Here is a 56,339-nt window from a genome sequence, read left to right as displayed (position 1 = left end):
AGGCCAGGTACTCCTGGACGATCGGCCCGGTCTCGATGCGGCGGCGGTTGTAGACCTTCGTGAGGACCTGGTTCTTCTCGCGCAGGGCCAGGTCGAGCTTCTGGGTGAGGATGTTCGGGTCGAACAGGTCCTGGACCCGGATGCCCATCCGGTTGATCTTGTCGGCGTAGGTGGGGCCGATGCCGCGGCCGGTGGTGCCGATCCGGGCCTTGCCGAGGTAGCGCTCGGTGACCTTGTCGAGGGCGCGGTGGTGGGGCATGATCAGGTGCGCGTTCGCCGAGATCAGCAGCCGCTCGCAGCTGATGCCGCGGTCCCGCAGCCCGTCGATCTCCTGCAGCAGCACCGCCGGGTCGATCACCACGCCGTTGCCGATGACCGGGACGACGTCGGGCGACAGCACTCCGGACGGCAGCAGGTGCAGCGCGTAGCTCTTGTCGCCGATGACCACCGTGTGGCCCGCGTTGTTGCCACCCTGGTAGCGGACGACGTAGTCGACGTCCCCGCCGAGCAGGTCTGTCGCCTTGCCCTTGCCCTCATCTCCCCACTGGGCACCGACAAGAACGATGGCAGGCATGCCACTTTTCCTTCCCACGACGAAGGCCCCGGTCGCCGCAAGCGAAGGGGCCTCTTGCGATCAAAGCGTACCCTCAGCTGGGCTGCAAGGAAACCGGAGGCGGATTCCCGGTCACCGGACCCGGCGCGGCCAGTAGTTCTCGGCGAACAGCTTCGCGACCAGCTCGCCGCGGCTCGACACGCGCGTCTTGGCGAACACGGCCTTGACGTGGTCGCGGACGGTGTGCGGGGAGATGACCAGCGCGGCGGCGATGCCGCCGGTGGTCAGCCCGCGCGCGATCAGCTGGGTGATCTCCAGCTCGCGCGCGGACAGGCCGTACGCCTCCGCGATGATGGGCGCCATGTCGGAGCCGGCGGCCGGCTGGACGACCACGGCGGTGGGGCCGGGCGAACCGGGGACCCCGTCCATGCAGGAGGCGTGGACGACGAGCCACTGCCCGTCGCGGGTGCGGATCCGAATGCGGGCCGCTCCGCGGTCGCGGCCGGCGGCGACGGCGCGGGCCTGCGCGGCCGTCGCGGCGAGCCAGACCGGCAGGGGCGGGCCCAACCGGGACGGGACGGACGGGCCGTCCGGGAGCCGGGAGAGCAGGTCGCGCGCCTCGTCGTTGATCGAGACGGGCGTGCCGGCCGGGTCGAACAGGATGAGCCCCGGATCGTGCCCCGCGGCCGGTCCCGGTGGCCGGACGGGCCGGGCCAGCTCGCGGAGGCGGTCGGCGAGGGGCGCGGAGAGGCCCGCGACGAGGGAGACGTCCGCGGGGCCGAACGGCTCCCCGCCCTTCTCGCGGAACAGGCTGACGACGCCCCAGGGCCGGCCGCCGGTCCGCAGGACGGCGCGCAGCTCGTCCCCGATCCCCTGGCGGCCGAGCAGCTTGCGGTACTGCGCGCTGCGGGCGGGCAGTCCGCCGGTGCTCGCCACGAGCCCGGCGGCCGGGACGGGGGCGCGGGCGAGGTCGCGGTAGGGCAGCACGGTCTCTTCCAGGAGCGCGCACTCCCAGTAGGCGAAGCACTGCTCACCTCGCCCGAGGTTCTCGACCAGCAGCGGCGCGGTGATCAATCCGGTCTCGGGGTCGGTGGCCGACCACGCGGCGGCCTGGAAGCCCAGCAGCCGTCCGAGCCGCGACGAGGCGCCGGCGAACAGCTCGCCCGCGTCCCGTGCGCGTGCGGCCCGGTCGAGGAGGGCCCGCCGCTCCCGCTGGTCGATCATCGTTCCAGTCTGCCCGCCGTGCGCGGCGGACGTACCCCCTCGAATGGGGGATCGCGGTCCGGAACGATCCCCTGTGCGCGGGGGATGGGGCGGGCGCGGCGGGGCGGCCAGGCTCGGCGGCATGGACATCGCGATCATCGGGGCGGGTGCGGCGGCCGTGGCGCTGCTGGACGCCCTCGACCCCTCGGACATCCGGTCGGTCACCGTCTTCGACCCCTCGACGACGCCCTGGCGGGGCCGTCCCTACCAGCCGGACCTGGACTCCGTGCTCGTCAACGCCCCGCCGGAGATCATGTCGATCCGGTTCGGGGACCGGGAGCACTACGCGCGCTGGCTGGACGGGGACGCGCCCGCCGGAACCCACTCCGACGAGCGGCTCGGCCGCCCGATCCCGCCGCGCGCCGTGTACGGGCGGTACCTGGCCGACACGGCGGAGGCCGCGCTCGCCCGGTTCGCGCGGACGGAGGTCGTCGACGCGGCCGTGACCGGGGTGTCCCTCGCGGGCCGCCCGTCCGTGCGAACGGCGGACGGGCGCCGGTACACCGCCGACCAGGTCGTCCTGTGCGTCGGTGGGGGCGCCCCCCTCGACGGCTACGGGCTGGCGGGCGCGCCCGGCTTCGTCGCCGACCCGTATCCGCTGCGGCGGACCCTCGCCGACGTGCCGCCCCGAAGTGACGTGGCGGTCATCGGGACCGGCCTGACCGCGGTCGACATCGTGGTGTCACTGGCCGCGCGCGGGCACGCCGGCAGGATCAGCATGGTGTCGCGGAGCGGGACGCTCCCGTTCGTCTGGCAGCGTCTCGTTCCGACCGACCTCCGGTACCTGGCACCCGACCGCCTGCGGTCCCTGGAGGGACCGGTCCGGCTGGCGGAGTTCGCCGAACTGATCCGCAGGGAGCTGGCGGCTCACGGCGAGAGCTGGGACGCCCTCGCGGCGTGGATCGCCGCGGCACCGGAACGGGACCCTGCAGCGAACCTGCGCGAGCAGCTCGCCATGGTGGACGCGCCGCAGCTCGGCCGCCGGATCGTGCAGGAGGCGGCGCACACCGCGGGTCCGGTCGCGTGGCGGCTGCTCCCCGCGCGTGACCGGGAGCGGCTCCGCGGCCGCCACTTCCGGACGATCACGAGTGCGGCCTCGCCGATGGTGCCCGGCAATGCCGCGCTGCTGCTGGACCTGTTCGAGGCGGGGGCGCTGGAGGCGCTGTCCGGGATCGAGAAGATCGAGGCCGGGTCCGGATTCGAGATCACGCATGCGGGGGGCGTCCGCACCGCCGACATCGTGATCAACGCGGTGAATCCGCCGCCGCACGCGATCCCCCGGGCGGCCGAGCCGCTCGTCTCGTCGCTCCTGGCCCAGGGCGCGGTGCCGGCCCCCGACGGCGGCCTCGCCATCGACCCCGGCACGGGACGGGTCCTCGTCGGCGGTCGGCCCGATCGCCGCCTGCACGTGGCCGGCGACCTCGCCGGCGGCGGCCCCTTCCTGGTGTCGGGCATCCCCGGCGTCGCCGCCCAGGCGTCCCGGGCGGCGCGCTCGATCGGTGGCGTCAGGAGCCGTTGAGGGCGTCGGCCGCGGCGGCGCTGCTGTCGCGGAGGAAGGTCCGGCAGCGCTCGGCCTCGGAGTCCTCGCCGATGGCGGCGGCGGCACGGGCGAGGGCGTGCAGGGCGCGCAGGAAGCCGCGGTTCGGCTCGTGCTCCCAGGGGATGGGGCCGTGGCCCTTCCAGCCGGCCCTGCGCAGCTGGTCCAGCCCGCGGTGGTAGCCGGTGCGGGCGAACGCGTAGGAGTCGATGACGCTGCCCTTGGCGAAGGAGCGGTCGGCCAGCTCGGCCCAGGCGCCCGGGTAGTCCGGGTGGCGCGCGGCGACCTCGAACGGGTCGATGCCGTTCTCCAGGGCCGTCCGGGCCTCTTCGTTGTCCGGAAGTTCGGTCGGAGCGGGGCCGCCGAGCAGGTTCTGGGTCATGCGGGCCATCGTAAGCAGCGCCGGCGGGCGCCCGACAACCCGGGGCGCGGCCCGCCGGACCCGGGGATGCCGAGCGCGCCGTCCGGCACGGTCACCGCCTTCGACGGTGGGGTGCCGATCCACTTCTCCCGATCTCAAGATCCCGTGCAGCGCGTCCGTGCCGTCCCCGTGGCCGCTAACGGTCAGTAATCGCCGTTCCGTCCGCGCTCCCACCAGGGGCGGCGGTTCGTCGGCGGCACGGCGGAGCGATGCCGCGTCCGAAGCCGCGGAACGCATCTGGAGCTCGCCGCCGCGCCCGCCTACGATCGACCAATGAGCAGGCCGCAGGGCGTCGACACGTCCGTCCCGAGCCCCGCCCGCGTCTACGACCACTTGCTGGGCGGCAAGGACAACTACGAGGTCGACCGCAAGGTCGCCGACGGGCTGCTGAAGATCATTCCCAGCATGCGCCTGGTCGCCCGGGAGAACCGCGCGTTCCTCGGCCGGGCCGTCCGGTACCTGGCCGGCGAGGCCGGCATCAGGCAGTTCCTGGACATCGGGACGGGCTTGCCGACGCAGGACAACGTCCATGACGTGGCGCAGCGGATCGAGCCCGCGGCCCGCGTCGTCTACGCCGACAACGACCCCGTCGTCCTCGTCCACGCGCGCGCCCTGCTCACCAGCACCCCCGAGGGCGCCACCGACTACGTCGAGGCCGATCTGCGCGAGCCGGACGCGATCCTGGAGCACGCGGCGGCCACGCTGGACTTCGACGAGCCCGTGGCCCTCCTCCTGGTCGCGATCCTGCACTTCCTCCCGGACGAGGACGGCGTGCACGGCATCGTGGCGAGACTGGTGGACCGGCTGGCGCCCGGCTCCTACCTCGTGATCTCACACGGCACGCCCGAGGAGAACCCGCAAGGGGCGTCCGACGCCGCCGAGGAGTACACCAGGCAGGCTCCCAGCGCCCAGATCACTCCCCGGAACCGCGACGCCATCAACGGGTTCTTCACGGGCCTGGAACCGGTCGACCCGGGCCTGGGCTACATCACGTCCTGGCGCCCCGAGGGTCCGGTCGTCCCGCCCGAACAGGTCGGCCTCTACGGCGGCGTGGCCCGCAAACCATGAGCGGACGTACCGAACCTTCTTGACCGGCCTCAGCGGATGGTGGCGCCGGCGAGGGGCAGGGTGAAGTGGGCCGCGCCGCCGTCCAGGGTGGAGCGGGCGGACGGCCAGCCGCGCCGGACGAAGCGGAGCCCCTGCCGGTTCGTGAGGATGACGTCCGCGTCGAACTCGTTGATTCCGCGCCGTGCGGCCAGTCGCGCGAGGTGGCCGACGAGGGTGGTGCCCAGGCCCCGCTGCTGCCACGGGTCGGTGACGAGGACGGCGAGGTCCGCCCGCCAGGGCCGCGCGGGGTCGCGGATGTACTCGGCGATGCCGGCGATCTCGTCGCCGTCCAGGCCGACGAGGGCGTCGCGGTCCCAGTGGTCGAGGCGGTCGAGCAGGCCCATGTAGTGGTCGGGGATGCGAGGCGTCCCCGAGAAGAAGCGCGTGTAGAGGCTGGCGGCCGAGAGCCGCTCCGACATCCGCCGGACGCGGGGACCGTCGTTGATCCCGTACGGGCGGATCCGGACGTCGGCCAGCGCGGCGTCAATGCGAGCGGCGCTGCGCACATCGAGTTGCTTCACACAACTTATTGGACCGCATGAAGTTGTGTGAAGCAACCCACGGGCCCGGTGCGTCGCGCCGCGAGCCGGGCGGCGGCCGGTCCGTCAGGGCGGCGGGCGGCGGCCGAGGAAGGCGACGAGGCGTTCGCCGGGCGACGCGTGCGGACCCGCTTCGACCGGTTCGCGGAAGAGGGGGCAGCGCCCGTCCGGCGGCGCCAGGGTTCTCGCCACGGTGAGGAGGTCCACGGCCAGACCTGGTGGGACGGGTTGCCTCGCGCCGGTCGCCTGCGTGACGTCCCAACCGTGCACGACCGCTTCGAGAGCACCCGCGCCGGTCACCAGCTCGCCGGGGACCCGCAGGTCGCCGATCGCCGCCCCCGCGCCGCGGCCCGGGCAGGCGGCAGAGGCCCTGGCGTGGCGGAGCACGCGAACGGCCTGCACGCGCAGCGCCGACACCGGGTCGCCGGCCGGTTCGACCGCGACGCGGCGGAGGCCGATCCGGCCCGCCGCCAGACCCTCGTGCACCGCGGCGAGGGAGTCGCCGATGTGCAGCAGCAGCATGTGGAGGTCCCATTCGGCGCACGGCGTCGGGCGCGTGAGCATTCGCCGCGTGACAGGTTGGACGGCGGTCAGGAGGAAACCGATCGAGCGCTCCAGGATGCCCGCGCTCGATGGCGGGGACGGGCTCGAAGGGAGGGGCGTACTCGGTGGGAGGGACATTGACGCGCCGGCCGATTCCCGCATTCGGCTCCTCCGCTCGCTAGGACGGTCACCGGGGCAGACCGCCGCCGCGCGGAGAATTCATCGGCGGCCCTGGCGGAGCCAATCTTGCGGCGGCCAGGAAAAATGAAACGTCGGCGTTTGTCGAGAAAGGTGCACGTTTCGTAGGAAGGTGCGCTGTCCCGCCAGATCAGGCGCTCGGGCCGGGACGGGGATCGACGTCGCCGGGGCCGAGCTGCGCCCCGCAGGAATCGCAGGTGAAATGAGGGGTCAGCGTGCCGTCGCAGCCCCGGTGGCCGATGACCAGGGGCGGGCCGTCCGGCGCGTAGTGGCGGTCGCCCCACATCATCAGGGTCATGACCGCGGGCCACAGTTCCACGCCCTTGCGGGTCAGCCGGTACTCGTACCGGTCCGGCCGCTCCTGGTACCTGACGCGGCGCATGATGCCCTCGTCGCAGAGCCGGTTGAGCCGGTCGGTGAGGACGTTGCGGGCCACGCCGAGGGCGTCCTGGAAGTCGTCGAAGCGCCGCACGCCCTGGAAGGCGCTGCGGATCACCAGCATCGTCCAGCGGTCGCCCACGACCTCCAGCGAGCGGGCGACCGAGCAGTTCTGCGACTCGTACGTGCGGGGCAGTGCCACGCCTTCGACCCTACCCGCGTTTCGTCAGGCAACGGGCTCGGCCGGGGGCCGCCGTGCGGCCCCCGGCCCGCTCCACTACTTCAGCTTCTTGCCGGCGGACTGGAGGTTCTCGGCGGCCTCGACGATGCGGGCGGCCATCGCGGCCTCCGCCGCCTTGCCCCACGAGCGCGGGTCGTACTGCTTCTTGTTGCCGACCTCGCCGTCGACCTTCAGCACGCCGTCGTAGTTGCGGAACATGTGCTCGGCGACCGGACGGGTGAACGCGTACTGGGTGTCGGTGTCGATGTTCATCTTGACGACGCCGTACGACACCGCCTCCCGGATCTCCTCCAGCGTGGAGCCGGAGCCGCCGTGGAACACCAGGTCGAACGGCTTGTCCTTGCCGTACTTGGCGCCGACCGCGTCCTGGATCTCCTTGAGCACCTCGGGACGCAGCTTGACCGAGCCCGGCTTGTAGACGCCGTGCACGTTCCCGAACGTCGCGGCCAGGATGTAGCGGCCCTTCTCGCCGACGCCCACGGCCTCGGCGGTCGCGATCGCGTCGCCCGGCGTCGTGTAGAGCTTCTCGTTGATCTCGTTGGCGACGCCGTCCTCCTCGCCGCCGACGACCCCGATCTCCATCTCCATGATGATCCGGGCCTTGGCGCACTCCTCCAGCAGCTCGGCGGCGATCTGCAGGTTCTCGTGCAGCTCGACGGCGGACCCGTCCCACATGTGCGACTGGAACAGCGGCTCCTCGCCGCGCGCCACCCGCTCCTGCGAGATCTTCACCAGCGGCCGCATGAAGCCGTCCAGCTTGTCCTTCGGGCAGTGGTCGGTGTGCAGGGCGATGTTCACCGGGTACTTGGCCGCCACGACCCGGGCGTACTCGGCCAGCGCGGTCGCGCCCGTGACCATGTCCTTCACCGTGGAGCCGGACAGGTACTCGGCCCCGCCGGTGGACACCTGCACGATTCCGTCGCTCTCGGCCTCCGCGAACCCGCGCAGCGCGGCGTTCAGCGTCTGGCTGGACGTCACGTTGATCGCGGGGAAGGCGAAGCCGTCGCGCTTCGCACGGTCGAGCATCTCCGCGTAGACCTCGGGCGTTGCGATGGGCATTGTCAGCGTCCTTTCATACGCAGGGTGCCGCCGGGCATCCGGCCGGGCGGTAGCTCCCGGACGTCCGCGTACCCAGTGAGTGCCCAGGTCACGCGGTTTCCGGTTCGGGCATGCCGTCCGCGCTCAGTATCTCGCCTAATCGGAGCGTGGGGAAAGGTACGCTCGCGGTGTGGATCTCACTGCCCTTCCCCTTGACATCATGGAGTGGCTGCACCCCACCGCGTGGCTGCAGCTCTTCGGCACCTTCGCGACGATCGGCGTGCTTGCCATCATCTTCGCGGAGACCGGCCTTCTGGTCGGCTGCATCCTCCCCGGCGACTCGCTGCTGTTCACCGCGGGGATCCTCACGGCGGTCTCGACCGTCAACGGGCAGGAGTTCCAGCCGCTGTCGCTGCCCTGGCTGCTGATCGGCGGGCCGGTGGCGGCGATCGCCGGCGCCCAGCTCGGCCACTTCCTCGGCGCCCGCTACGGCCGCAAGCTCTTCGACCGGCCCGACTCCCGGATCTTCAAGCACGAGTGGGTGGAGAAGGCCGAGTACTACTTCAACCGGTTCGGTCCCGCGAAGGCCGTGGTGCTCGCCCGGTTCATCCCGATCGTCCGGACGTTCCTGAACCCGCTCGCCGGGATGCTCGGCATGGACGCGAAGAAGTTCTTCGTCTGGAACGCGATCGGCGGCATCGTCTGGACGGACGCGCTGTTCCTCCTCGGCCACTTCCTCGGGTCCGAAGTGCCCGACGTTGAGAAGTACATCCTCCCGGGCGTAGCGGTCATCTTGGTTCTTTCGGTCATTCCGATCATTCGGGAGGTCCTGAAGGGACGCAAAGCGGACCACGGTCCGAATAAGAATGGTCCCGAAGAGTCCCGTCCGTCGCTCAGCGGTGACAGTTATCGCTAACCTCCCCATGTGGGACGTCACCGGTCGGACCCTAGGGGTCTCGCGCGCATACTGATCGCGGCCTTGGCCGTGATGGCAGCCTTGGCCCTGCTCATCGTCGGCGGCATGGCCCTGGTCAACGCGATCATGAGCGAACCCGACAAGAAGGGCCCCGCCACCGGGGTCTCGGCTTCGAGCGACGGCGGGCGCAAGACCCCGAGCGGCGGGAAGGCCACGACGTCGCCCACGGCCGCGCTGCCCCTGGTGATCCACGTGACCGGCCAGCCCACGAAAGTCGTCGTCCGCGTCGCCGACGCCGGCGGCAAGGTCCTCGCCAACGGCCCCCTCAGCACCGGCGACACCCTCCAGTTCAAGGAGGCGCCCCTGGCGGTCGCCGCCTCCAACGGCGGCTCCCTGCAGGTCGTGATCTACGGGGAGGTCCAGCCGCGCGAGCCGAACGGGCAGCGCGCCCAGTGGTTCATCAAGGCCCGCTAGCCGAGCCCCAGGTCGGCGACGTCGTAGGGGTGCCGGTACTCCAGCCCCTCCTCGGCGATCCGGCCGGCCGCACCGCGCTCCAGGATCGTCGCGACCGCGACGACTTCCGCCCCCGCCTCGCGTAGCGCCTCCACCGCGGTGAGGACCGAGCCGCCCGTGGTCGAGGTGTCCTCCACCGCGAGGACGCGCCGGCCCGCCACGTCCGGCCCCTCGATCCGGCGCTGGAGCCCGTGGGCCTTGCCCGCCTTGCGGACGACGAACGCGTCCAGCGTCCTGCCGCGCGCCGCCGCCGCGTGCAGCATCGCGGTGGCCACCGGGTCGGCCCCGAGCGTGAGCCCGCCGACGGCCTCGTAGTCCAGGTCGGCGGTCTCGTCCAGCATGACCCGGCCCACCAGCGGGGCCGCTGCCCCGTCCAGCGTCACCCGGCGCAGGTCCACGTACCAGGACGCCCGCTTGCCCGAGGACAGCACGAAATCGCCGTGCACCACGGCCTTGTCCTTGATCTTCTGCAGCAGCTCATCACGATCGCTCACGTGCAGAACCCTATTCACCCTGCGTACGCGCCCCGGCCCCGGCGTGTACGGTTCGCGGGGTGACACCCGGAACCGTCGTCCTGCTGCACGCCCCCGGCGCCACCGCGGCCTCCTGGGGCGACCTCCCCGAGATGCTCCGCTCCTACGGCCTGGACGTGGTGGCCCCGGACGTCCCGGGCGACGACGGCCCCCGCTACATCGCCCGCGTCTCGCTGACCATCACCGCCACCGACCCGGTGGCCCCGCTCGTCCTCGTGGCCCACGGCGCCGCGGGCCCCCTGCTGCCGGGCATCGCCCTGGCCCAGCGCGCCGCCCACCGCCCGGTAGGCGGCTACGTCTTCGTCGACGCCGACCTGCCCCGCCCCGCCCGCCACGACCACGGCGCCCCGCAGGACACCCTCCCCACGGCCCCAGATTGGCCCGAGGCGCCCTGCGGCTACCTCCGCACCCATTCGGACCGCTCCGCCTCCCCCGAGCACGACCAGGCCATCAGAGAGGCCCACCTACGCGGCTGGCCGACAACCGAACACGACCCCCCCACCGCAGTAGCCCAGTCCCTGAGCGAACTAATAGCCAGGCTGTGACTCCCAGGGGGGTCGCTACCCCTGGGAAATCAAGAGTTCTTCAGCAGGTCGTCCAACAGGGCGTCGTAGTCGTCTTCGCTGCGGCCCAGGTCTATGCGGGCTCGGTAGCGGAGGCGGAGGAGGGCTTCCAGGCTGTCCTCCGCAAGGGCTACGTCGTCCAGGCCCGGGGTGAGGGTGTCGGCTTCCGGGGGCGGGCCCTCGTCGGGGCCGCCGCCTATGCCGGTGCCCACCGCGCGGTCGCGGAGGGCTAGGACGACGTCGGCGCCGCTGGTGGCCCATTCGTGGGCGCCGGTCGCGTCGCCTTGGGCGTAGAGCACCTCGGCCACGGCGCGGTACACCTCGGGGTCGCGCGGCTTGTCGTCGCGGATCTGCTCGACGAGGGCGCGGGCCTCGTCGGCCTGGCCGAGTTCGAAGAGCGCGTCGGCGAGGTAGGCGCGCGCGTCGCCGTAGGTCTCGCCGCCGTCCTCCATGGCCCGGCGGTACAGCTCGGCCGCCCTGGCGTGGTCGCCGGCGTGCTGCCACTGCTCGCCCGCGCGCAGGAGGACGTTGGCGCGGGACACTCCGCCGGACACCGACTCGGCCAGCTCGGCCAGCCGGCGGGCCGCCGAGATGTGATCGCCGGTGCGCAGGGTGTCGAACTCCAGATCGTCGAGATCGTCTTCCGTCACATGCGTCACGGTTCAACGCTACCCGGCACCGCCCGGCCGAAGCGGGCGAATCGATGATGATCGTGGAATACCGGTGCTAATGAGGGGACGTCAGGTCACCTGCGTGAACGTTCGAGGGCGTCCCAGAAGCCCCGGCGCAGGGCGTGGCGCACCTCGTCGTGCAGGAGGAAGTCGATGGGCAGGGAGGAGCCCTGCAGCAGCCTGGCCTCCAGGTCGGAGGGCATGCGCGGCTTGCGGGCGAGGACGGCCTCCAGCCACAGGGCGGGGGCGTCCCGGGCGACGGACTCGCCGAAGTCCTGGCCCTCCTGGTGGGCGGCCTTGACGGCGTCCGAGAGCGTGGGCGTCTGCTGTGCCGGGACGGGCATCTGCTGAGGGCCGGTGTAGGGGCCGTGCTGCTGGCCGCCGGACTGCATCGTCTGCGGCTGGAGGGTCTGCGGGGGCGGCGGCGGGGACGGCGCCGGGACGGGCGACGAGGTGTACTGCGGGCCGAGGCTCGGCGGCGGGCTGGACGGGGCCGGAGCCGGGGCCTGCGTCGAGGACGGCCCGGCCGCCGGGGCCGGGGCGGGCTGCGAAGGGAGCGGCTGCCCGCCGGAGCTGTAGGGCGATCCGCCGTACCCGCCGCCCGAGCCGCCGGGCAGCGGCATGGGACCGGTCCCGGTGCCCGAGCCGCCGGTCGCCGCGGATCCGCCGCCGTACCCGCCGGTCATGGCCGGGCCGAGGTCGCGGACGGGCGGGACCGGGGTGGAGGCCGGGGTCGGGGGCGGGACGCTCAGCGGGGACGCGGGGGGCGGCCCGTTGTTCGAGGTGGTCTGGAGCGGGCCGAGCGAGCCCGCGTGCCCGTTCGTGCCGCCGTGGCCGTTGGACAGCGGGCTCGTCCCGAGCGAGGAGGAGCCGCTGTCCGCGCCGGCGAGCAGGTTCACGTAGGGGCGCAGGTGGCCGGAGCCGATCTCGATGAGGTCGTCGCACTCCTGGCGCAGCACCCGGGAGATCGTCCAGTTGCCGTCGACGGCGACGTGCACGATCGTCACGCGGACGCCGAGGTCCTGGGCGTCGGCGACGACCTGCGCGAGGTCCTCGTCGCCGCTCACCACGACGGCGTCGGCCAGCGCGGAGTTGCGGGCCAGGGTCATCAGGTCGCGGTGGATCTCGGCGTCGACGCCCTCGCGGCGGCCGGGGCGGATCCGGCCGAGCCGCAGCTTGAGGCCGGGCAGGTCGGCCAGCGCGTCGTGCTCGGGGGTGCGGCGCCCCTCGACCGTCGCCTCGTACCAGTAGCAGCGCAGCAGCGGCATGCCGGTGCGCTCCCTGGCGAGGTTGCCGAGCAGCTGCAGGAGGCCGCCGAAATCCCATGAGACGGTCTCGCGATGGCGCGTGCCGTGTACCGCCATGGCACCGTCGGCCAGCAGGTAGCCGGCGTCCACGAACAGCGCGCAGCGATCCATGCGGCACCGTCCTTCCTCAACACGGGAGTTCACAGCGTGCCCACTTCGGCGTAAGCGACCCCGGGCGCTTATAGCGTAGTGAAGCCCGTCTGCCCGGTAGGCCGTTACGGCGATTCGCCACTCTTTCATGGCAAGCCGCCGGTTGGCGACTCCCCGGTAACAAGGAATCGGGAGCCGCGGCGGACGCTACCAGCCCTTTAGGCTCCGTCCGGCCCTTCCGGAGGATCTTTACGGGAAGAATCAGGTCGCGGGTTCAGTCCGGACGTGCCCGCGACCCCCGCTTCATCTCCTCGTGGCGGGCGCGGCCGGGCGCGGTGCCGCAGGCGCGGTGCGGTGCCATATGAAGCGGGTCTGGCCGCATGGCGTGTCGACGCCGAGGCGGACGCGTACCTCGGCGGACAGCAGCGGCACCCGCAGTTCGATGTCGACCAGCAGGCCTCCCGGGGGTGCGGTCGGAGGGGCGGGCAATGTCGGGCGGGGCGTGGAGGGCTTCTGCGCGGGTGGTGCGGCGTGCGGCGGGCCGGTTTGCGGTCGTGGCCTCGGCGCCGGGCGGGAAGGCCCGCCCCGGGGAGTGTCCGCCATCGGACGGACGATCGCGGGACGCCTCGCGTGCGGCCTGGTAGCCGGTGGCTTCGTGACGTGCGGCTTGGCGGCAGGCGGCTTCGCAGCGGGCGGCTTCCCAGCGGGCGGCACGGCCGGCCCGGCGGCGGGCGGCGGTCTGCGCGGGACGGGTGCCGCCTGCTCGTGCGACGCGAGCGTCAGGCCCAGCGCCACCGCCCCGGCGAGGACCGCCACGGCCGCGGCGATCATCTGCCGGCGCCGGGGCAGGTCGCGCAGCCACAGGAGGAGGCCGCCTCTGGACGCAAGGTAGGCGGCGCTCGCCGAGCCGAGGATGAGCGGGCCGATGATGTCGCGCAGGGCGGTGTTCACCTGCGCCAGCTCCCCGTGCAGGCCCTTGCAGCGCTTGCAGCGGTCCAGATGCCGCTTGACCCTGCGGGAGTCGCGGTAGGGGAGCGCGTCCCGCACGTAGGCGCCGAGCTTGGCCAGGACGGGACGGCACGCGTCGTCGGCTTCGAGGTCTTCCAGGTGCATCTGCAGGTAGGCCTGCCGCAGCCCTTCGCGGGCCCGGTAGGCGAGGGCGGCGGCGCCGTTCGGGGTCAGGCCGAGGATCGGGGCGACGTCGGCGGGCCTCCCGTCCTCGACCTCGGTGTACCAGAGGACGGTCTGCCAGCGGTCGGGCAGCGAGAGGAACGCGCGCGCGATCAGCGAACGCTCCAGCTCCTCGACCGCCGGGTCGTCGAAGGGCTCCTCGACGTCGTACGCCTCGATGTCGCCCGTGCGGTGGAGGCGCTGGTCGGCGCGCTGCCGGTCGTAGACCGTCCTCCGCACCACCGTGAGCAGATAGGGCCGAAACCCGGAATCGGGCCCGCCCCCGCGCTTCAGGACGGCGAGGACCTTGGTGAAGGCCTCCTGGACGGCGTCCTCGGCGGCGTCGTGCTCGGCCAGCTGGCGCGCGAGCCTGCGGGCGGCCGGCAGGTGCCGTTCGTACAGGATGCCGAAGGCCGCGTCTTCGCCCTGGCGGACCCGGTAGATGAGCACGGCGTCGCCGGCCTCGGCGCCGCCGGGCCCCGTCGCGTCGTCCCCTCGCTCCATGCTTGCTCATTGTGACTGATTGACCACTTGTTGTCGCTCAATTTGGTCGCACATGTATCGGCGGGTCGCGTCATAGCCGGGGCGCCGCGCCGTTGGAGGGGTGTGGAAGGCGTCAGGGGCGGGCCGTTCCACGCGGCGGGTGCGTTCGCTCTGTCGAGGGGGCGGAGCGAACGCACCCCGTGCGTCACGTGATGCCGGCGCGCCCCATCTCGGACAGCGTGCCCGTGTCCCCCGGCGTCTCCCAGCGCACGCGGCAGTCGCGTCCGGACAGTTCGACGGTGGCGATGGCGTTGTCGAACCAGGGGCCGTTCGTCATCCGCCACCGGATCGGCGGGACGGGGACCTTCGCCATCTTCGCCAGCGCGCGGAACGGTCCCCCGGCGGTCCGGGAGTAGGCGAGGCGGTTCGCCCACCGGAACTTGCCCTCCAGCGGGTTGCGCAGGGGCGAGCAGACGACCTGGCTGATCTTCGACTGCGTGGCGGGCTTGGTGATCCGCGCCAGGTAGGAGTAGTGGATGTCGCCGGACAGGAACGAGATGCTCGCCGGCGCCGGGCCGCGTTCCCCGCGCCCGACGGCGACCACGTCGGCGGCGACGGCGCGGAACGACCGCTCGAACGCGGCCCAGTGCTCCAGGTCGGCGGCCTGGCGGACCTTCTCGCCGAGCGCCGCGACCCGCTTCCCCCACGCCCCGCCCGCGACGGCCTCGTTCCACGACTCGGCGTGGTGGATCGCCATGGGCAGCAGGTAGGGGAGCGAGCTGGCGATGAGCAGGTGGTCCATGCCGCCCTGGCACTGGCCGTCCAGCCAGTCGAACTCGTCGTCGTCGAGCATGCCGCGCCGGTCGGCCGTGAGGAGCCGGGAGCAGCGGCTGTCGACGACGATCAGGCGCGTGCCGCCCCAGTCGTGGGCGTAGCTCCAGCGCGTGCTGTCGGGGTGCTTGTCGGCCTTCTCGGCGAACTCGTCCAGGACGGCGCCCGCGTCGCCGGTCTCGTCCGAGGCCGCCCGGACGGCCGCGAGGACGGGGTCGGACGCCCGGTCCTGCGGCGCCATGTTCCCGAGGTGCTGGTAGATCCAGTACGACCCGATGCCGCCCGTGATGCGGGCCTTCCACCAGGGCTGGGACCACATCTCCCGGCGCCACGTGTACGAGGTGTTCCAGTCGTCCCGGATGTCGTGGTCGTCGAAGATCGTGAAGGTGGGGACGGTGGACAGCAGCCACCGCACGGCCGGGTCGTCGTGCCAGGCGAGCTTGTAGAGCTGCGTGTAGTCCTCGAAGTCGGCGACCTCGCCGTCCGGGGGCGAGCCCGGGGCGCGGCGGCCGCTGATGAACTCGCGCATCTGCGGGGTCAGCTCGTCGGCGTACACCTGGTCGCCGACCATGAGCAGGACGTCCGGCCAGGCGATGTCGTCCCCGCCCGTGCGGAGCCTGTCCGCGAACGCGGTGAGGGCGTCGTGCCCGTACTCCTCCACGGTGCCTGGGGAGCGGCGGCAGGAGCCGAAGGAGATCCGCAGCTCGCCGTGCTCGCGCAGCGTCCTGATGAGGGACGGCGGGAGCCCGCTGCCCGCCTCGGGCCAGACGGTCTCGCCGTCCGCCACCACCTCGTACGGGATCCGGGCCCCCGGCGCGAGCCCGTCGATCTCGACGACGGCGTAGTGGTGGCCGTGCGCCGTGAACGTGCGGGCGGACGCGTCCACCCCCTGCTCCCGGTTGACGACCCTGACCTCGCACGGACGGTCGGTCTCCACCCAGATCGTCGCGGTGTGGTGACTCACGTGCCGGAGGTGGGGGCCGAGTACCAAAGCGGTCATAGAACGCCTCTCTAGCGGACCGGCGCCCATGTGTCCACAGCCCGGCCCGGCCACATGCCGTGCACGAGGCCGGGCCGCGCAGGACGATCTCGCGCAGGGGTACGGGTCAGCGCGATCCCAGGACCTCGTTCTCCTTCTCGGGATCCAGGCCGAGCACTGGACGGTCGGGGCGCTGCGGGGCCGTGCCGCCTATCGACCTGAGCCACTCCCAGGTGTCCGCGACCGTCTCCTGGACGGGCCGGCAACGCAACCCTGCCGAGACGGCCTTGGTGACGTTGCCTTTGTGGAGGGTGTCGTAGTCCTCGCCGGGCGGAAGCCAGACGGGGAGGTCCATCCACGGCTGGATGCCCGCTTCAAGGATCGTTTCGGGGGCCGTCCAGACGAGGTTCGCGTCCGACCCCGTCACGTCGATGCAGGCTTGGAGGAGCTCGTCCATCGTCGTGTGGTCTGGCGGGCTGACCAGGTTGTAGGGCCCGCCGAGCCCTTGTTCGACGGCGTCGAGCGTCCATATGGCGAGGTCTCTGACGTCGATGTACTGCAAGCCGGCGTCGCGGGGGCCGGGAGCCAGGACGTCGCCGCCGCGCGCCATGCGCGTCAGCCACCAGGGCAGCCGCCCGATGTTCTCGTAGGGGCCGAGGATGAGACCCGCCCGCACCAGGAGCGCGTCGTCCCCGAACGCGTCGAGCGCCGCGAGTTCCCCGCCGCGCTTCAAGGCCGCGTAGTCCGCGAGATCGCCGTCGTCCGGGGAGCCGTCCACCACCTCGGCTTCTTCGCCGAGCCCGGCGGGCGCAGGGGACCGGTACACCGAGCGGCTGGAGATGTAGACGTACCGTGCGACCCGGCCGGTGAGCAGGCGCGCGCTGTCGCGGACGGCGAGCGGCGCCCCCGACCAGGTGTCGACGACGGCGTCCCACTCCCCGTCCTCCAGGGCCTTGAGGCCGCCCTCGGCCGTGCGGTCGCCGTGCAGCGACGCGACCCCTTGGGGCGGCTCGTGGCGCCCTCTGTGGAAGACCGTGACATCCCAGCCGCGGCCGAGTGCCTCTTCGGTGACGGCCCGTCCGACGAACTCCGTCCCACCCAGCATCAGAAGCCTCATGGGGAGCACTCTGCCTTCTGTACGTTCTGTACGGAACGGCTGCACGCTCACAGCGTAAAGAGCCCTGCACGGACCCTCCTTCGCGAAACCTCCCCGGCGGGTGTCGAAAACGGCCGGTCCCGAGTGTCGACAGGGAGAGAGGTGATCCGCGGCCGTCCCGCTCGGGGCGCCGCCCCGGCGACGAGTTCCGGAACCGGGGAAGGTCACCATCCGACAGGAGGAACGATGCGGTACCTGATGTTGATCTGCGGGGTCGAGAAGGACGAGCTGTCCCCGGACGAGCTGACGGCGATGATCGCCGACACCGAGGCCTGGGTGAAGGAGATGGACGGCCGCGGCGTCCGGAAGTTCGGCGACCGGCTGCGTCGCACCGACACCGCGACGACCGTCCGCGTGCGCGACGGGGAGACGCTGCTGTCGGACGGTCCGTTCACCGAGACCAAGGAGCAGATCCTCGGCTTCGACCTGATCGACTGCGCCGACCTGGAGGAGGCCGTCGAGATCGCCTCCAAGCACCCGTCGGCGCGGTACGGGTCGATCGAGGTGCGGCCCCTGTGGCCGTTCGGGGAGGACTGACGGAGGCCGGAGACGCGGTCGCGGCGGCCTTCCGCGAGGAGTGGGGCCGGGTCGTCGCGACCCTCATCCGCATGACGGGCGACTGGGACCTCGCCGAGGAGTGCGCCCAGGAGGCGTTCGCGCGCGCCCTCGAACGCTGGCCGCGGGACGGGGTGCCGCGCCGGCCGGGCGCGTGGCTGACCACGACGGCCCGCAACCACGCGCTGAACCGGATCCGGCGCGGCGCCACGGAGGACGCGAAGCTCAGGGAGCTGGGGACGGCGGCGGGCGCGGAGGAGCCGACCGAGGCGGGCGGCCTGCCCGACGACCGGCTCCGGCTGATCTACACCTGCTGCCATCCGGCGCTGCCGGTCGAGGCCCGGGTGGCGCTCACGCTGCGCACGGTCCTCGGCCTGACCACGGGGGAGATCGCGCGGGCGTTCCTGGTCGCCGAGCCCGCGATGGCGCAGCGGCTCGTCCGGGCCAAGCGGAAGATCCGCCAGGCGGGCATCCCGTACCGGGTGCCGCCCGCGCACCTGCTGCCCGAGCGCACCGCGTCCGTCCTCGGCGTGGTGTACCTGCTGTTCAACGAGGGCTACGCGGCGAGCGGGGGCGCGGACCCGGTGCGCGCCGGCCTCTGCGCGGAGGCGATCCGCCTCGCCCGCCTCCTGCACGGCCTCGCGCCCGGGGACCCGGAGGTCGCCGGGCTCCTCGCGCTCCTGCTGCTCCAGCACTCCCGGCACGCCACCCGGACGGACGGGTCGGGCGACCTGGTCGCACTGGAGGACCAGGACCGGCGCCGCTGGGACCGTGCGGCGATCGCCGAGGGCGCCGCGCTCGTCGACGAGGCGCTGCGCCGCGGTGAACCCGGCCCGTACCAGGTGCAGGCGGCCATCGCCGCATGCCACGCCACCGCACGCACGGCGGCCGAGACCGACTGGCCGCAGATCGCCGCCCTGTACGGACGGCTCGAAGCGATGAGCCCGGGACCGGTCGTCCGGCTCAACCGCGCCGTCGCGGTGGCGATGGCGGACGGCCCCTCGGCGGGTCTGGCCCTGGTCGACCGCATCGAGGGCCTGGACGGCTACCACCTGCTCCACGCCACGCGGGCGGACCTCCTGCGCCGCCTCGGCCGTCCGGACGAGGCCGCCGCGGCCTACCGGGAGGCCCTCGCGCTGGCCCGCACCGAGGCCGACCGCCGCTACCTGGCCCGCCGCCTCGCCGAGGTCCGGTGCGCGGACTGACGGTTGCGGACGACCCCGAACCGGCGGCGGGGTGGGAGCCGATTCCGGGCGCGGCGCCTCACACCGAGCCTGACCGGTGGTCATACCGGGTGGTATTTATACCCCATTCTCGGCCGTCGCGGGAAATTTACTGATTGGTGTTGCTGGCGGCAATGTTCTGGCTATGGTCGAGTCCTTGCAACTCTCATTCGGTGGGAAATGGGCTTGGGCATTGACGGCTGCCTCGCGTCGATGATGACCATTCCGGGGGCGCGGCGGGTCACGCTCGTCGACTGCGCCAGCGGGCTCGCCGTGGCGGCGGCCGGCCGGGAGGACGTCGTCGACCAGCACGAGGACGCGGCCGGGGCGACCGACGTGGTGCGGGCGGTGCTGGCGTCGCCGGCGCTCAGCGCCACCGCGGCGGGAGACGACGTCGAGGAGATCATCGTTTGCGGTACGGGTGGATACCACTTATTGGCCCTCGCGGGCGCCAATCTCGACGGGCATCTCTTCGTCCATTTGCTGCTCGATCGGGAAAAGGGAAACATCGCGCTCGCCCGGCTGCGCATGCGCGACCTCCTCGGCGAGATCACGGGCGGATGACATGGCGCACATGGACAGCGTGGCGCACGCGAATGACAGGGCGCACACGAATGACCGGGCGCACGTGAGCGCGGGACGGGTCGGCGGAGCACTGGCGGCCCTGGAGCGGGAGAAGGCCACCGGCGTGCTGCGGGTGGGCGGCGACGGAGCGTTCCACGTCGAGCGCGGGGCCGTCACCCGCGCGGAGAGCCGGCACGCGCCGGAGCCCGCCGCCCGGCCGGACGGCCCCGACCTGGAGCTGCCGGCGCTGCTCGCGACGTTCGACGCCGCCTGCCTCCTCCTCGCCTCGGAGGCCGAGCCGGTGTTCACCGAGGGGCCGCCGAGCGGCGGCTCCAGGCGGATCACCGTGGCGACGCTGGTCCACGAGCGGCGCCGCCGCCGCGCCGTCCTCGACGCCGCCTGGCCCGACGCGGGCGTGGACACCGCGCCGGTCGTGCCGGTCCGGCGCGTCGGCCGGCAGCGCGTCATCCTGACCGGCGTCCAGGCGGAGATCCTGATCAACGCCGACGGCGTGCGCACCCCGGGGGAACTGGCCCGCGACCTCGGGCGGACGGTGTTCGGCTGCCTGCTCGCCGTCCGCGGGCTCGCCGCCGCGTCGCTCGTGCGGACCGGCCCGCCGGACGGAACGCCCGCCCGGCCGGCCGGAGCGGCCGCCCCGCCGGTCCGCGAGGAGATCCCCGCCGACTGGGCGCCGGCGGACCACGACCTGCTCGTCCGGCTCCACGCGGCGCTGGTGGAGCTCCGCTGACCGTGCTGGGGACCGAGTGGCTCACTTGATCGAAAGGCTGACAAAGGTGGCGAAACGAGCGGGGGCGGTCACGGCGGGCACGACGGCCGCGGCGGCCCGCGCGGCCGAGCAGGCGGCGCGGGCGACCGAGCAGGCGGTGGTGGCCGAACTGAGGTCGCTGCGGGCCCGCGTCCCGCAGCTCAACGGGGGCCTGGTCGCCTCGGTGGACGGGCTGCTCATCGCGCACGACCTGCCCGACTCCGTCGAACCCTCCGGCATGGCGGCCGTGACGGCGACGGGCCTGTCCCTCGCGCACCGGATCGCGGAGACCGCGCACGGCGGGGCCTTCCACGAGGTCGTGATCCGCGGCGTGGACGGCTACGTGGTCAGCTACGCCGCCGGCCCCACCGCGTCCCTCACCGTCCTCGCGGACCCGGACGTCAACGTGGGGCGCCTCCACCTGGAGTCGCGCCCCGCCGCCCGCGCCATCGCAGCCCACCTCACGGGCACGCGCCGCTCATGACAACGAACGAAAGGGGAGCACCATGTCCAATCTCGACCTCGCCCTCAAGGACATGATGTCGATCGACGGGGCCATCGGCGTCGCCGTCGTCGACTACAACAGCGGGATGGCGCTCGGCCACCTCGGCAGTTCCAAGACCCTCGACCTCCAGGTCGCGGCCGCCGGGAACACCGAGGTGGTGCGCGCCAAGCTCCGCACGATGGACCAGCTCGGCATCCAGGAGGAGATCGAGGACATCCTGATCAGCATCTCCAGCCAGTACCACGTCATCCGGCCGGTCACGGGCCGCAAGGGCAAGGGCCTCTTCCTCTACATGGCCCTCGACCGGAACCGCGGCAACCTGGCCCTCGCCCGCCACCGCCTCCGCGACATCGAGGAGAACCTGGAGATCTGACCCGCCGTTCCGCCGCCCACACCCCACGCCGGCGGAACGGCCCGCGAAGGCGGCCCCGGGACCTCGTCCCGGGGCCGCCCCTCTCCGCTACTTCGTCATCGTCAGCCCGCTGGACGGCTTGACGGTCAGGCTGTCGGCGGCCTCGTCGAGGTCGACGACCACCTCGTCGCCGTCGCGGACCTCCCCGGACAGCAGCTCGCGGGCGAGCTGGTCGCCGATCGCCGTCTGCACGAGGCGGCGCAGCGGGCGCGCCCCGTACAGCGGGTCGTAGCCGGTCAGCGCCAGCCACTCGCGGGCCGCGGGCGTGACCCGCAGCGAGAGCTGCCGGTCGGCGAGGCGGTCGGCCAGCCGGTCCACCTGGAGGTCGACGATGCGGGTCAGCTCGTCGGTCGACAGCGCGTCGAACAGGATCACGTCGTCCAGGCGGTTGAGGAACTCCGGCTTGAACGAGTTCCGGACGGCGTTCCACACCGCCTCCCGCTTGGCCCCGTTCTCCAGCGTCGGGTCGACCAGGAACTGCGACCCGATGTTGGAGGTCAGGATCAGGATCGTGTTGCGGAAGTCGACCGTGCGGCCCTGGCCGTCGGTGAGGCGGCCGTCGTCCAGCACCTGCAGGAGGATGTCGAAGACCTCGGGGTGCGCCTTCTCCACCTCGTCCAGCAGGACCGCCGAGTAGGGGCGGCGCCGGACGGCCTCGGTGAGCTGGCCGCCCTCCTCGTAGCCGACGTATCCGGGCGGCGCGCCGACCAGGCGGGCGACGCTGTGCTTCTCGGAGTACTCGCTCATGTCGATGCGGGTCATCGCCCGCTCGTCGTCGAACAGGAACTCCGCGAGCGCCTTCGCCAGCTCGGTCTTGCCGACGCCCGTCGGGCCGAGGAACAGGAACGAGCCGGTCGGGCGGTCCGGGTCGGAGATGCCCGCGCGGGCGCGGCGCACCGCGTCCGACACCGTGCGGACCGCGGCCTCCTGCCCGATCAGCCGCCGGCCGAGCTCGTCCTCCATGCGCAGCAGCTTGGCGGTCTCGCCCTCCAGCAGCCGGCCCGCCGGGATGCCCGTCCAGGACGCGACCACGTCGGCGACGTCGTCCGGGCCGACCTCCTCCTTGACCATCGTGTCGCGGTTCTCGGTCGCCTCGGCCTCCTCCTCCAGCTGCTTCTCCAGCGCCGGGATCTCGCCGTAGACGAGCCGCGAGGACGTCTCCAGGTCGCCGTCGCGCTCGGCCCGCTCCGCCTCGCCGCGCAGCTGGTCGATCCGCTCCTTGATCTCGCCGACCCGGTTCAGCTCGGCCTTCTCCCGCTCCCAGCGGGCGTTCAGGCCGCTCAGCTGCTCCTGCCTGTCGGCGAGATCGGCGCGGAGCCGTTCGAGGCGCTGCCGGGACGCCTCGTCGGTCTCCTTCTCCAGGTTCATCTGCTCCATCTTCAGCCGGTCGACGGCGCGCTGCAGCTCGTCGATCTCGACCGGCCGGGAGTCGATCTCCATGCGCAGCCGGGACGCGGCCTCGTCCACCAGGTCGATCGCCTTGTCCGGCAGGTACCGGGAGGTGATGTAGCGGTCGGACAGCGTCGCCGCCGCCACCATCGCCGAGTCGTTGATCTGCACCTTGTGGTGCGCCTCGTACCGGCCCTTCAACCCGCGCAGGATCGCGATCGTGTCCTCGACGGACGGCTCGCCGACGAACACCTGCTGGAACCGGCGCTCCAGTGCGGCGTCCTTCTCGATCCGCTCCCGGTACTCGTCCAGCGTCGTCGCGCCGATCATCCGCAGCTCGCCGCGGGCCAGCATCGGCTTCAGCATGTTGCCGGCGTCCATCGCGCCCTCGGCCGCGCCCGCCCCGACGACGGTGTGCAGCTCGTCGATGAACGTGACGACCTGCCCCTCGCTCTCCTTGATCTCGTTCAGGACGGCCTTGAGCCGCTCCTCGAACTCGCCGCGGTACTTCGCGCCCGCGACCATCGCGCCGAGGTCGAGCGAGATGAGGCTCTTGCCGCGCAGCGACTCGGGGACGTCGCCCGCGATGATCCGCTGCGCCAGCCCCTCGACCACGGCCGTCTTGCCCACGCCGGGCTCGCCGATCAGCACCGGGTTGTTCTTCGTCCGGCGCGACAGCACCTGGATCACCCGGCGGATCTCCGAGTCGCGGCCGATCACCGGGTCGAGCCGGCCGTCGCGGGCCGCCGCCGTCAGGTCGACGCCGTACTTCTCCAGCGACTGGTAGGTGCCCTCGGGGTTCTCGCTGGTGACGCGGGCGTGCCCGCGCACCTTCTCGAACGCGTCCAGCAGCGCCTGCGGCGTCGCGCCGAACTCCTTCAGCAGGCCCGCCGCCGGGCCGCCGTCGGCCGCCAGCCCGACCAGCAGGTGCTCGGTCGAGACGTACTCGTCCTCCAGCTGCTGCGCGCGGTTGGCCGCCGTGTTGACCGACCGCTGGAGCTGGCCGGACAGCCGCGGCGTCGCCACCGTCGACCCCTGCGCCTTCGGCATCGCCGCGAGCTGCTCCTCCGCCCGCCTGCGGATCACCTGCCAGTCGGCGCCGACCGCCTCCAGCAGCGGCACGGCCGTCCCGTCCGGCAGCCCGATCAGCGCCACCAGCAGGTGCTGCGGCTCGACCTCGGGATGCCCCTCGGCCGCCGCCCTGCGGACGGCGATCGACAGCGCCTCCTGGCTCTTCTGCGTCAGCTTGTAGTCCATCGCCCCACCCCGTAAGCCGTGTTCCTTCCGGGGGCCAGACCCCCGACAAATGCTCTGTCCTTCTGGGGGGCAACCCCCAGACCCCCGACAACCGCTCTGTCCTTCTGGGGGACAACCCCCAGACCCCCCGACAACCGCTCTGTCCTTCTGGGGGACAACCCCCAGACCCCCCGACAACCGCCTAGTTCAGTCCGAGTTGCGCTCATGCCAGACGACGACGCTCGTCCGCCTGATGGGCACGAGGTCGGCGCCGGGAGTGCCGCTCGGTTCCCCGTGCCGCCGCTGCTGCGCCAGCCGCGCCGCGACCGCACGGGTCGATTCGAGTTCGTTCGCGAGCTCCTCCAGCGCGGCGTGCGCCTTGGCGAGCTCCTCGCGGAGCCGGGCGTTGTCGCGCTGCAGCTCCAGGATGTGCTTGATGCCGGACAGGTTGATGCCCTCCTCCTGGGAGAGCCGCTGGATCTCGCGGAGCATCACGATGTCCCGCATGGAGTAGCGGCGTCCCCGGCCCGCCGTACGGCCGGGGGACACCAGGCCCATCCGGTCGTAGGTGCGCAGCGTCTGCGGGTGCAGCCCGGACAGCTGCGCCGCCACGGAGATCACGTAGACCGGAGTGTCGTCGCCGAAGGGATCCATGAAGATCACTCCTGTCTGGCCTGCTGGAGGAGGTCGGCGCGCAGGTCGTCGCCCGCGCCCGCCGTCCGGAGCTTGGCGAGCGCCTCGCGCGACTGCTCGTCGAGCTTCTGCGGGACGTGCACGTCGACGGTGACGAGCAGGTCGCCCTTCGTGCCGTCGCGCCGCGGCGCGCCGCGCCCCTTCACGCGGAACTTGCGGCCGTTCGGCGTGCCCTCGGGCAGCTTCAGCGTGACGGGCTGCCCCTGGAAGGTCGGCACCCTGATCTCGCCGCCGAGCGCCGCCTCGGGGAAGGTCACCGGGACGGTCAGCGTCAGGTTGTCGCCGCTGCGGCCGAACACCTTGTGCGGCAGCACCTTGATGTTCACGTACAGGTCGCCGGCCGGGCCGCCGTTCTCGCCGGGCGCGCCCTTGCCCTTCAGCCGGATCTTCTGCCCGTCCGCGACGCCCGCCGGGATGCGGGCCTGGATGGTCCGGGTGCCGGTGGCGCGGCCGCTGCCGTGGCAGGTCGGGCACGGGTCGTCGACGACGAGGCCCCGGCCGCGGCACTCCTTGCACGGCTCCTGGAAGCCGAAGTTGCCGAGGTTGCGGGTCTCGTGCCCGGTGCCCTCGCAGTTCGGGCACACCCGCGGCACGGTGCCGGCCTTGGCGCCCGTCCCGCGGCAGCTGTTGCAGGCCGCCTCGCTGGTCAGTTTGATCGGAACGGTGACGCCGTTCATCGCGCGGCCGAACGACAGGGTCACCTCGGTCTCGACGTCCGCGCCGCGCCGCGCGCGCCGCGTCCCCGCCGTGCGGGCGCCGCCGCCGGCGCGCCCGCCGAACAGGCCGCCGAACAGGTCGCCGATGCGCTCCCCGGCGCCGCCCGTCTGCGTCCCGCCCGACTGGCCGAAGATGTCGCCGAGGTCGAACGGGAAACCGCCGCCCTGCTGGCCGCGGAAACCGCCCGGCATCGAGCGCACCGCGTCGTACTCCTTGCGGCGCTTCTCGTCGGACAGCACGTCGTAGGCCTCCGAGACCTCCTTGAAGCGGTCCTCGGCCTCGGCGTCGCCCTTGTTGGCGTCCGGGTGGTACTTGCGCGCCAGCTTCCGGTAGGACTTCTTGATCTCCTCCTGGGAGGCCGTCTTCGCGACACCGAGGACCTTGTAGTAGTCCTTCTCCAGGTAGTCCTTGGTGCTCACGGCGCCCCGCCTTCTGCTATCGCCACTTGCCACATGTCTTCAGGCCCCTGCGGGGCCCGCCCGTCCGGGCGGGCCCCCTGAGGATCATTCGCCCGGTTCGTCGTTCGCTTCGCCCGGCTCGCCGCCGGACTCGTCGGCTCCGGAGTCCGGAGCGGGGTCGGCCACCGCCACGCGGGCGGGCCGCAGGACCCGCTCGCCGATCCGGTACCCGGGCTGGAGGACGTCGGTGACGCTCGTCTCGGTCACCTCGGTCGAGTGCGAGTGCATCAGCGCCTCGTGCACGACCGGGTCGAAGGGCTCGCCCTTCTCCCCGAACCGCTCCAGGCCGAGCTTGCCGGTGACCGCCTCCAGGCTCTCCGCGACGGACTTGAACCCGCCGGTGAGCTCCTCGTGGTCACGGGCGCGGCCGATGTCGTCCAGCACCGGGAGCAGCTCGGACAGCACCTGCCCGAGGGCCTGCTCGCGGACCGCGACCCGGTCGCGCTCGACGCGCTTGCGGTAGTTGTCGTACTCCGCCTTCAGGCGCTGGAGGTCGGCGAGCCGTTCCGCCAGTTGCGTCTTCAGAGAGGAGACCTCCTCATCGGTGGCCTTGGCGCCCCCGTCCGCCGGGGCCTCCGGGGTCGGCGAGGACTCCCCCGCCCGCTCCCGGACCTCCCCCGTCTCGGGATCGATGCGCCGCTTGTCGCGGATCACCGGGCCCTCCTTCTCCTCGCCCTCGTTGGAAGAGGACGTCACGATGCACCGCCCTTCTGGGGGACGCCCCCCAGACCCCCGGGGTGGAGGGCCGAAGATCCTCGCTTCGCTGCGGTCATCGGCCCTCCTCCTTCGGCTTGTCCTCGTCCACGATCTCGGCGTCGACGACCTCGTCGTCCTGCGGCTCGCCGCCCTGGGCGCCGGCCGTCGGCCCGTGGTCCTCGGCGCCGGCCTGGGCGCCCTCGGGGTTCTGCGCGTACATGGCGGCGCCCATCTTCTGGCTCACCTGCGCGAGCTTCTCGGCGCTGCCCTTGATCGCTTCGACGTCGGTGCCCTCCAGGGCCTTCTTGACCTCGGCGACCGCGTCGCCCACCTCGGTCTTCAGCTCCGCGGGGACCTTCTCGTCGTTCTCCCGCAGGAACTTCTCGGTCGAGTACGCGAGGGTGTCGGCCTGGTTGCGGACCTCGGCCTCCTCCTTGCGCTTGCGGTCCTCCTCGGCGTACTGCTCGGCGTCGCGCATCATCTTCTCGATGTCGTCCTTGGGCAGCGCGCTGCCGCCCGTGATGACCATCGACTGCTCGCGGCCGGTGCCCTGGTCCTTCGCGCTGACGTTCACGATGCCGTTGGCGTCGATGTCGAAGGTGACCTCGATCTGCGGGACGCCGCGCGGCGCCGGCGGCAGACCGGTGAGCTGGAAGGTGCCGAGCTTCTTGTTGTACGCGGCGATCTCACGCTCGCCCTGGTAGACCTGGATCTCCACGGACGGCTGGTTGTCGTCGGCGGTGGTGAACGTCTCCGACCGCTTGGTCGGGATCGTGGTGTTCCGCTCGATGATCTTGGTGAAGATGCCGCCCTTGGTCTCGATGCCGAGGCTCAGCGGGGTCACGTCCAGCAGCAGGACGTCCTTGACCTCGCCCTTGAGCACGCCGGCCTGGAGGCTGGCGCCGATCGCGACGACCTCGTCCGGGTTGACGCCCTTGTTGGGCTCCTTGCCGCCGGTCAGCTCCTTGACCAGCTCGGAGACCGCGGGCATCCGGGTCGAACCGCCGACCAGGACGACCTGGTCGATCTTGTCGACGGTGATGTTCGCGTCCTTCAGCACCGACTGGAACGGCGCCTTGGTGCGCTCGAGCAGGTCGGCGGTCATCCGCTGGAACTCGCCCCGGGTGAGCTTCTCGTCGAGGTGCAGCGGGCCCTCCGCGGACGCGGTGATGTAGGGCAGGTTGATCTGCGTCTCGGACGAGCTGGACAGCTCGATCTTGGCCTTCTCCGCGGCCTCGCGGAGCCGCTGCAGCGCCATCTTGTCCTTGGACAGGTCGACGCCGTTGGCGTTCTTGAACCGCTCGACCAGCCAGTCGACGACCTTGTTGTCCCAGTCGTCGCCGCCGAGGTGGTTGTCACCGCTGGTGGCCTTCACCTCGACCACGCCGTCGCCGACCTCCAGCAGGGACACGTCGAACGTGCCGCCGCCGAGGTCGAAGACCAGGATGGTGGCCTCGTTCTCCTTCTCCAGGTGGTAGGCGAGGGCCGCCGAGGTCGGCTCGTTGATGATGCGCAGGACGTTCAGGCCCGCGATCTGGCCGGCCTCCTTGGTGGCCTGCCGCTGGTGGTCGGAGAAGTAGGCGGGGACGGTGATGACCGCGTCGGTGACCGTCTCGCCCAGGTAGGACTCGGCGTCCCGCTTGAGCTTCTGCAGCACGAACGCGCTGACCTGCTGCGGGTTGAAGTCCTTGTCGTCGATCTTGGTCTTCCAGTCGGTGCCCATCTCGCGCTTGACCGACCGGATCGTCCGGTCGACGTTGGTCACCGCCTGGCGCTTGGCGACCTCGCCGACCAGGACCTCGCCGTTCTTGGCGAAGGCGACGACGGACGGCGTGGTCCGCGACCCCTCCGCGTTCGCGATGACGGTGGGCTCGCCGCCCTCCAGGATCGCGACGACCGAGTTGGTCGTCCCGAGGTCGATGCCGACCGCACGTGCCATGTTTCTCGTCCTCCGTCGTATCCGGTGATATCGCAGCCCCGGTCGCCCCCGAGGCGCGGCCGGTTGAGTCTTCTGTCCGCAAGGTTGCCCGGCATCCTCGTTCCTGTCAAATGACTTGAGTCGGCCGGACTCAACTTTGCTGACGACCTCTACAACAGGACGAGTGAGCGGCCTATTCCGGTTCCCGCCGCCGGTTCGCCGAGGAGAAGTTCGCCCGGCCGGAGGAGGGGCCGCGGCGCCCTCGTCCTCCACGAGAAGGAGCGAGGGGTGGCCGCGCCGCCCGCACTCGGGGCTCCGCCGTGAAGTCGATCGGCCGCTTCGGCTGATCAATGGAGACCGTCCGTTCCGGGGCGGCCATGGCAGAGGAGACTCGATGACGCACAGACGCCGGAGCCGGGCCCTGCTCGGCATCCTGCTCGCGGCCGGGACGCTGGCCGCGGTCCCCCCGCCCGCCCACGCGGCGCCGCCGGCGGGCGGCCTGGACCCCGGCGGCTCATGGAAGGTGACCTTGCTCACCGGGGACGTGGTCGCCGTCCGGACGACCAAGGGCAGGCCCCCGCTGGTGTCGGTGACGCCGGCGCCCGGCAGGGAGAAGCACTCCTTCCGCAAGGAGGTCCGCCCGGACGGGCACGTCGTCGTCACCCCGGTCGACGTCGCCGGGCTGGTCGGCCGGGTGATCGACCCCGAGCTGTTCGATGTCACCGCGCTGATCGCGCAGGGCTACGACGACGCCCGCAGCGGCGACCTGCCGCTGATCGTGCAGCGGTCCGCGGGGACGAGCCCCCGCAAGGCGCTCGGCGGGACGCTCAGCACGACGCGGGAGCTCCCGAGCATCGGTGCCACCGCCGTCCGGCAGCCCAAGGGCGACGCGCCGCGGCTCGGCGGCGCGCTGGCCGGGATGCCGTCGGTCAAGGCCACCGGCGGGATCCGGCACATCTGGCTGGACGGCAAGGTCAAGGCGCGCTTCACCACGGCGCCCGGTGCGCTCGCCGCGCCCCGGGCCCCCGCCGCCCGCCGGCTGGACTCCAACCTGCGGCAGATCGGCGCGCCCGCGGCCTGGAGCGCCGGCTACACCGGCAGGGGCGCGAAGGTCGCCGTCCTCGACACGGGCGTGGACGCCGGGCACCCCGACCTCAAGGGCCGCATCACCCGGACGAAGAACTTCTCCGAGTCGCCCGACACCGTCGACCGGGTCGGGCACGGCACGCACGTCGCCTCGACCGTCGCCGGAACGGGCGCCGCCTCCCAGGGGGAGCGCCGGGGCGTCGCGCCGCAGGCGGACCTGCTGATCGGCAAGGTCCTGGACGACGAGGGCTCCGGCACCGACTCCAGCGTGATCGCCGGGATGGAGTGGGCCGCGCCGCGCGCCGACGTCGTCAACATGAGCCTCGGCGGCGCCCCCACCGACGGCGCCGACCCCCTCTCGCTGGCCCTGAACGACCTCACGAAGCGGCACGGGACGCTGTTCGTCGTCGCGGCGGGCAACGAGGGCCTGGTCGGGTCGGTCGGCACCCCCGGAACGGCCGACGCCGCGCTGACCGTCGGCGCGGTCGACGCCCGCGACCGCCTCGCCGAGTTCTCCAGCCGGGGACCGCGCGGGCACGTCGCGAAGCCGGAGATCGTCGCACCGGGCGTCGACATCATCGCGGCCCGGGCCGAGGGCACCGCCATGGGCACCCCGACGGGGGCGCGCTACACCAAGGCGTCCGGGACGTCGATGGCCACGCCGCATGTCGCCGGCGCCGCCGCGCTGCTCGCCGCGAAGCACCCGGACTGGGGACCGTCCCGCCTCAAGGCCGCCCTCGTCGGGACGGCCGACCCGGCGACCGGCGGTGACGCCTTCGAGCGCGGGGCCGGACGCCTCGACGCGGGCGAGGCCGCGAAGAGCCCCGTCCTCGCCGCGCAGAGCATCGTCGATCTCGGCACGTCGCGGTTCCCCGAGCACAAGGCGCTGTCCGCGAAGCTCGGCTGGACGTCCCAGGCCCCCCGTCCCGTCCGCATGCGGTTGAGCGTGAAGGTCGTCGACCGTCGCGGGCGCGCGGCGGGCGGCGCGGCGAGCGTCCCGTCCGGCGTGGACGTCCCGGCGGGCGGCACCGGCCAGGCGGCCCTGACCGTGGACGCGGCCAAGCTCGCCGGCCGTCCCGGCCTGTACACGGCCGTGGTGACGGCGACGGGCGGCGGCGCGACCCTCGAAACGCCCGTCACGTTCTACGTCGAGCCTCCGTCGCACGACCTCACGATCAAGGCCACGCCCTTGCCGGGCACCGACCCGGCGGACTTCTCCGCCTCCGCCACCGTGGTCAACCTGGCCGACATGGCGCTGTTCTCCCAGTGGGTCGACGCCACCGGGACGGCGAAGGTCCGCGTCCCCGAGGGCCGCTACGCGGTCCTCGGCAACGTGGACGACACCGGCGACTGGCGTTCGGCGCTGGCCGGAGACCCCGAGGTGGCGGTCGCCGGGCCCACGACCGTCACGCTCGACGGCGCCGCCGCCGTGAAGGCCGGCGCGCGTGTGGAGGGCGTCGAGACCGAGCAGTCGATGCTGTCGGCGGACATGGTCCGCGACGCAGGGCAGGGGCTGTGGTGGTTCAGCGCCTACTCCTTCGATCCCGCGAAGGCGCCCGTGTACGCCCAGCGGATGGACGGCGTGCAGACCGGGACGTTCCGCGCGTACACCAACCACCGGCTGAGCGCGCCCGGCACCGTCTACGACGTCCTGCACCCCCTGGGCAACGGAATCCCCGCCGACCTGACGCACGTCGTCACCCCCGCCGAGATGAAGCGGATGGCCCGCGTCGACCAGCGGTTCGCCGCGTTCGACGGGGACACGGGCATCCCCATGGGCGAGAAGCGCTACGGCATCAGCCCGGAGGGCCTGCTGATGTTCGAGGCGAACGGGGACGTCAAGCCCGGAACGTCCCGGACCGACTACGTCTCGACCGGCTCCGGCCTGCTGTGGGGGGACGAGGGGTTCGTCAAGTTCGGTGAGGACTTCTGGGTGGACCAGGGGCCGTTCGGCGAGCTGAAGACGGGCGGGCGGGTCTCCGAGCGCTGGGGCCGCCAGCCGCTGCGCCCCGGACCGTACTCGGGGACCGGCGTCACGCCCAGCGACTGCGCCCGGTACCCCGCGGCCCGCACCGGGCGGAGCATGCGCGTCGCGCTCGTCGACCTCCAGACCCGTCCGGACGGCTTCGACTGCGCCATGCACGAGGTGAAGGGGCGCATGGCGCTGTTCGCGGGGGCCAAGAAGATCGGCGAGAGGAACGGGCCGTTCGGCGAGTTCACCGTCCCGGCCAAGGAGGCGGGGTACCGGCTGACGTACGAGAACGACGCGTCGGCCGTCGTCCCGGTGTCGATCCGCACCTCGACGTCCTGGACGTTCCGCTCCGGCGAGCCGCGCGGCCACAAGAGCGCCAACCTGCCGCTCCTCCTCGTCGACTACGACCTGAACCTCGACCTGCGCAACCAGCCGTCCGGGAAGCCCGCCGTGCTCACCGCCGCGCGGATGGCGGGCTCCGGCAGGGCCGCGATCACCGGGCTGCGGTTCTGGACGTCCGTGGACGACGGCGCGACCTGGCAGGAGGTCCGGGTGAAGGCCCTCGGCGGCGGGCGGTTCAGCGCGCCGCTCCCGGCGCCGGTCAAGGGGCAGGCGGTCTCGCTGCGCGTCAGCGCGAAGGACGCGGGCGGCAGCGGCGTCGACCAGCGCGTCATCCGCGCCTACCGCGTCCGGTAGCCGTGTCGTGAAAGCGGTGAGGGGCTCCGGGTGATACGTCAGTGACCGCCGCCCGCGCCACGGAAAGGCAGCACATGACAGGGGAACCCCTCACCGCAGACCCGCCCCGGGACGGGGGTCCGGGGCGGGCCGACCACTCCGGCGTCATGCGGATGTCCCTGCGCGACCCCGAACGGTTCGGCGAGATCTTCGACGCCTACTTCACCGAGATCCACGGGTACGCGGCCAAGCGGCTCGGGCCGGACGCCGCGTCCGACGTCGCCGCGCAGACCTTCCTGGAGGCGTTCCGCGTGCGGGCGCGCTACGACGCGTCCCGCGCCGCCGTCCGGACCTGGCTCTACGGCATCGCGACCAACGTGATCAGCAAGCACCGGCGCGGCGAGGTGCGCGGGCTGCGGGCGCGGGCCCGGCTCGGCCCCGTCCAGGACGAGGCCGGGCACGCCGACCGGGTGGACGCCCGGGTCAGCGCGCAGGGCCTGCGCGGCCGGCTGGCCGGCGCGATCGCCGGGCTCTCCGCGGGCGAGCGGGACGTGCTGCTGCTCGTCGCGCTCGCCGACCTCACCCACGAGGAGGTCGCCGCCGCCCTGGACGTCCCGTACGGGACGGTCGGGTCGCGGCTCAGCAGGGCCAGGAAGAAGGTGCGCGAGGCGCTCGGCGGCACCGACCCGACGCGTGATCTGGAGGACGACCATGGATGAGCTGCGCGCGATCAGCGAGGCGTACGGGGAGCCCGCCCCGCCGACGCTGCGGGAGATGACCGAGGCCCGCGCCCGGATGTTCCAGGAGCCGGCGTCCCGCCGCCGCGTCCGGCTCGGATGGCGGTTCAAGGCGGGGCTCGGCGTGGTCGCCTCCGGCGCGGCCGTGGCCGTCGCGGTGACCGTGACCGGGTCCGGGTCGCCCGCGCCGCCCGCGCCCGCCGTCGACCTCGGCCGGCAGGCCGTGCTCGCGGCTGCGGAGAAGGCCGCCGCGCAGCCGACCGGCAAGTACTGGTTCTCCGACCAGATCCTGGGCCAGTCGTACATCATGCGGCCGAAGTCGGGCTCGTACGCGATCGTCGGCGCACACAGCGAGAACTTCTCCTGGTCGGCGGCCGAACGGGGCGGCGGGAACGGGTTCTACGCCCGGGACCTGCCGGCCAGGCCGCTCACGGAGCGGGACGCGGCGGCGTGGCGGCGCGCCGGCTCGCCGAAGGAGTTCAGGGTCTGGTCGAACGACCACTACTGGACCTATCCCCAGAAGGCGACGAAGTGGGAGACGGACGATCCCGACAGCAAGGGCGGCGGGAGGTTCTACGTCCAGGGGACCGGCAAGGAGCTGACCGTCGAGGAGATCCAGAACCTGCCGGACGATCCCGACGCGCTGGCCAGGATGTTCTACACGCGGCGCACGCCGAAGGACGCGCTGATCGCCAAGCGGGCCAAGCTGGCCGAGCGGGTGCCGCCCGGGTCGCACAGCCTCGGGGTGACCGCGTCGCTGCTGGAGGACGTCCCGCTGCCGCCCCGGGTCCGCGCGGGGCTGATGCGGGCGCTGGCCGCGCAGCCCGGCGTCCGGTCGCTCGGCGCCGCGACCGACCCGCTCGGGCGGACCGGCGTCGCGCTGGCCGTCGACAACCCGGTGGCGAAGGTGGACGGGGAGTTCGGCGCGCCTCCGCAGGAGCGGGGGGAGTACCGGTCGCGGTCGGAGCTCGTCTTCGACAAGGCGACCGGTGAGCTGCTCGCCGAGCAGGACGTGCTGACCGTGCCCGGCGGCGCGTACCGGGAGCAGCCCCCCGGGTTCGTGATCAACTACTGGGTCGTCCGGGACACGGGCTGGACCGACACCGTGCCGAGGCCGCCCGCGAAGCTGCCCTTCTGAGCGGCCGCGCCGCGCAGGACCCCCGCGCCCCCCGCCCGACGTCCGGGCGGGGGGCGCTCCGCGTGAAGGGGGATCCGGGGATCGGTTGAGAGCGGGGTGACCGAGAACTCCCCCCGACGACGAGGATCACCTTCATGGCCTCTCACCCCCCGCCGGATCCCGGGGCGCGGCGCGGCGCGGCGCCGGCCGCGTCCGGCGCCGACGCCTCCGACGCGGCGGCGATCGTCCGGTCGCGGCGCGAGCCCGCCGCGTTCGCGGAGATCTTCCATCGCCACTTCGCCGCGATCCACGGGTACGCGGCGCGGCGCCTCGGCGTCGACGCGGCGGACGACATCGCCGCGGAGACCTTCCTCGCCGCGTTCAACAAGCGCGGCCGGTTCGACCCCGACCGGGGGTCGGTCCGCCCGTGGCTGTACGGGATCGCGACCCGGCTGATCGGGCTGCACCGGCGCGCGGAGGGCCGCCGCTACCGGGCGCTGGCGCGCACGCCCGCCGAGCACGTCCAGGACGGGCACGAGGACCTGGTCACCGCGCGCGTCACGGCCGGCGGCGCGGGCGAGGACCTCGCCGCCGCGCTGGCCCGGCTGCCGCGCGGGGACCGGGACGTCCTGCTGCTGGTGGCGCTGGCCGACCTGACCTACGAGGAGGTCGGGCAGGCGCTCGGCCTCAAGACCGGCACCGTCGCGTCCCGGCTGCACCGTGCCCGGCGCCGCCTGAGGGAGTCGCTCGGCGGAACCCATCCCGCGCTGATCGTTGAGGAGAAGCCCGCGTGAACGAGACAGGCATGAACGAGACAGGCATGAACGAGACGGCCCGGGTCCGGCGCCTGCTGGGCGAGCCGCCGCCCCCGTCGGCGGACGCTTCGGCGCGGGCGCTGGCGATGCTGGAGGACGCGATGGCGTCGGGCGGCGGGCGCGTGCGGTCGCCCGGGACGGGCCTGCGGCGCTTCGGGTGGCCGGTCCGGCTGGGAGCGGGGCTCGTGGCGGCCGGGGCGGCGGCGGCCGTCGCCATCGTCGCCACCGGCCAGAGCCCGCCGGGGTCGTCGCCTGGGGCGCCTCCCGGGTCCGTGGACCTGGGCAAGCAGGCGGTGCTCGTGGCGGCGGACAAGGCCGCAGAGCAGCCGACCGGCAACTACTGGTCCGCCGAGAGGATCAGCGGGCAGGCCTACGTGGTGCGGGCGAAGACCGGAACGTACGCGATCTTCGGTGCCCACGACGAGACGTTCAACTGGACCGGCGCGAGGAAGGGCATGGGCGAGGCGTACTACGCCCGAGACCTCCCGGCCCGCCCGCAGACCCCGCGGGACGAGGCGCTGTGGCGCAGGGCCGGGTCGCCGTCGGCCATCCGCGTCTGGTCCAACGACCACTACTACACCTACACCACCAAGGCGTCGAAGTGGCGGTCGGAAGGGCCCGAGGTGGGCGTCGACCCCAAGGGCGGCGGGATGTTCCTGGACAAGTCGGTCGAGGAGCTGCGGAACCTGCCGACCGACCCGGTCAAGCTCGCCGAGATGTTCCTGAGCGATGACCTGATGGCGGCAAGCGGGGCCGACCCGAAGCCGAGCTCCAAGAAGCGGATGGCGGAGCTTCTGCAGACCAGGCCCGACCTGATCCCCGGCCTCAAGATCATGCGCGCCTCGGCGCTGCTCGGCACCCCGGTGCCGCCGAAGGTGCGTTCGGGCCTGATGAAGGCGCTGGCCGCCCAGCCGGGGGTCCACGCGGTCGGACGCGTCACCGACCCGTTGGGCCGCCCGGGCGTCGCATTGGCCGCCGGCGAGCGCACCAGCACGATCACCGGCGAGTACGGCGCGCCGAAGGCCGAGCAGGGGACCTACCGCTCCCGCCAGGAGATCGTCTTCGACGAGCGGACGGGCGCGCTGCTGTCCCGGCAGGACGTGCTGACCGAGCCCGGCGGCCCGTACGCGCAGATGAAGCCGGGCTTCGTCATCGAGTACCAGGCCGTCCGCTCGTCGGGGTGGACCGACGCCAAGCCGAAGCCGCCCGCGGAGCTGCCCTTCTGACGCGCTCCCGAGACGCCCCCCGCCGCCGCGGGCCCTCCGTCCCCTACCGGGCGGGGGGCCTGCGCGCTTCCAGGCCGTCGAGGACGCAGGCGAGCCCGAACGCGAAGCGGCCCTCCAGGACGTCGCCGGTCTCCTTCATCCAGATCTCCCGGATGTGGGACGCGAGCCCGGGGCGCTCCTCGTCCAGCCGGTCCAGGTAGGGCCCGAGGTTCTCGACCCACTCGGCGGCGGACGTGCCGGGCTGGCTGCGCTGCCAGCTCGCCTCGCTGCCGGCCGCGCCGATGACGTAGTCGACCACCGCGGACCAGGCGTACTCGAGGTCGAACCCGGTGAACCCGGCGGCACGGAACGCGGCGAGGACCTCGTCCAGGACGCGGGTCGAGTTCGGGCCGATCATCGGGCGGCTGCCGAACAGCGTCACCGTCCACGGATGCCGGTGGATCATCGCGCGGAGGCCGCGCGCGTAGCCGGTCGCGGCGGCCCGCCAGCCGCCGCCCGACGGGACGGCCACCTCGGCCATGACCCGGTCGAGGGCGAGCTCCAGCAGCTCGTCCTTGTTCGCGACGTGCCAGTACACCGACGTCGCGCCCGAGTTCAGCCGGGTGCCGAGGCGGCGCATGCTGAGGCCGTCCAGCCCCTCGGCGTCCAGCAGGTCGAGCGCGGCGTCGACGATCTGATCCCGGCTGAGGGCGGGCTGGGCGCGCCGCGCGCGCTCCGGCCGCATCCAGACGGACGGCGCCCTGCTCTTGTCGGCCATCGGCACATCCTCCCTCTCTCGTACACAGTACCGGGACTTGAACACTGTACGAGGCGAGTCGTACAGTGTGCGAGCCAACTCGAACGCTGTACGAGAAACCAGGGAGTGACCATGAGCGAGCCGCCGTCCCCGCATCCGCGGCGCTGGCAGATCCTCGGAGTGCTGTGCCTCAGCCTGTTCGTCGTCGTGGTCGACAACACGGTCCTCAACGTGGCGATCCCGTCCCTGCTGCGGGACCTGGACGCCACCACGTCCGACGTCCAGTGGGTGATCGACGCCTACTCGCTGGTCTTCGCGGGGCTGCTGATCACGGCGGGCGGCCTCGGCGACCGGCACGGCCGCCGCCGCGCGATGCTGATCGGCTTCGCGCTGTTCGGCACCGGGTCCCTGCTGGCCGCCTTCGCGGAGGGCCCCGCCCAGCTCGTCGCGATGCGGGCGCTGATGGGGGTGGGAGGCGCGTTCCTCATGCCCGGGACGTTGTCGATCATGGCGCAGGTCTTCGGGCCGGACGAGCGTGCCAAGGCGTTCGCCATCTGGGGCGCGACGTCCATGGCCGGGCTCGCCGCCGGACCGACGCTCGGCGGGGTCCTGCTGGAGCACTTCTGGTGGGGCTCGGTCTTCCTGGTGAACGTGCCCGTCGCCGCGGCCGCCGTCGCCGGGCTGCTGGCCGTCGTCCCCGAGTCGCGCGGGCCGCGCCGCCGCGCGGACGTGCCCGGCGCCGTGCTGTCCACGGTCGGCATGTCGGCGCTGGTGTGGGCGGTCATCTCCGGCCCCGCGCACGGCTGGACCGGCGCCCGCGTGCTCGGCGGGCTGGCCGTCGGCACCGCCGCGCTCGCCCTGTTCGCCGCCTGGCAGCACCGCAATCCCGAACCGATGCTCGACCTGCGCCTGCTGCGCGACCGCGCCTTCTCCGGGGCCGCCGCCATGATCGCGCTGTTCGGGTTCGCGCTGGCCGGCACGCTGTTCGCCCTGACCCAGCTGCTCCAGTTCGTGCACGGCTACGGGCCCCTCAAGGCCGGGCTCGCGCTGCTGCCCGTCGCCGTGTCCGCCGCCGCGGGCAACGGCCTCGGCGCGTCGCTGGAGTCGCGTTTCGGCGCCCGCCCCGCGCTCGTCGCCGGGTTCTCCGTCCTCGCGGCAGGGTTCCTGGCCCTCGGGCTGACCGGACCGGACGACGGCTACGCCGCGCTCGCGACCGGGCTCGTCGTCATCGGCTTCGGCGCGGGACTCGGCGCACCGCCCGCCTACAGCACGCTCATGGCCGCCGTCCCGGTCGAGGAGGCCGGGGTCGGCTCGGCGGTGAACGATGCCGGGCAGGAGCTCGGCAGCGCGCTCGGCGTCGCCGTCCTCGGCAGCGTCGTCTCCGCCGCCTACGCCCGCGGCCTGCCGGACTCCGCCCCCGCCGCCGCCCGCCGCTCCCTCGGCGAGGCCCTCGGGGTCGGCGACCCCGGCCTCGCGGACGCCGCGAAGGACGCCTTCGCCCACGCCGTCTCCGTGGGCTCCCTGACGGCGTCCGGCGTCATGCTGGCCACCGCCCTCTTCGCGGCCCTCGTGCTGCGCGGCGCCGAGCCGTCCGCCGGAGGCACCCGGCCGGAGAAGGTCCCCGAATCGGCGTGAAAGCGGATCCGGGGACCGGCGGAGTAAAGGATGACGACCATCCCCCCGGAGGTGCCCATGCCGGACCCCGCACAAGGGACGGCCGAGGCGCTAGCCGAGCAGGTCGGACGGGGCGGTCCCGGTCTCGGTGAGGGGCAGGCCGAGCGACACCCGCTCGTCCAGCCAGGCGCTCGGGCGGTAGCGGGGGTCGCCGGTCGACTGGTGCATCTGGTGGAGGACCTCCAGCACGCGCTCGGCGCCCACGTGGTCGCCCCACTCCAGCGGTCCGCGCGGGTAGCCGAGCCCGAGCCGGACGGCGGTGTCGATGTCGGCGGGACTGGCCAGCCGCTGCTCGGCGATGCCGCAGCCCACGTTGACGATCGACGCCAGCAGCCGCGGCGCGACGGCGACGGGCGCGTCCCGCACGACGGTCACCGGCCGTCCCGTGGCGAGCAGGGCGGCGAGCGCCGCGCGGCCCGCCTCCGGGTCGAGCGCGGGCTGCACGGTGAGGGTGATCCGGCCGAAGAAGCCGAAGAACCCGTCGATCCCGAGGGTCCGCTCTCCGGGGAGGCCGTTGGCGACCTGCTCGGCGACGCTCATGTCCGCCGTGGCCTCGACCAGCAGGACGGCCTCCTCGGACGGCTCCTCGTCCGCCTCGACCTCCACGCCGGCCTCGGACAGCAGCATGCCCAGCGTCTCGCGGTGCTGCGGTTCCTGGAACCAGACGGGCCGGAAGTCGGTGGCCGGGGCGCCGGCCTCGGCGGGCTCCTGCTTCACACCGTCCACGTACTTGTAGAAGCCCTCGCCGGTCTTGCGTCCGAGGAGCCCGGCCTCCATGCGGGCCCGGCCGATCCTGGACGGGCGGAACCGCGGCTCGGTGTAGAAGCCCGTCCAGATGGACTCCATCACCGGGTGCGACACGTCCATCCCGGTCAGGTCGAGCAGCTCGCACGGCCCCATCTTCAGGCCGAGGACGTCGCGGGCGATCCGGTCGATGTCCACCGGTTCGGCGACGCCCTCGGACAGGATCTGCAGTGCCTCCGTCACCAGGCCGCGCCCGGCGTGGTTGACGAGGAAGCCGGGCGCGTCCGGCGCGAGCACGGGGGTGTGGCCGAGACGCCTCACCAGGTCGGCGAGCGCGTCCGGGATCCACTCGGCCGTGCGCGCCCCCGGGATCACCTCGACGACCCGCATCAGCGGCACCGGGTTGAAGAAGTGCAGCCCCGCCACCCGGGACGGGTCCTTCAGCGCGGCGGCGATCGCCGTCACCGGCAGCGAGCTGGTGTTGGTGGCGAGGACCGTGTGCGCCGGGCAGACCTTCTCCAGCGACCGGAACAGCTCCCGCTTGGTCTCCATGTCCTCCCGGACGGCCTCCACGACGAGGTCGCAGTCCTGGAACGGGGTGAGCGGCTCACCGACCGGCCGGAGCCGCCCCTTCGCCGCCTCCGCCTCGTCCGCCGCCATGCGCCCCTTCGCGGCGAGCCGGTCGAACATGCCGCGGACGTACTGGACCGCCTCCATCACGGCCTGCGTCCGGATGTCGGCCAGCTCCACGGTCAGCCCGCCCGCCGCGGCGAGCTGCGCGATACCGCGCCCCATCGCCCCGGCCCCGATCACCCGGATCGTCGTCGCCCGGCCCGCCCACTGCTCCACGTCGCCTCCCGCACTCGTCCGGCCCTCCGGCCCACGTCCCGGTTCGCCACCGCCATGGGTACCAGCATTCAACCCTCCGCGGGACGCGAGCCCCGACGCCGCCCTCCAGGGCGGGGGCCGTACCCTGCGAAGTGCCCGCGACCCCCGTCCCGAGGAGCCCACCATGCGCGACGCGGTGATCTGCGAACCGCTGCGTACCCCCATCGGCCGGTTCGGCGGGGCGCTCAAGACCGTCACGCCCGCCGAGCTGGCCGCCACCGTCGTCCGCGCCCTGGTCGAGCGCACCGGCCTGCCGGGGGACGCGGTCGACGAGGTGATCCTCGGGCACTGCTACCCCACCTCCGACGCCCCCGCCATCGGACGCGTCGCCGCGCTGGACGCCGGGCTCCCGGTCACGGTCGGCGGCAGCCAGCTCGACCGGCGGTGCGGGTCCGGGCTCCAGGCCGTCGTCAACGCCGCCATGCAGATCCAGACCGGGGTCAGCGACGTGATCATCGCGGGCGGTGCGGAGAGCATGAGCGGCGCGCCCTTCTACACGACGGCGGCGCGCTGGGGCGTGCGCGGGCCGTCCCTGGAACTGCACGACGCGCTCGCGCAGGGCCGGGTGACCGCCGGGGGCGTCAACCACCCCGTTCCGGGCGGGATGCTGGAGACCGCCGAGAACCTGCGCCGCGAGTACGGCATCGGACGCCAGGAGCAGGACGAGCTGGCCGTCCGCTCCCACCAGCGCGCGGTGGCCGCCCAGCGGTCGGGGGTGTTCGCCGAGGAGATCGTCCCGGTGACCGTCCGGTCGCGGAAGGGGGACACGGTCGTCGACACCGACGAGCACCCGCGGCCCGACACGACGGCCGAGGGCCTTGCGAAGCTGCGTCCCGTCCTCGGCAGGAAGGACCCCGAGGCCACCGTCACGGCGGGCAACGCCAGCGGCCAGAACGACGCGGCCGCCGCCTGCGTCGTCACCACCCCCGAACGCGCCGCCGAGCTGGGCCTGCGGCCCCTCGTCCGGCTCGTCTCGTGGGCCCGCGCCGGGGTGCCGCCCGAGACGATGGGGATCGGTCCGGTCCCGGCCACCGCCAAGGCCCTGGCCGCCGCCGGCCTCACCCTCGCCGACATCGACCTCATCGAGCTGAACGAGGCGTTCGCCGCGCAGGTCCTCGCCGTCGCCCGCGAATGGGGCCTGAAGGACGCCGACTGGGACCGCGTCAACGTGCACGGCTCCGGTATCTCCCTCGGCCACCCCGTCGGCGCGACCGGCGCCCGCATCCTCGCCACCCTCGCCCGCGAGATGGACCGCCGCGAGGCCCGCTACGGCCTGGAGACGATGTGCATCGGCGGCGGCCAGGGCCTCGCCGCGATCTTCGAACGCGTCTGACCCGGGTCCGCGCCGTCCCGCCGGCCCGGCAGGCCCGCCTCGCAGGCGAGCAGCGCGACCTGGACGCGGTTCTCCAGATCTACGCCGGGTGCAGGGCGGCGCCGCTCCGCCGCGCGGCGTCGGCGAGCACCGCCTGCGCGGCGCGCCGCCCGGACACCAGGGCGCCCTGCTGGGAGCCGGTGTCGCGGTGATCGCCGCAGACGTACCGCCCGGCGCCCTGCCGCACCGGACGGCGCATCCGCAGCGGCGGCGGCATCGCGGGCAGCGCGGCCTCGATCGGGTACTCGGCCACGAGCCGCCAGCCGGACGTGCCGCCGTAGATCTCGCCGAGCCGCTCCAGCACGCGCGCCTCGTCCACCCCGGTCCCGAGCACGGACGTCGAGACGAGCGCGCGGCCGTCGGACGAGTAGCCCGGAGCCGCGTCGGTGAGGACCAGCGTGTCGGTGATGACGCCGTCGGCGTCGACGACCTGGATCGGCTCGCCCAGCGGCGACTCCGGGGCCGAATGGTAGAAGGTGGTCACGGCGCGCATCGCCGGCGCCTCGATCTCGGGCAGCAGCGCGGCCGCCCGGCGCGGGTCGGTGGCGACGACCACGGCGCTCGCCCGCACGGTGCCGCCGTCCGCGGTCCGCACGCCGCCGTCGACGATCTCCTGCACGGCGGTGTTCAGGGAGATCGTCCCGGTCGGCAGCCGCCCGGCGAGCTGCTCGGGGATGCGGCCCATGCCGAGCGCCGGGACGGCGATGGTGCCGCGCGCGAACGACCGCCAGACCAGGTGGAAGAACCGGCTGGAGGTCTCCAGCTCGCGCTCCAGCAGGACGCCCGCCAGGAAGGGGCGCATCAGCCTGTCGATCATCACGTCCGACATGCCCCGGACGCGGAGCTCGTCGCGGGTGCGGCGGTCCGGGCCGTCGCGCAGCCAGGAGCCGGTCGCGACGAGGTCGCGGGCGGTCATCGCCGCCAGCGCCGCCTTGTCGGCGGGCGTCCCGACGTCGGCGAACACGCCGCTCAACGCGTGTTCCGGGTGCCTCCAGGGCAGCATCACGCGCTCCCGGCGCCCCTCGTGGAAGACCAGCAGCCCCGACGAGAACGGCCGCAGGTCGAGGGCCTGCAGATCGAGCAGGCGCCTCGCCTCCGGATAGGCGGTGTTGAACACCTGGTATCCGCGGTCGAGACGGAAACCGTCCACGACGTCGGTGCGCACCCTGCCGCCGACCCCGTCCGACGCCTCCAGCACCCGGACGGGCACCCCTCCCTCGTGCAGCCGCACCGCACAGGCCAGGCCGGCCAGTCCCGCTCCGACAATGACGACGTCCTCGGCCATCGTGCTCCCCCCCTCGGCCGCGGCCGGCCCCCGCCGGCGCTTCCGGTCGCTCGCCTGGTCGTCATGCCCGCCGATCCCCTGGTCATCCACGGTCGCCGGCGGGCCCGGCCGGGAGCGCTCCATGGATCGGTCCCTGCACCTCGTCGTCGCCGTGCACGCAGGGCTGCCCGCTGACCGAACACCGCGGGGGCGGCCGGCGTCTGAAGTGCCATGAACCCCATGTGCGAACGGTGTGACGGCCCGCTGGTCCCCGTGGTGGCCGGTATGCCCGTCGACGACGGGCCGTACCGGCGGCACGAGCGCCGTGAGATCTACTACACGGGCGACTGCATGGGCCGGCCCGAGCCCTGGTGGTGCTGGTCGTGCGAACGGTTCGCCGACCCCGAGCCGCGTCCCCCGCGCTCGATGACCGTGGAGGGCTACCAGCTCTCCGTGCTCCGCGACATGCGCGGCATCGCCCCCGAGGCGCTCCCCGAGATGCCGGCCCCCTACGACGACCCGCCGGCCGGCCTGGTGGAGGAGGCCGGCCGGTGGGCGGTCATGGAGGCGCCGAAGATCAAGGACCTGGCGGCGATCCTGGGCGATCCGGTCGGCGGCGGCCCCTCCCGGCACCGGTTCGCCCTCCCGCTCTGGCCCGACTTCTGGCTGGAGCACACAAGCCTGGACACCGAGACCGGCGACTACGTCCTCGACCGGCGGTTCGTGCGCCGGGCGGGCGAGCCGATGCGGTCGGCGGACGGCATGCGCCCCTGGTCGGTCCTGCGGCCGGAGGCCGAGGCGTTCTTCGGCTGGGAGCCCACGCGGAGTCCTTACGCCTACTACCACGTCGTGCCGTTCCAGCTCGACGGGCGGCCGATGGAGGCGTACTTCGTCCACGACCTTCTCGTGCAGGTCTCGGAGCCCTCGGAGGACTAGCTCCGCTCCGCCGTCCAGGACGGGTCCCGGCCGGTCATGGCGATGAGGCGGTCCAGCGCGGACGCGTCCGCTCCCGCGTCGACGGCCGGTCCGAACAGGCCCGGGATGCCCTGCCCGCCGCTCTGCTCGACGGCCGGGGCGACGAAGGCCAGGCACGCCTCGATCTCCTCCTTGCCGACGTCGTAGGGGCGGCCGATGGCGCGGGACACGTCCCAGCCGTGCACGATCAGCTCGTTCATCGCCACGTTGCCGGCCTGGTCGCCGGGGAGGTCGACGCCGCCGGCCTGGGTCATGCCCTGCCACGCGTCCGGGGACCGCCAGGCCGCCGCGAGCGCGTCGAGCCGCTCGGGGACGCGGGTCCGCCAGTCAGGGTCGAGCCGGGCGGCGTCGGCGGACGGCGGCTGCGACGGGCCCTCCGGGAAGTCCTTCTGCGCCGCCCAGGTGAAGGCCAAGGCCAGGCCGTTCACGTGGTCGACGAGGGCGCCGAGCGACATGCCCTCGCAGGGCGTCGGCCCGGTGAGCCGGGAGTCGGGTACGTCGGCGAGCAGCCCTGCCATCCGCCGGGCGGCGGGGCCGAGGTCGGGCATCGGGGTCATCGGGAGTCCCTCCGTATCGGATACCGCTGGACGGGACGCGGGTGGACGCGTCCCGCCACGTGGTATGGACTCGTGATCCGGCGGATACTCATCGGTGCGCGGGTATTGGCGAGGGTATGCGGCGGAGATCGAAGGCCTTGGCGGTCCGGAAATCGGCACAGATGGTGCTGACCAGGGGATGTGACGCGTAAGCTACTGCCGAGTAGTATTCGGGCCCCGGATGGAGAGCAGTCTGACGCGAGCCCTACGCTGGCTGCCATCGCCCGTACCCCAGGAGGACGGAACAGTGTTCTGGATCACGTTGGTCATCGGGCTCGCCGGAACGGCGGTCGCGCTGGCGCTCGCCGGGAGGCGAGTGCTGTTCCTGTACGCGATCGCCAAGAGCGGGCAGCCGGACCCCCAGCGGACGCTGCAGGTCAAGCGTGAGCCCGCCAAAGCGGTGGAGGGCCAGGCCGTCGAGGTCCTCGGCCAGCGCAAGCTGCTGAAGTGGACGCTCGCCGGCGTCTCGCACGCCGCGGTCATGTGGGCCTTCATCCTGCTGATCACGGTCTACCTGGAGGCGGCCGTCGCGCTGCTGTTCGGGCTGGACGCCAAGATCCCGGGCCTGCAGACCTGGCCGCCGATCGGCTTCGTCCAGGACACGATCGCGCTCGCCTGCACCGCCGGCCTGATCGTCTTCACCGCGATCCGGATCAAGAACTCGCCGAAGCGGCTGGACCGCAAGTCCCGGTTCAAGGGCTCGCACCTGTCCGGCGCCTGGATCACGCTCTTCATGATCTTCAACGTGATCTGGACGATGTTCTTCTTCCGCGGCGTGGAGTGGGCCAGCGGCAACCTCGACTACGGCAGGGGCGCCTACTTCTCCTACGCGGTCGGGCACCTGTTCGACGGGCTGAGCGACCACACGCTGGAGGTCCTGGAGTCGGTCGGCCTGCTGCTGCACATCGGCGTCGCGCTGGTCTTCCTGGTCTTCGTCGTCCACTCCAAGCACCTGCACATCTTCCTGGCCCCGCTGAACGTCATGTTCAAGCGCCGCCCGGACGGCCTCGGCGCCGCGCAGCCGATGATGTCGGGCGGCAAGCCGCTCGACTTCGAGGAGGCCGACCCCGACGAGGACGTCTTCGGCCGAGGCAAGATCGAGGACTTCACCTGGAAGGGCTTCCTCGACATGGCGACCTGCACCGAGTGCGGTCGCTGCCAGTCGCAGTGCCCCGCCTGGAACACCGGCAAGCCGCTGTCGCCGAAGATGCTCGTCCTGGAGCTGCGCGACCACGCGCTCGCCAAGGCGCCGTACTTCACCGCGTCCGAGGAGCAGCAGCAGAAGTTCACGGACGAGCAGAAGCTCGCCATGGAGGTGGACAAGGCCCTCGTCGGCGACGACGGCGTCATCCACCCCGACGTCCTGTGGTCCTGCACCAACTGCGGCGCGTGCGTCGAGCAGTGCCCGGTCGACATCGAGCACATCGACCACATCCTGGACATGCGCCGCTTCCAGGTCATGATCGAGTCCTCGTTCCCGTCCGAGGCCGGCGTCATGCTGAAGAACCTCGAGAACAAGGGCAACCCGTGGGGCATGTCCGAGATGAAGCGCCTCGAGTGGATCGAGGAGCTCGACTTCGAGGTCGACGTCGTCGACGACAAGGTCTCCGAGGACACCGAGTACCTGTTCTGGGTCGGCTGCGCCGGTGCCCTGGAGGACCGCGCCAAGAAGACGACCAAGGCCGTCGCCGAGCTGCTGCACATCGCGGGCGTGAAGTTCGCCGTCCTCGGCCCCATGGAGGCGTGCACCGGTGACCCGGCCCGCCGCCTCGGCATGGAGTTCGTCTTCCAGATGCTCGGCCAGCAGAACGTCGAGACGCTGAACGACGCGGGCGTCAAGAAGATCGTCGCGACCTGCCCGCACTGCTTCAACACCCTGGCCAACGAGTACCCGCAGATCGGCGGGAACTACGAGGTCGTCCACCACACCCAGCTGCTCGCGCACCTCGTCGAGGAAGGCAAGCTCACCCCGGTCACGCCGATCGAGGAGAACATCACCTACCACGACCCCTGCTTCCTCGGCCGCCACAACAAGGTCTACAAGCAGCCGCGCGACATCATGGCGACCGTCCCCGGCGTCAAGACGCAGGAGATGCACCGGCACAAGGACCGCGGCTTCTGCTGCGGCGCCGGCGGCGCCCGGATGTGGATGGAGGAGCGCATCGGCAAGCGGATCAACACCGAGCGCGTGGACGAGGCGCTGGAGACCAACCCCGACACCGTCTCCACCGCGTGCCCGTTCTGCCTGGTCATGCTGGGCGACGCCATCAACGAGAAGAAGAACGCGGGCGACGCCAAGGAGTCGCTGGAGGTCGTCGACGTCTCCCAGCTCCTGATCCGCTCCATCAAGGGCGAGGGCACCGCGCCCGAGAAGGAAGCGGTCGCCGCCGAATAGCGCGGAACGGATCAGACCCCCGGGCCTCACGGTCCGGGGGTCTTTCCGTCAGCGGGTCCAGGTGCCGGGAGGCGGGCCCGGGGGCGCCGCGCCGTCCGCCGGCGCGTCCGGTTCCCCCGCCGCGGCCGGCGGGAGGGCGACGAGCATGTCGCGCAGGGCGTACACCGCCTGGTACGGGAGGATGTGCCGGGTGGCGAGGTCGTCGACGGTGCTGAGGGGGCCGTGCGCCGTCCGGGCCAGCACGACCAGCTTCGCGTGGTAGGGGTCCAGGCCGGGCAGCGTGGCCAGCAGGTGCTCCGGCGCCGAGTTCACGTCGACCAGGCCCCCGTCGTCGAACGCGCGGGGCAGGTCGGGGCGTCCGATGCCGAGCGTCCGGGCGATCGCCGGGTGGTGCGCCGCGAGGGAGCGGGCCTGCTCCCGGCGGACCCTGCGCTCGATCAGCTCGACGTCGAGCGCGGTCGGGCCGGCGCCGTGGTGCGCGGAGGCCGCGGGCTCGACCGTGAGGAGGGCCAGCTGGAGGGAGCCCCCGAACGTCGTGCCCAGCAGCGAGAGGCCCATCGGGAGGTCCCACCACCCGGACTGCTCCGGGTCGGTGAGGTCGGCGCCGGCGAAGAAGACCATCGTCATCACCAGGTAGGCGAACGCCATCAGCCCGAGCGCGGGGCTCCTGCGCCGTCCAGCGAAGTACCCGATCAGGGCCCAGGTGGCGGCTCCGAAGCTGAGCATCGGGACGGTCACCAGGATGATCCGCCCCCACGGGAAGCGCCGTCTCCGGGGCGCCGCCCATGCGGCGGGCGCGGGGCGACCGTGGTCCGCCGGTATGACGCCGACGGGCGGGGGGCCGTACACGGGCGGATGGGCCGGGGCGGACGGCGGGAGGTAGGGGTGCGGGATCGGTGCGGCGCGCCCCTCGGGCCGGGCGGATACGGCCGGCGGGTCGGGCGGAGCGAACGAGGGTACGGCGTGCGCGGCCGGCGGTGCCGCGCCGTCGTCTCCGGGGCGCGCGGGAAGATCGTCGTCCGGCGGTTCGGGCGGGGGATCACCCGCCCCCTCCGGCTCGCGCGCGGGCGGTGAGGCCAGCGCCGGATCGGAACGCAGGATGCCGAGATGCAGGCTCTGGAGCCGTTCGCCCGGCTCGACGCCGAACTCCTCGGCGAAGTAGGCGCGGGCGTCCCGGTAGGCGGCCAGGGCCTCCGCCTGCCTGCCGCACCGGTAGAGGGCGAGCATCAGCAGGTAGCGCAGCCCCTCCCGGAGGGGGAACTCGGCGACCAGCCGGATCAGCTCGGGCACCAGCTGCGCGTGCCGCCCCAGGTCGAGCCCGACTTCGGCGCTCGCCTCCAGCGCCGCCGCCCGCTCCTCCTCCAGGCGGTCCCGCGCCGCGTCGAAGAACTGGCCGTTCAGCCCGGCCAGCGCCGGGCCGCGCCACATGGCCAGCGCCTCGCGCAGCAGGGCCGCGGCCCGCGCCGCGTCGCCCGCGGCCCGCGCGGCCTGGGCCTCCTTCACCCGGTCCTGGAACACCTCGGCGTCCAGACCGTCGGGCGGGACGTTCAGCGCGTACCCGGCACCGGTCAGCGTCAGCAGCCGCCCCGGCGTACGGGGGGAGCGCTCGGGCTCCAGCACGCGGCGCAGACCGGCCACGTACTTCTGGACGACGTTCGCGCCGTTGTCGGGAGGCTCGCCGCCCCAGACCGCCGCCACGATCGAAGCCGTCGACACCGCCCGGTTGGGCGTCAGCAGCAGGACGGCGAGCACCGCACGCTGCTTGCCCGGGCCGAGGTCGAGTTCCCGGCCGTCCCGCCACGCGGCCGGCCGGCCCAGGATCTCGAAGCGCAGAGCGGACCCCTCGCCCGGCAGCGCGACCACCCCCGCTCCTCGTCATCGGCGCCTGCGCAGTCGTTCCGCAGCCCGGGCGCAGTGACGGCAGCATAACGACAGCGGTTCGACAACGGCATCAAGCAGTCTCTTTCCGGACAACGGGGACGATTGCCCCGTGAAGTAATAGCGAAAGGACTACGGGGTGTCTCATCACCGACTGCGGGCCGGCCGCGCGCCGGGACTGTCGGCCGCGCTCGTGCTCACGGTGGCGTTCGCCGTGGGCTGCGGCCCGGCCGAGGACAAGGAGACGGCGAAGGCGGCGGCCACGCCGGCCGCGCGCTCCGCCGCTCCCACGCCCGCCTCCGCGATGCCCAACGGGGTGGAGAAGCTGAACGCCGCCGAGATCCTGAGCCGCGCCCGCAAGGCGACGGCGTCGGCGAAGTCACTGCGGATGCGGGGGCAGGTCGAGGAGGAGGGCGAGAAGTACGCGCTCGACTTCCGCTACGCGGGGAAGGCGAAGGCGACCGGATCGTTCGGGATGGGGGCCCAGAACATCCAGATCACCAGGATCGGCACGGACCTCTACTTCAAGGGCGACGACGCGTTCTGGAAGTCGATCGGCGGGAAGCCCGCGGTGCAGCTGCTGTCCGGCAAGCACCTCAGGACGACCGTCAAGAACCGCGACTTCAAGGAGATGGCGCTCTTCACGGACCGGTCGGCCCTGCTCACCGAGGCCGTGAAGTCGCTGGACGGCTGGAAGAAGGGCCAGACCGGGGCGGTCGGCGGCGTCCCCACCGTGGCCCTGGTGGCCTCGACCGGGGACAAGATCCACGTGGCCATGCGCGGTGAGCCGTACGTGCTGCGGCTCGACGGCGGCGCGGGGAACCGGGTCGACTACCTCGCCTACGACCAGCCGGTGGACGTCCGGCGGCCGCCGGCGAAGACCGTGGTCGACGCCGACGCGCTGAAGTGACGCGCCGTCCGCTCGCAGCGTCGCGCGGCGGGGCGCGACCGGCGAGCGGGCGGCGGCATCCCGCCGGCGGGTCCGCCCCCGCCGCCCGGAGGGGATTGGGGCGGTCGGCGCGCTGGTAAAACCCAGGGATGGCCGTGCTCGTGTCCGTCCTCGCGTTCCTGATGACGCTCGCGGGCGGCCTCACGGCGATGCGGGTCCGCGACCACCGGCACCTCGTCCTCGGCCTGGCCGGCGGGCTGATGCTCGGCGTCGTCGCGTTCGACCTGATTCCCGAGTCGCTGGAGCTGACCCGGCACCGCCCGTTCGGCGTCCCCGCCCCGATGATCGGCTTCGCGGCGGGGTTCGTGCTGCTGCACGTCGTCGAGCAGGCGGTGGCGATCCACCGCGCCCACGAGGAGGAGTACGCCCCGCACGCGCACGTCCGCGGCTCCGGCTCCGGCGGGCTGCTCGCCGCGCTCGCGCTCGTCGTGCACAGCCTGGTGGACGGCCTGAGCATCGGCTTCGGCTTCCAGACCGGGACCGAGACCGGGGTCTTCGTGGCGCTCGCCGTCGTCACCCACGACTTCGCGGACGGCTTCAACACCTTCACCGCCGCCTCGCTGTACCGCGGCGACCGGCGCCCCGCCGTCCTGCTCCTGCTCGCCGACGCCGCCGCCCCGGTCGCCGGGGCGGCCATCGGCATGCTGGCGACCGTCCCCGACGCCGTCCTCGGCCCCTACCTCGGCGTCTTCGCCGGAGTCCTGCTCTACCTGGCCGCCGCCGAGATCCTGCCCGAGGCGCACAGCGTCCATCCGCGGTTCATGACCCTGGCCGCCACCGGGCTCGGGCTGGCCGCCGTCCTGTTCAGCGTCGGGCTCGCGAGCTGAGAGAGGGCCGCCCGGAAACCCGGACGGCCCTCTCTGGGAACGTTCCCGGCGTCAGCCGGTCAGCGACGTGGCGTAGCTCTGGTTCGTCTTGAGCCACTCGTCGACCGCCTGGTCCGGCTTGCCCTTGTACTGGTTTTCCATCAGGTCCTCAAGGGCGCCGAGCTGCTTGTCGTCCATCTTGAACTTCTTCAGCCAGCCGCTGACCTCGGGCTGGTCCTTGCCGAAGTCCTCACGGGCGACGGTGTAGATGCCGTCCGGCTTGCCCATCGCGCCCTTCGGGTCCTGCAGGTCGCGGATGGGGTACTTCGAGTACGCCCAGTGCGGGCGCCACAGCGTGACGACGATGTCCTTCTTCGCGTCGATCGCCTTCTTGAGCTCGGTCAGCATCGCCGCCGTCGAGGACGTCGTGACCTTGTACTCGTCCTTCAGGCCGTAGGCGGGGAGCATCTTCTCCTGCGACACCCGGTACAGGCCGGAGCTCTTCTCGATGCCGACGATCTTGCCGCCGTACGCGCCGCCCTTGCCCTTCAGGTCGTCGAGCGTCTTCAGCGGGGAGTAGTTCGGGACCGCGATCGTCAGCGGCGCCGAGTCGTACCAGGAGCCGACCTTCTCCAGCTTGTCGCCGTACTGCTTCCAGTAGTCCTCGTGCGTTCCCGGGAGCCAGGCGTCCACGAACAGGTCGACGTCGCCCTTCGCCATGCCCGCGTAGAGCGGTCCGGTGTCGAGGGTCTTGACGTCCACCTTGTAGCCCTTGTCGGTGAGGAGCCGCTTCCACAGGGCCGTGGCGGCCTCACCCTCGGCCCAGCCCGCGACCATGCCGATGGTGATCTCCTTGTCCTTCCCACCCCCGCCGGAGTCGGAATCACCGCACGCCGTGGCGCTCAGACCGAGCGTCAGCGTCAGCGCGGCGACCGTCAGGCCCTTCAACTTGAAGCGCATGCCCATCCTTTCGTTCGCTTACAGGGGGTTATGTGGGGGGAGCGGAAATCAGTTGCCGCCGAGGCCGGCCATCGCGGCCTCGCCGGCGCGGGGGCGGGTGAACAGCGCGCGCATCATGCTCGGGCCGTCGCCCAGCGCTCCGGTCAGGCGGTCCAGGTAGATGGCGAGGACCACGACGGCGATACCGCCCTCGAAGCCCTTGGCGACGTCCACCCGGTTGATGCCCTCCAGCACCTCGCCGCCGAGGCCGCCCGCCCCGACCATGCCCGCGATGACGACCATGGACAGCGACAGCATGATCAGCTGGTTGACGCCCGCCATGATCGACGGCATCGCGAGCGGGATCTGGATCCGGGTCAGGATCCGGCCCGGCGGCGTGCCGAACGCCTCGCCCGCCTCGACCATCTCCGGGTCCACGCCGCGGATGCCGAGCTCGGTCAACCGCACTCCCGGCGGCATCGCGAAGATCACCGTCGCCACCACGCCGGGCACCGAGCCGATGCTGAAGAAGAAGATCGCCGGAATCAGGTACACGAACGCCGGCATCGTCTGCATGAAGTCGAGGACCGGGCGGACGATCCGGCTCACCATGTCGCTGCGCGCCGCCGCGATGCCGATCGGGATCGCCACCACCGTCGACACCAGCGCCGACACGAGCACCAGGGCCAGCGAGTCCATCGCGGGCTCCCACAGCTCCATGCTGTCGACCAGCGCGAACCCGAGGACCGTGAACAGGCCGAGCCTCCAGCCGCTGATCACCAGCGCGATCAGTGCCAGGACCAGCGTCAGCCCCAGCGGCGGCAGGAGCGTCAGGACGCTCGTCAGCCCGTCCACCGCCGCCTCGATCGCCGAGCCGATCCCGTCGAACAGCCACGACAGGTTGTCGGTGCACCAGCTCACCAGGCCGTCGAACCACTCGCCGACCGGCACCCGGGGCAGCTTCATCGCCGCGTCAGTCGTCGTCACCGCTGCCACCCTCCTTCGTCAGCGCCAGTTCCGGCTCGTCCTCCTCGACCATCTCCTCCACGTGGGAGTTGATCGCGCCGAGCGCCGCCAGCAGCGTCACCCGGGGGATCACGCCGAGCAGCGTCCCCTTCTCGTCCGCCACCGGCACCGGCAGGTCGCTCTCGGCGACCCGCACGAACAGGTCGGCCACCGGGGTGTCCGGCGCGACCGGCGCCGGGTCCTCCGGGTCGATCAGGCCGTCGAGCGTCTGGACGTTCTCCTGCACGGCGTCCGCGATGACCGTCGCCCGCACCCGTCCGACGAGCTTGCGGTCCCGCCCGACCACGAACGCCGCCGAGGTCTGGTGCTCGCGCATCGTCCTGAGGGCCGTCCGCGGCCCGGTCGACGCCGGCACCGTGACCAGCGGCTTCTCCATCACCGAAGCCGCCGTCAGCACTCTGGTACGGTCCACATCCGCGACGAACTGGGCGACGTAGTCGTTGGCCGGGTCGGTGAGGATCTCCTCGGCCGTCCCGATCTGCACGATCCGCCCCTCCCGCATCACCGCGATGCGGTCGCCGATGCGCATGGCCTCGTTCAGGTCGTGGGTGATGAAGACGATCGTCTTGCCGAACCGGCTCTGCAGATCGAGCAGCAGGTCCTGGACCTCCCGGCGGATCAGCGGGTCCAGGGCGCTGAACGCCTCGTCCATCAGGATGATGTCGGTACCCGAGGCGAGCGCGCGGGCGAGCCCCACCCGCTGCTTCATCCCGCCCGACAGCTCACCGGGGAGCTTGCTCTCCCAGCCTTCGAGACCCACCAGCGCCAGGAACTCCCGGGCGGTCCTCTCTCGTTCCTCCCTGGGAACGCCGCGGACCTCGAGCCCGTACGCCGCGTTGGCCAGGACCGTCCGATGGGGGAACAGCGCGAAGTGCTGGAAGACCATGCTGATCTTGTGCTGCCGGAGCGCCCGCAGCGCCTTCGGCGGCAGCTTGGCGATGTCCTGGCCGTCGATCTCGACACTTCCGGACGTGACCCCGAGCAGTCCGTTCAGCATCCGGATGAGGGTCGACTTCCCCGACCCCGACAGGCCCATGACCACGAAGATCTCGCCCTGCCGGACCTCGAACGTGGCGTCCACCACCGCCGGTGTGACTCCGAGGTCGCGGATCGCCGACAGATCAGCGCCCGCCTTGAGTTTCCGCTGTGCCTCGGCCGTCCTGCGGCCGAAGAGCTTGGTGACGCTTTCCGCGCGGAGTACTGACACGATCTCCTTCCGGGTTCCCACGCCGGTGCGCGGAAACGGGTCGCCTCGTCCGTGCAGGCCCCCGGCCCTCAGGTAAAGAGGGTGTCAACCGAACGCCATGCCTGTGCGTCGCCCGAAACTACCCGTCCAGAGAACATGTTTCATCTTTTGGTGACTTGCGTCACGTTCGGGTAACGAACCAACTACACTTTCGTCCGGTGAAAGTTCTGGTACGAACGTGAAGGCGTCGGCCCCCGCTGGTCCTGGTACCGCGACCCGTACTTCGCCGACCCGTAGGGGTACTCCGCCGGCGAGCTCGTCCGGAACAGGCACATCTGGCCGATCTTCATCCCCGGCCACAATTTGATCGGCAGCGTCGCCACGTTCGACAGCTCCAGCGTCACGTGCCCGCTGAACCCCGGATCGATCCACCCCGCCGTCGAGTGCGTGAGCAGCCCCAGCCGCCCGAGCGAGCTCTTGCCCTCCAGCCGCGCCGCGAGATCCTCGGGCAGCCCGAACACCTCGTACGTCGAGGCGAGCACGAACTCCCCGGGATGCAGCACGAACGCCTCCTCGGCGTCCACCTCGACCAGCCGCGTCAGATCCGGCTGCTCCACAGCGGGATCGATGTGCGGATACCGGTGGTTCTCGAACACCCGGAAGTACCGGTCCAGTCGAACGTCCACACTGGACGGCTGGACCATGACCGGCTCGTACGGGTCGATCTTGACCCGCCCGGACTCGAGCTCGGCCCTGATATCGCGATCGGAGAGCAGCACCCCAGAAAGCTATCCCACGCCACACCCCCACCGACGATCCGGTACAGTAACCAAGGCACGGGCACCGTCAAGGCCGCCCGACGCGGGTGTAGTTCAATGGTAGAACTTCAGCTTCCCAAGCTGACAGCGCGGGTTCGATTCCCGTCACCCGCTCCAGCGTTCCCGCAGGTCAAGCTACCTGCTTCGGGCTTATTGATCTTGAATTAAGATCTTCTATCACTCATCTATCACCCTGGACGTCATGCGACTGGTGCGCATGAACCGCCCCTCCGACGACCCACGTGTCACGCTGGAGACACCCTCGCGCCGGGCCTCGCGGCGATCCGTCGGCTTCCGAACCGTCCTCTATGCGCCGTCTCGCCCGGGTCCCTGCCCGGTCCGCGGACGGTCCTGGATCGGTTGCCCAGTCGACACTCTCAGCCATCCTCGCCACGCGGTTGGCTGGCCGATTTTCGGACTCGCAGGCTCCGGTGCCCAGCGCCCCTCGGCGTGATGGGCTTCTAAGCGCGACCACAGTGCCCATGCCGAGGTTGTCGACGTAAGAGCTGAGGCGGAAGATGGTTGCTTCTGGCGAGCGTTAAGGCGATGAACCTGACGTCGTCGGTCTGCGATGGTTGAGACGCTAGACCGTGAACTTCGGGACTCTGCGCCCCTGCGTCTCGATCACAAGACGCACCTAGAGCTGTGCATCGCCTTGCTTTGCGGTACTTCGGAACCATGAGTGAGCACAAAATGCCCCGGTGGTTCCGAAGGACCTATGGGAGCCTTTGGGGTGTTCGCGCAAGTCCATCTCGTAGCTGATTCACTACGGTGAGAAGTAACAGCTGTTCAGATGGAGTGGCGCCCGCCCTCACCGGCGGGCGAGGATCGCAACCTCTCATTGGTGGTGGTGAAGTCGCCGACGACCTCGGTGGCGCCCGCCCTCACCGGCGGGCGAGGATCGCAACTTCAGCTCATCCATCGTGCTCGTGACTGTCTGGCCGCGCGTGGCGCCCGCCCTCACCGGCGGGCGAGGATCGCAACCACTCGGCGGCCATCTTGTCGCCGATCTTGTCCACGAGGGTGGCGCCCGCCCTCACCGGCGGGCGAGGATCGCAACCACGAGCCCTTCACGTCGGAGCACGCCGACGGCAGTGGCGCCCGCCCTCACCGGCGGGCGAGGATCGCAACCTCCGCAACCCGACGTGGACCGGCCGGATCATCAGCCACAGTGGCGCCCGCCCTCACCGGCGGGCGAGGATCGCAACCACCGGCAGGACGTACTCCGCCTCATACCGGTCCGTGTGGCGCCCGCCCTCACCGGCGGGCGAGGATCGCAACGTCCGCATCGGCTGTCCGGAAAGGGACTTAGTGCGGTGGCGCCCGCCCTCACCGGCGGGCGAGGATCGCAACGGTCTGGACCTCAAGAGCCTGGCCATCGGCGCCGGTGGCGCCCGCCCTCACCGGCGGGCGAGGATCGCAACCTCCACCGTCTGCCGCATGTCGGACACGTAGTCCGCCAGGTGTGGCGCCCGCCCTCACCGGCGGGCGAGGATCGCAACCTCCCCATATGCCTTTCTCGCCGTGGCGGGTGGCGTGGCGCCCGCCCTCACCGGCGGGCGAGGATCGCAACACCGAGCTGCACGAGCAGGGCCTGATCCAGCAGGAGAGTGGCGCCCGCCCTCACCGGCGGGCGAGGATCGCAACACCGGGTCCCACGTCCAGGAGGTCGCCTCGTCGCGGGGCTGTGGCGCCCGCCCTCACCGGCGGGCGAGGATCGCAACTCGATGGCCAGGACCCCCGCGAGGTGGGAGCCGGGGTGGCGCCCGCCCTCACCGGCGGGCGAGGATCGCAACGTATAGCCGTTCAAGCCGCTCCCCTCGGCCGCCCAGTGGCGCCCGCCCTCACCGGCGGGCGAGGATCGCAACGTCTACGAGAACGCGAACACCGGCGACCGGGTCGAGCGGGTGGCGCCCGCCCTCACCGGCGGGCGAGGATCGCAACGTCGTGCTGGCCGTGTCGATCGTGCTGGGGGCCGTGGTGGCGCCCGCCCTCACCGGCGGGCGAGGATCGCAACGACGAACTCCGGTCGCGCGACCCTCTGACCAAAGAGGGTGGCGCCCGCCCTCACCGGCGGGCGAGGATCGCAACTGATACACGCCGTCGCCGTTGTAGTAGCGGCCGTTCAGGTGGCGCCCGCCCTCACCGGCGGGCGAGGATCGCAACGCGGTGAACGTCTTGGTCAGCGTCGCCGTGGCCTGGCCGTTGTGGCGCCCGCCCTCACCGGCGGGCGAGGATCGCAACGCGGTGAACGTCTTGGTCAGCGTCGCCGTGGCCTGGCCGTTGTGGCGCCCGCCCTCACC

The 56,339-nt window shown here is 72.5% G+C and carries 48 protein-coding genes, 1 tRNA gene, 1 pseudogene and 1 CRISPR repeat array (1 of these 51 running past the window's edge); of the genes and pseudogenes, 23 read left to right on the top strand and 27 right to left on the bottom strand.

The window, feature by feature from the left end; all coding sequences use genetic code 11:
* Together AB0C21_RS37815 and AB0C21_RS37810 are read right to left on the bottom strand one after the other, a co-directional pair.
* Positions 1 to 574: the start of an adenylosuccinate synthase gene (locus AB0C21_RS37815; protein ID WP_149260517.1), read on the bottom strand. Its footprint begins 710 nt before the window's first position; 574 of the gene's 1,284 nt are visible here — the first part of the coding sequence; the start codon lies at positions 572 to 574; its stop codon lies beyond the left edge, outside the window.
* A 111-nt stretch (positions 575 to 685) separates the two neighbouring features.
* Positions 686 to 1,777 (bottom strand): response regulator transcription factor, encoded by a 1,092-nt coding sequence (locus AB0C21_RS37810; protein WP_500210847.1) that lies wholly within the window; start codon positions 1,775 to 1,777, stop codon positions 686 to 688.
* A gap of 121 nt (positions 1,778 to 1,898) precedes the next feature.
* On the opposite strand from AB0C21_RS37810, the gene AB0C21_RS37805 reads away from it, so the two are divergent.
* Positions 1,899 to 3,335 (top strand): FAD/NAD(P)-binding protein, encoded by a 1,437-nt coding sequence (locus tag AB0C21_RS37805; RefSeq protein WP_500210846.1) that lies wholly within the window; start codon positions 1,899 to 1,901, stop codon positions 3,333 to 3,335.
* Here the strand turns inward: AB0C21_RS37805 and AB0C21_RS37800 are convergent.
* A complete protein-coding gene (locus tag AB0C21_RS37800; RefSeq protein ID WP_149260516.1) occupies positions 3,322 to 3,744 on the bottom strand; it encodes a DUF3151 domain-containing protein in 423 nt (140 codons plus the stop codon). The genes AB0C21_RS37805 and AB0C21_RS37800 overlap by 14 nt on opposite strands.
* A 303-nt stretch (positions 3,745 to 4,047) precedes the next feature.
* On the opposite strand from AB0C21_RS37800, the gene AB0C21_RS37795 reads away from it, so the two are divergent.
* Positions 4,048 to 4,842 carry an SAM-dependent methyltransferase gene (locus tag AB0C21_RS37795; protein WP_149260514.1) on the top strand — a complete coding sequence of 265 codons (795 nt, stop codon included), beginning with the start codon at positions 4,048 to 4,050 and terminating at the stop codon, positions 4,840 to 4,842.
* A 29-nt stretch (positions 4,843 to 4,871) separates the two neighbouring features.
* On the opposite strand, the gene AB0C21_RS37790 is transcribed toward AB0C21_RS37795, so the two are convergent.
* From AB0C21_RS37790 to fbaA, 4 genes are all read right to left on the bottom strand, one after another.
* Entirely contained in the window at positions 4,872 to 5,402 is a 531-nt protein-coding gene (locus AB0C21_RS37790) for a GNAT family N-acetyltransferase (protein WP_500210844.1), read from the bottom strand.
* 84 nt (positions 5,403 to 5,486) lie between these two features.
* A complete protein-coding gene (locus tag AB0C21_RS37785; protein WP_500210843.1) occupies positions 5,487 to 6,101 on the bottom strand; it encodes a TIGR03086 family metal-binding protein in 615 nt (204 codons plus the stop codon).
* 190 nt (positions 6,102 to 6,291) lie between these two features.
* On the bottom strand, positions 6,292 to 6,741 hold the full coding sequence (locus AB0C21_RS37780) for a winged helix-turn-helix transcriptional regulator (RefSeq protein WP_500210841.1): 450 nt from the start codon (positions 6,739 to 6,741) through the stop codon (positions 6,292 to 6,294).
* Positions 6,742 to 6,816: 75 nt separating this feature from the next.
* Complete coding sequence (gene fbaA / locus AB0C21_RS37775; RefSeq protein ID WP_149260510.1) at positions 6,817 to 7,839, bottom strand: class II fructose-bisphosphate aldolase; 1,023 nt, start codon at positions 7,837 to 7,839, stop codon at positions 6,817 to 6,819.
* 169 nt (positions 7,840 to 8,008) lie between these two features.
* Here fbaA and AB0C21_RS37770 point away from each other — a divergent pair, with 169 nt between their 5' ends.
* Positions 8,009 to 8,734 carry a DedA family protein gene (locus tag AB0C21_RS37770; RefSeq protein ID WP_500210840.1) on the top strand — a complete coding sequence of 242 codons (726 nt, stop codon included), beginning with the start codon at positions 8,009 to 8,011 and terminating at the stop codon, positions 8,732 to 8,734.
* Between the two features lie 72 nt (positions 8,735 to 8,806).
* Positions 8,807 to 9,208 (top strand): hypothetical protein, encoded by a 402-nt coding sequence (locus AB0C21_RS37765; RefSeq protein WP_500210839.1) that lies wholly within the window; start codon positions 8,807 to 8,809, stop codon positions 9,206 to 9,208.
* Here AB0C21_RS37765 and pyrE read toward each other — a convergent pair.
* Positions 9,205 to 9,741, bottom strand: a complete 537-nt coding sequence (gene pyrE, locus AB0C21_RS37760; protein WP_500210837.1) for an orotate phosphoribosyltransferase — start codon at positions 9,739 to 9,741, stop codon at positions 9,205 to 9,207. The two genes, AB0C21_RS37765 and pyrE, sit on opposite strands and share 4 nt — an antisense overlap.
* A gap of 59 nt (positions 9,742 to 9,800) precedes the next feature.
* On the opposite strand from pyrE, the gene AB0C21_RS37755 reads away from it, so the two are divergent.
* Positions 9,801 to 10,325: a lipase family protein gene (locus AB0C21_RS37755; protein ID WP_500210836.1), complete on the top strand. Its 525-nt coding sequence runs from the start codon at positions 9,801 to 9,803 to the stop codon at positions 10,323 to 10,325.
* Positions 10,326 to 10,354: 29 nt separating this feature from the next.
* Here AB0C21_RS37755 and AB0C21_RS37750 read toward each other — a convergent pair whose 3' ends face one another.
* The 5 genes from AB0C21_RS37750 to AB0C21_RS37730 all read right to left on the bottom strand — a co-directional run bounded on the left by AB0C21_RS37750 (position 10,355) and on the right by AB0C21_RS37730 (position 16,991).
* A complete protein-coding gene (locus AB0C21_RS37750) occupies positions 10,355 to 11,002 on the bottom strand; it encodes a tetratricopeptide repeat protein (protein ID WP_500210835.1) in 648 nt (215 codons plus the stop codon).
* A gap of 86 nt (positions 11,003 to 11,088) precedes the next feature.
* On the bottom strand, positions 11,089 to 12,432 hold the full coding sequence (locus AB0C21_RS37745; RefSeq protein ID WP_500210833.1) for an NYN domain-containing protein: 1,344 nt from the start codon (positions 12,430 to 12,432) through the stop codon (positions 11,089 to 11,091).
* A gap of 282 nt (positions 12,433 to 12,714) precedes the next feature.
* Positions 12,715 to 14,085 (bottom strand): sigma-70 family RNA polymerase sigma factor, encoded by a 1,371-nt coding sequence (locus AB0C21_RS37740; protein WP_500210832.1) that lies wholly within the window; start codon positions 14,083 to 14,085, stop codon positions 12,715 to 12,717.
* A gap of 184 nt (positions 14,086 to 14,269) precedes the next feature.
* Positions 14,270 to 15,895 (bottom strand): DUF7800 domain-containing protein, encoded by a 1,626-nt coding sequence (locus AB0C21_RS37735; protein ID WP_500210830.1) that lies wholly within the window; start codon positions 15,893 to 15,895, stop codon positions 14,270 to 14,272.
* Between the two features lie 106 nt (positions 15,896 to 16,001).
* Positions 16,002 to 16,991, bottom strand: a complete 990-nt coding sequence (locus AB0C21_RS37730) for an NAD-dependent epimerase/dehydratase family protein (RefSeq protein ID WP_500210829.1) — start codon at positions 16,989 to 16,991, stop codon at positions 16,002 to 16,004.
* A gap of 225 nt (positions 16,992 to 17,216) precedes the next feature.
* Here AB0C21_RS37730 and AB0C21_RS37725 point away from each other — a divergent pair, with 225 nt between their 5' ends.
* From AB0C21_RS37725 to AB0C21_RS37700, 6 genes are all read left to right on the top strand, one after another.
* A complete protein-coding gene (locus tag AB0C21_RS37725) occupies positions 17,217 to 17,567 on the top strand; it encodes a YciI family protein (RefSeq protein WP_500210827.1) in 351 nt (116 codons plus the stop codon).
* Positions 17,546 to 18,790, top strand: a complete 1,245-nt coding sequence (locus AB0C21_RS37720) for an RNA polymerase sigma factor (protein ID WP_500210826.1) — start codon at positions 17,546 to 17,548, stop codon at positions 18,788 to 18,790. Before AB0C21_RS37725 ends, AB0C21_RS37720 begins: the two co-directional genes overlap by 22 nt.
* 198 nt (positions 18,791 to 18,988) lie before the next feature.
* Positions 18,989 to 19,372 carry a hypothetical protein gene (locus AB0C21_RS37715; protein ID WP_500210825.1) on the top strand — a complete coding sequence of 128 codons (384 nt, stop codon included), beginning with the start codon at positions 18,989 to 18,991 and terminating at the stop codon, positions 19,370 to 19,372.
* 10 nt (positions 19,373 to 19,382) lie between these two features.
* Positions 19,383 to 20,120, top strand: coding sequence for a hypothetical protein (locus AB0C21_RS37710; protein WP_500210824.1), 738 nt, complete (start codon positions 19,383 to 19,385; stop codon positions 20,118 to 20,120).
* A 46-nt stretch (positions 20,121 to 20,166) separates the two neighbouring features.
* Entirely contained in the window at positions 20,167 to 20,622 is a 456-nt protein-coding gene (locus AB0C21_RS37705) for a roadblock/LC7 domain-containing protein (RefSeq protein WP_500210822.1), read from the top strand.
* 22 nt (positions 20,623 to 20,644) lie between these two features.
* Positions 20,645 to 21,016, top strand: coding sequence for a hypothetical protein (locus tag AB0C21_RS37700; protein ID WP_500210821.1), 372 nt, complete (start codon positions 20,645 to 20,647; stop codon positions 21,014 to 21,016).
* Positions 21,017 to 21,103: 87 nt separating this feature from the next.
* Here AB0C21_RS37700 and clpB read toward each other — a convergent pair whose 3' ends face one another.
* The 5 genes from clpB to dnaK all read right to left on the bottom strand — a co-directional run bounded on the left by clpB (position 21,104) and on the right by dnaK (position 28,183).
* Positions 21,104 to 23,701, bottom strand: coding sequence for an ATP-dependent chaperone ClpB (gene clpB, locus AB0C21_RS37695; protein ID WP_500210820.1), 2,598 nt, complete (start codon positions 23,699 to 23,701; stop codon positions 21,104 to 21,106).
* Between the two features lie 186 nt (positions 23,702 to 23,887).
* Positions 23,888 to 24,334 (bottom strand): heat shock protein transcriptional repressor HspR, encoded by a 447-nt coding sequence (locus AB0C21_RS37690; RefSeq protein WP_149260496.1) that lies wholly within the window; start codon positions 24,332 to 24,334, stop codon positions 23,888 to 23,890.
* A gap of 5 nt (positions 24,335 to 24,339) precedes the next feature.
* Entirely contained in the window at positions 24,340 to 25,509 is a 1,170-nt protein-coding gene (dnaJ, locus tag AB0C21_RS37685) for a molecular chaperone DnaJ (RefSeq protein WP_500210819.1), read from the bottom strand.
* An 84-nt stretch (positions 25,510 to 25,593) separates the two neighbouring features.
* Positions 25,594 to 26,247 carry a nucleotide exchange factor GrpE gene (gene grpE / locus AB0C21_RS37680; RefSeq protein ID WP_500210903.1) on the bottom strand — a complete coding sequence of 218 codons (654 nt, stop codon included), beginning with the start codon at positions 26,245 to 26,247 and terminating at the stop codon, positions 25,594 to 25,596.
* A gap of 70 nt (positions 26,248 to 26,317) precedes the next feature.
* Positions 26,318 to 28,183: a molecular chaperone DnaK gene (gene dnaK, locus AB0C21_RS37675; RefSeq protein ID WP_500210818.1), complete on the bottom strand. Its 1,866-nt coding sequence runs from the start codon at positions 28,181 to 28,183 to the stop codon at positions 26,318 to 26,320.
* Positions 28,184 to 28,556: 373 nt separating this feature from the next.
* Here dnaK and AB0C21_RS37670 point away from each other — a divergent pair, with 373 nt between their 5' ends.
* The 5 genes from AB0C21_RS37670 to AB0C21_RS37650 all read left to right on the top strand — a co-directional run bounded on the left by AB0C21_RS37670 (position 28,557) and on the right by AB0C21_RS37650 (position 35,790).
* Entirely contained in the window at positions 28,557 to 31,916 is a 3,360-nt protein-coding gene (locus AB0C21_RS37670) for a S8 family serine peptidase (RefSeq protein WP_500210817.1), read from the top strand.
* A gap of 74 nt (positions 31,917 to 31,990) precedes the next feature.
* The gene (locus tag AB0C21_RS37665; RefSeq protein ID WP_500210816.1) at positions 31,991 to 32,614 is read left to right on the top strand and encodes an RNA polymerase sigma factor; all 624 of its coding nucleotides are present in this window, start codon (positions 31,991 to 31,993) and stop codon (positions 32,612 to 32,614) included.
* Positions 32,607 to 33,770, top strand: coding sequence for a CU044_5270 family protein (locus AB0C21_RS37660; RefSeq protein ID WP_500210815.1), 1,164 nt, complete (start codon positions 32,607 to 32,609; stop codon positions 33,768 to 33,770). The genes AB0C21_RS37665 and AB0C21_RS37660 overlap by 8 nt, the downstream gene beginning before the upstream one ends.
* Before the next feature lie 134 nt (positions 33,771 to 33,904).
* Entirely contained in the window at positions 33,905 to 34,543 is a 639-nt protein-coding gene (locus AB0C21_RS37655) for an RNA polymerase sigma factor (protein WP_149260489.1), read from the top strand.
* 11 nt (positions 34,544 to 34,554) lie between these two features.
* Positions 34,555 to 35,790: a hypothetical protein gene (locus AB0C21_RS37650; RefSeq protein WP_500210814.1), complete on the top strand. Its 1,236-nt coding sequence runs from the start codon at positions 34,555 to 34,557 to the stop codon at positions 35,788 to 35,790.
* 43 nt (positions 35,791 to 35,833) lie between these two features.
* Here the strand turns inward: AB0C21_RS37650 and AB0C21_RS37645 are convergent, their stop codons facing one another.
* Entirely contained in the window at positions 35,834 to 36,547 is a 714-nt protein-coding gene (locus AB0C21_RS37645; RefSeq protein ID WP_500210812.1) for a TetR/AcrR family transcriptional regulator C-terminal domain-containing protein, read from the bottom strand.
* Positions 36,548 to 36,658: 111 nt separating this feature from the next.
* Between AB0C21_RS37645 and AB0C21_RS37640 the strand changes: the two genes are divergently transcribed.
* Complete coding sequence (locus AB0C21_RS37640; protein ID WP_500210810.1) at positions 36,659 to 38,161, top strand: MFS transporter; 1,503 nt, start codon at positions 36,659 to 36,661, stop codon at positions 38,159 to 38,161.
* Between the two features lie 90 nt (positions 38,162 to 38,251).
* On the opposite strand, the gene AB0C21_RS37635 is transcribed toward AB0C21_RS37640, so the two are convergent.
* Complete coding sequence (locus tag AB0C21_RS37635; RefSeq protein ID WP_500210809.1) at positions 38,252 to 39,793, bottom strand: 3-hydroxyacyl-CoA dehydrogenase; 1,542 nt, start codon at positions 39,791 to 39,793, stop codon at positions 38,252 to 38,254.
* Positions 39,794 to 39,956: 163 nt separating this feature from the next.
* Between AB0C21_RS37635 and AB0C21_RS37630 the strand changes: the two genes are divergently transcribed.
* Entirely contained in the window at positions 39,957 to 41,165 is a 1,209-nt protein-coding gene (locus AB0C21_RS37630; protein ID WP_500210807.1) for an acetyl-CoA C-acetyltransferase, read from the top strand.
* A gap of 79 nt (positions 41,166 to 41,244) precedes the next feature.
* Here the strand turns inward: AB0C21_RS37630 and AB0C21_RS37625 are convergent, their stop codons facing one another.
* Positions 41,245 to 42,612 (bottom strand): NAD(P)/FAD-dependent oxidoreductase, encoded by a 1,368-nt coding sequence (locus AB0C21_RS37625; RefSeq protein WP_500210805.1) that lies wholly within the window; start codon positions 42,610 to 42,612, stop codon positions 41,245 to 41,247.
* 96 nt (positions 42,613 to 42,708) lie between these two features.
* Between AB0C21_RS37625 and AB0C21_RS37620 the strand changes: the two genes are divergently transcribed.
* Positions 42,709 to 43,404: a hypothetical protein gene (locus AB0C21_RS37620; RefSeq protein ID WP_500210803.1), complete on the top strand. Its 696-nt coding sequence runs from the start codon at positions 42,709 to 42,711 to the stop codon at positions 43,402 to 43,404.
* On the opposite strand, the gene AB0C21_RS37615 is transcribed toward AB0C21_RS37620, so the two are convergent.
* Positions 43,401 to 44,000 carry a TIGR03086 family metal-binding protein gene (locus AB0C21_RS37615; RefSeq protein ID WP_500210802.1) on the bottom strand — a complete coding sequence of 200 codons (600 nt, stop codon included), beginning with the start codon at positions 43,998 to 44,000 and terminating at the stop codon, positions 43,401 to 43,403. The genes AB0C21_RS37620 and AB0C21_RS37615 overlap by 4 nt on opposite strands.
* Positions 44,001 to 44,286: 286 nt before the next feature.
* Here AB0C21_RS37615 and AB0C21_RS37610 point away from each other — a divergent pair, with 286 nt between their 5' ends.
* Entirely contained in the window at positions 44,287 to 46,434 is a 2,148-nt protein-coding gene (locus AB0C21_RS37610; RefSeq protein WP_500210800.1) for a (Fe-S)-binding protein, read from the top strand.
* 48 nt (positions 46,435 to 46,482) lie between these two features.
* Here AB0C21_RS37610 and AB0C21_RS37605 read toward each other — a convergent pair whose 3' ends face one another.
* The gene (locus AB0C21_RS37605; protein ID WP_500210798.1) at positions 46,483 to 48,297 is read right to left on the bottom strand and encodes a BTAD domain-containing putative transcriptional regulator; all 1,815 of its coding nucleotides are present in this window, start codon (positions 48,295 to 48,297) and stop codon (positions 46,483 to 46,485) included.
* A gap of 154 nt (positions 48,298 to 48,451) precedes the next feature.
* On the opposite strand from AB0C21_RS37605, the gene AB0C21_RS37600 reads away from it, so the two are divergent.
* Both AB0C21_RS37600 and AB0C21_RS37595 read left to right on the top strand, forming a co-directional pair.
* Positions 48,452 to 49,222, top strand: a complete 771-nt coding sequence (locus tag AB0C21_RS37600) for a hypothetical protein (RefSeq protein ID WP_500210797.1) — start codon at positions 48,452 to 48,454, stop codon at positions 49,220 to 49,222.
* A 128-nt stretch (positions 49,223 to 49,350) separates the two neighbouring features.
* Complete coding sequence (locus AB0C21_RS37595; RefSeq protein ID WP_500210795.1) at positions 49,351 to 50,088, top strand: ZIP family metal transporter; 738 nt, start codon at positions 49,351 to 49,353, stop codon at positions 50,086 to 50,088.
* 51 nt (positions 50,089 to 50,139) lie between these two features.
* On the opposite strand, the gene AB0C21_RS37590 is transcribed toward AB0C21_RS37595, so the two are convergent.
* The 4 genes and pseudogenes from AB0C21_RS37590 to dcd all read right to left on the bottom strand — a co-directional run bounded on the left by AB0C21_RS37590 (position 50,140) and on the right by dcd (position 53,997).
* Positions 50,140 to 51,027: a glycine betaine ABC transporter substrate-binding protein gene (locus AB0C21_RS37590; RefSeq protein ID WP_500210793.1), complete on the bottom strand. Its 888-nt coding sequence runs from the start codon at positions 51,025 to 51,027 to the stop codon at positions 50,140 to 50,142.
* A gap of 48 nt (positions 51,028 to 51,075) precedes the next feature.
* Positions 51,076 to 51,816, bottom strand: a pseudogene (locus AB0C21_RS37585) (ABC transporter permease); the annotation flags it as partial.
* 163 nt (positions 51,817 to 51,979) lie between these two features.
* On the bottom strand, positions 51,980 to 53,239 hold the full coding sequence (locus tag AB0C21_RS37580; protein ID WP_500210792.1) for a quaternary amine ABC transporter ATP-binding protein: 1,260 nt from the start codon (positions 53,237 to 53,239) through the stop codon (positions 51,980 to 51,982).
* Positions 53,240 to 53,421: 182 nt separating this feature from the next.
* A complete protein-coding gene (gene dcd / locus AB0C21_RS37575; RefSeq protein ID WP_141579376.1) occupies positions 53,422 to 53,997 on the bottom strand; it encodes a dCTP deaminase in 576 nt (191 codons plus the stop codon).
* Between the two features lie 82 nt (positions 53,998 to 54,079).
* On the opposite strand from dcd, the gene AB0C21_RS37570 reads away from it, so the two are divergent.
* Positions 54,080 to 54,153 (top strand) — tRNA-Gly (locus AB0C21_RS37570).
* A 681-nt stretch (positions 54,154 to 54,834) separates the two neighbouring features.
* Positions 54,835 to 56,280: a CRISPR direct-repeat array (repeat unit 37 nt; unit sequence GTGGCGCCCGCCCTCACCGGCGGGCGAGGATCGCAAC).
* Between the last annotated feature and the right edge of the window lie 59 nt (positions 56,281 to 56,339).

The sequence above is a fragment of the Spirillospora sp. NPDC049024 genome (assembly GCF_040649235.1).
Lineage (GTDB): Bacteria > Actinomycetota > Actinomycetes > Streptosporangiales > Streptosporangiaceae > Spirillospora.
This window is presented reverse-complemented; position numbering and strand designations above follow the sequence as displayed.

What these genes read in the sequence shown, in the direction of transcription:
- AB0C21_RS37710 (WP_500210824.1), top strand. Translation starts at nt 19,383, where the DNA reads ATGGACAGCGTGGCGCACGCGAATGACAGGGCGCACACGAATGACCGG.
- AB0C21_RS37620 (WP_500210803.1), top strand. Translation starts at nt 42,709, where the DNA reads ATGTGCGAACGGTGTGACGGCCCGCTGGTCCCCGTGGTGGCCGGTATG.
- AB0C21_RS37655 (WP_149260489.1), top strand. Translation starts at nt 33,905, where the DNA reads ATGGCCTCTCACCCCCCGCCGGATCCCGGGGCGCGGCGCGGCGCGGCG.
- AB0C21_RS37630 (WP_500210807.1), top strand. Translation starts at nt 39,957, where the DNA reads ATGCGCGACGCGGTGATCTGCGAACCGCTGCGTACCCCCATCGGCCGG.
- clpB (WP_500210820.1), bottom strand. Translation starts at nt 23,701, where the DNA reads ATGGACTACAAGCTGACGCAGAAGAGCCAGGAGGCGCTGTCGATCGCC.
- AB0C21_RS37690 (WP_149260496.1), bottom strand. Translation starts at nt 24,334, where the DNA reads ATGGATCCCTTCGGCGACGACACTCCGGTCTACGTGATCTCCGTGGCG.
- AB0C21_RS37785 (WP_500210843.1), bottom strand. Translation starts at nt 6,101, where the DNA reads ATGTCCCTCCCACCGAGTACGCCCCTCCCTTCGAGCCCGTCCCCGCCA.
- AB0C21_RS37735 (WP_500210830.1), bottom strand. Translation starts at nt 15,895, where the DNA reads ATGACCGCTTTGGTACTCGGCCCCCACCTCCGGCACGTGAGTCACCAC.
- AB0C21_RS37640 (WP_500210810.1), top strand. Translation starts at nt 36,659, where the DNA reads ATGAGCGAGCCGCCGTCCCCGCATCCGCGGCGCTGGCAGATCCTCGGA.
- AB0C21_RS37715 (WP_500210825.1), top strand. Translation starts at nt 18,989, where the DNA reads ATGGGCTTGGGCATTGACGGCTGCCTCGCGTCGATGATGACCATTCCG.
- AB0C21_RS37670 (WP_500210817.1), top strand. Translation starts at nt 28,557, where the DNA reads ATGACGCACAGACGCCGGAGCCGGGCCCTGCTCGGCATCCTGCTCGCG.
- AB0C21_RS37650 (WP_500210814.1), top strand. Translation starts at nt 34,555, where the DNA reads ATGAACGAGACAGGCATGAACGAGACGGCCCGGGTCCGGCGCCTGCTG.
- AB0C21_RS37615 (WP_500210802.1), bottom strand. Translation starts at nt 44,000, where the DNA reads ATGACCCCGATGCCCGACCTCGGCCCCGCCGCCCGGCGGATGGCAGGG.
- AB0C21_RS37665 (WP_500210816.1), top strand. Translation starts at nt 31,991, where the DNA reads ATGACAGGGGAACCCCTCACCGCAGACCCGCCCCGGGACGGGGGTCCG.
- AB0C21_RS37765 (WP_500210839.1), top strand. Translation starts at nt 8,807, where the DNA reads ATGGCAGCCTTGGCCCTGCTCATCGTCGGCGGCATGGCCCTGGTCAAC.
- AB0C21_RS37660 (WP_500210815.1), top strand. Translation starts at nt 32,607, where the DNA reads ATGGATGAGCTGCGCGCGATCAGCGAGGCGTACGGGGAGCCCGCCCCG.
- AB0C21_RS37805 (WP_500210846.1), top strand. Translation starts at nt 1,899, where the DNA reads ATGGACATCGCGATCATCGGGGCGGGTGCGGCGGCCGTGGCGCTGCTG.
- AB0C21_RS37590 (WP_500210793.1), bottom strand. Translation starts at nt 51,027, where the DNA reads ATGCGCTTCAAGTTGAAGGGCCTGACGGTCGCCGCGCTGACGCTGACG.
- AB0C21_RS37700 (WP_500210821.1), top strand. Translation starts at nt 20,645, where the DNA reads ATGTCCAATCTCGACCTCGCCCTCAAGGACATGATGTCGATCGACGGG.
- AB0C21_RS37725 (WP_500210827.1), top strand. Translation starts at nt 17,217, where the DNA reads ATGCGGTACCTGATGTTGATCTGCGGGGTCGAGAAGGACGAGCTGTCC.
- AB0C21_RS37800 (WP_149260516.1), bottom strand. Translation starts at nt 3,744, where the DNA reads ATGGCCCGCATGACCCAGAACCTGCTCGGCGGCCCCGCTCCGACCGAA.
- AB0C21_RS37795 (WP_149260514.1), top strand. Translation starts at nt 4,048, where the DNA reads ATGAGCAGGCCGCAGGGCGTCGACACGTCCGTCCCGAGCCCCGCCCGC.
- AB0C21_RS37645 (WP_500210812.1), bottom strand. Translation starts at nt 36,547, where the DNA reads ATGGCCGACAAGAGCAGGGCGCCGTCCGTCTGGATGCGGCCGGAGCGC.
- AB0C21_RS37740 (WP_500210832.1), bottom strand. Translation starts at nt 14,085, where the DNA reads ATGGAGCGAGGGGACGACGCGACGGGGCCCGGCGGCGCCGAGGCCGGC.
- fbaA (WP_149260510.1), bottom strand. Translation starts at nt 7,839, where the DNA reads ATGCCCATCGCAACGCCCGAGGTCTACGCGGAGATGCTCGACCGTGCG.
- AB0C21_RS37730 (WP_500210829.1), bottom strand. Translation starts at nt 16,991, where the DNA reads ATGAGGCTTCTGATGCTGGGTGGGACGGAGTTCGTCGGACGGGCCGTC.
- AB0C21_RS37810 (WP_500210847.1), bottom strand. Translation starts at nt 1,777, where the DNA reads ATGATCGACCAGCGGGAGCGGCGGGCCCTCCTCGACCGGGCCGCACGC.
- AB0C21_RS37625 (WP_500210805.1), bottom strand. Translation starts at nt 42,612, where the DNA reads ATGGAGCGCTCCCGGCCGGGCCCGCCGGCGACCGTGGATGACCAGGGG.
- AB0C21_RS37745 (WP_500210833.1), bottom strand. Translation starts at nt 12,432, where the DNA reads ATGGATCGCTGCGCGCTGTTCGTGGACGCCGGCTACCTGCTGGCCGAC.
- AB0C21_RS37595 (WP_500210795.1), top strand. Translation starts at nt 49,351, where the DNA reads ATGGCCGTGCTCGTGTCCGTCCTCGCGTTCCTGATGACGCTCGCGGGC.
- dnaK (WP_500210818.1), bottom strand. Translation starts at nt 28,183, where the DNA reads ATGGCACGTGCGGTCGGCATCGACCTCGGGACGACCAACTCGGTCGTC.